This window comes from Yokenella regensburgei (genome assembly GCF_051486985.1).
Taxonomy (GTDB): domain Bacteria; phylum Pseudomonadota; class Gammaproteobacteria; order Enterobacterales; family Enterobacteriaceae; genus CBFFRJ01.
Genome location: NZ_JAHVDV010000001.1, coordinates 55,933 through 113,349 on the forward strand (window position 1 = coordinate 55,933; position 57,417 = coordinate 113,349).

Genomic DNA, 57,417 nt, shown 5'->3' on the forward strand with positions numbered 1-57,417 from the left:
TGAAAGTCGTCCAGGCACCCTTACTGAAGAATATTCTGCAAAGTGGTGAACGTATCGTGCGGGTAAACCAGGAAGGAAAACCTTCCGAAACCCGCTTTAAGGTGGAAGAGCGTTATGAAGTGGCGACGCTTGTGCGTTGCAGCCCGGTAACGGGACGCACCCATCAGATTCGCGTTCACACACAGCATGCCGGTCATCCTATTGCGTTTGACGACCGATACGGGGACCGTGAGTTTGATAAGGAACTGGCAGGAACGGGATTATCACGCCTTTTTCTGCACGCCGCCGCGCTGAAATTCACTCACCCGAACAGCGGCGAAACCATCCGTATTGAAGCGCCGCTCGACGATGAGCTTAAGCGTTGCCTTCAGACGCTGCGCCAGCAGAAGTAAGCAGAGGGTAGCCAGCGGCTACCCTTTTTTACAGACTTACAGACAACCATCACTCAACTCAACAGCGGATTACGATCTTCACGACGTAGCATCTGGCAAAGCGCAATAAGCGGTAAACCTACAAGGGTGTTGGGGTCACGACCTTCAAGCCTATCGAAAAGGGTAATCCCCAGCCCTTCGCTTTTGAAGCTGCCTGCACACTGTAGCGGGCGCTCTTTACGAATGTAATCGTCAATTTCCTTATCACTTAAATGGCGAAAATGAACATCGAAAGGCTCACATTCGGTCTGTAAGTGACCCGTTGCTGAATTAAACAACGCCAGTCCGGTATAGAAGGTGACAATATTTCCGCTGGCTTTACGCAGCTGCGCGCGCGCATTTTCCTCAGTATGTGGTTTGCCGGTTATTTCGCCCTCCAGCACGCACACCTGATCGGAGCCAATAATAAGATGATGCGGGTAAAAGTGAGTGAGGGACTGGGCTTTATTTTGGGCAAGACGCAGTACCAGATGGCGAGGGGATTCCCCAGGCAGCGGCGTTTCATCGGTATCGGGTGCCGCGCATTCAAAGGGCATACCCAGCTTTTCAAGCAGCGCACGTCGCCAGGGTGAAGTGGAAGCAAGAATAATATCTGACATATTTTTTTCACCAAATATGGCTTAACCATGACAGGCATTTTAAACTGTAGGCCGCAATGTGTGCGAATTATTGGCAAAAGGCAACCTGAGGCTGCCTTTTTCTTTGACTCTATGACATTACAAAGTTAATATGCGCGCCCTATGCAAAAGGTAAAATTACCCCTGACTCTCGACCCGGTTCGCACGGCTCAAAAGCGCCTTGATTATGAGGGTGTCTATCTGCCCGATCAGGTCAGCCGTGTTGTCGAGTCTGTAGTCAGTGTGGACAGTGATGTGGAATGCTCCATCTCCTTTGCCATTGATAATCAACGCCTCGCGGTTATTACCGGCGATGCGAAGGTCACGGTGTCTCTGGAATGTCAGCGTTGCGGTAAGCCGTTTACGCATCAGGTTCACACAACATATTGTTTCAGCCCTGTCCGTTCAGACGAGCAGGCCGAAGCACTGCCGGAAGCGTATGAACCGATTGAGGTTGACGAATTCGGTGAAATCGATCTGCGGGCTTTAGTTGAGGACGAAATAATCCTCTCTTTGCCTGTAGTTCCGGTGCATGATTCTGAACACTGTGAAGTGTCCGAGGCGGACATGGTCTTTGGGGAACTGCCTGATGAAGCGCAAAAACCAAACCCATTTGCCGTATTAGCCAGCTTAAAGCGTAAGTAATAGGTTTTCCCCGCAAACACGGGGTTAATCGTAATTGAGGAGTAAGGTCCATGGCCGTACAACAGAATAAACCAACCCGTTCCAAACGTGGCATGCGTCGTTCTCATGACGCGCTGACCGCAGTCACCAGCCTGTCTGTAGACAAAACTTCTGGTGAAAAACACCTGCGTCACCACATCACTGCCGACGGTTTCTACCGTGGCCGCAAGGTAATCACTAAGTAATCACGCGCAAGCGTGATCCATCTTAGTGAGGATTTCCCCGTGAAAACGGGGATTTACCGATACCTTGACACGTCTAACCCTGGCGTTAGATGTCATGGGGGGCGACTTCGGTCCCTCCGTGACAGTGCCTGCAGCTTTGCAGGCACTGGATTCTAATTCGCACCTCAATCTTCTTTTAGTCGGCGATCCCGATACAATCACACCATTGCTCGCAAAAGCTGATTTTGAGCAACGCTCACGCCTGCTTGTCGTACCGGCGCAATCAGTTATTGCCAGCGATGCCCGACCGTCACACGCTATCCGCAACAGTCGGGGTAGTTCAATGCGTGTGGCGCTGGAGCTGGTAAAAGAGGGTCGTGCCGAGGCCTGTATCAGCGCCGGGAATACCGGCGCGCTGATGGGCCTGGCAAAAATGTTACTTAAGCCAATTGAAGGTATTGAACGACCTGCTCTGGTGACCGTATTGCCGCATCAGCAAAAAGGGAAAACGGTGGTGCTGGATTTGGGCGCCAACGTCGATTGCGATGGCAAAATGCTCGCACAATTTGCAGTGATGGGTGCCGTGATGGCTGAAGAGGTCGTCGGGATAGAAAATCCCCGCGTGGCGCTGCTGAATATTGGTGAAGAAGAGAACAAAGGTCATGAAAGCATTCATGACGCTGCAGCCATCTTAAAAGCGGTTCCTACCATTAACTATATTGGTTATCTGGAAGCGAACGAATTACTCACTGGTAAAACGGATGTGCTGGTATGTGACGGTTTTACAGGAAACGTTACATTAAAAACCATGGAAGGTGTTGTCAGAATGTTCCTTTCACTGCTGAAATCTCAGGGTGAAGGCAAAAAACGGTCGTGGTGGCTGATTTTATTAAAGCGTTGGTTACAAAAAAGCCTGACCAGGCGATTCAGTCACCTCAACCCCGACCAGTATAATGGCGCCTGTCTGTTAGGATTGCGCGGCACGGTGATTAAGAGTCATGGTGCGGCCAATCAGCGAGCATTTAGCGTCGCGATTGAGCAGGCAGTGCAGGCGGTGCAGCGGCAAGTTCCCGGGAGAATTGCCGCTCGCCTGGAATCTGTGTTACCGGAAAAAAACTGAGCGTACATGTATACGAAGATTATGGGTACCGGCAGCTATCTGCCTGAACAAGTTCGAACTAACGCCGATCTGGAAAAAATGGTGGATACCTCTGACGAGTGGATTGTCACCCGTACAGGTATTCGTGAACGCCGTATCGCCGCGCCGGACGAAACCGTCTCTACGATGGGTTTCGAAGCGGCTAAGCGGGCGATGGAAATGGCGGGCGTGACGGCTGAGGAGATTGGCCTGATTATTGTTGCGACAACGTCTGCAACACACGCATTCCCGAGCGCAGCATGCCAGGTACAGAGTATGCTCGGCGTCAAAGGGTGCCCGGCATTTGATGTGGCGGCGGCATGTGCAGGTTTCACCTATGCATTAAGCATTGCCGATCAGTACGTTAAATCCGGAGCGGTCAAACATGCCCTGGTTATCGGTTCTGATGTACTTGCCCGCACCTGTGATCCAGACGATCGTGGCACTATCATCATCTTCGGTGACGGCGCCGGGGCCGTGGTTTTAGGCGCATCGGAAGAGGCAGGCATTATTTCAACCCACCTGCATGCGGATGGCAGCTATGGTGAGCTACTGACGCTGCCTAATGCAGACCGTGTGAATGCCGATAGCCCGATTTTCCTGACGATGGCCGGGAATGAAGTCTTCAAAGTCGCTGTGACTGAACTTTCTCGCATTGTCGATGAAACCCTGGATGCCAATAATCTGCAGCGTAGTGAACTGGACTGGCTGGTGCCGCACCAGGCTAACCTGCGGATTATCAGTGCGACCGCCAAAAAGCTGGGGATGTCGATGGACAATGTCGTGGTGACGCTTGATCGTCACGGCAACACGTCTGCGGCCTCTGTCCCTTGCGCCCTGGATGAAGCCGTCCGCGACGGGCGTATTCAACGAGGACAGTTGATCCTTCTTGAAGCATTTGGTGGTGGCTTTACCTGGGGTTCGGCGCTGGTCCGTTTCTAGTATTAAGGATATCAACATGACGCAATTTGCTTTTGTGTTTCCGGGACAAGGTTCCCAGGCAGTGGGGATGCTTGCTGAGATGGCAGCCAGCCATCCGGTTGTGGAAGAGACTTTTCGCGAAGCGTCTGCCGCGCTGGGCTATGACCTGTGGGCGTTGGTTCAGCAAGGTCCGGCAGAAGAATTAAACAAAACCTGGCAGACTCAGCCGGCGCTGTTGACCGCTTCGGTAGCGCTCTGGCGCGTCTGGCAGCAACAGGGTGGCAAAAACCCGGTGCTGATGGCGGGCCATAGCTTAGGTGAATATTCTGCATTAGTGTGTGCAGGCGTCATTCCATTTGAAGATGCCGTACGACTGGTGGAGTTGCGTGGTAAATTCATGCAAGAGGCGGTTCCGGAAGGAACCGGCGCGATGTCTGCCATCATTGGTCTGGATGATGCTGCTATTGCCAAAGCATGTGAAGAAGCCGCAGAAGGGCAGGTTGTGTCGCCGGTGAACTACAACTCACCAGGCCAGGTTGTGATCGCCGGGCACAAAGACGCTGTTGAGCGTGCTGGTGCCGCTTGTAAAGCTGCGGGGGCAAAACGTGCGCTGCCTCTGCCGGTAAGCGTTCCATCGCACTGTGCGCTGATGAAACCTGCTGCTGAGAAACTGGCTGTTGAACTCGAAAAAATCGTCTTCAGCGCGCCTCTGATTCCGGTTGTGAATAACGTCGATGTACAGTGTGAAACCTCTCCGGAGGCTATCCGTGACGCGCTTGTTCGCCAGCTTTTCAGCCCGGTGCAGTGGACCAAAATCGTTGAATTTATCGCTTCGCAGGGCGTTGAACACTTGTATGAAGTGGGGCCGGGTAAGGTACTCACCGGACTGACTAAACGTATTGTTGATACCCTGACGGCGTCAGCGCTCAATGAGCCTGCTGCGATGTCAGAGGCAGTGGCGCAATAAAAGAGGAAAACCATGAGTTTTGAAGGAAAAATCGCCCTGGTAACAGGTGCGAGTCGTGGCATCGGCCGCGCAATCGCGGAAACGCTTGTCGCTCGTGGCGCAAAAGTTATTGGTACAGCGACCAGCGAAAGCGGTGCGCAGGCCATTAGCGATTATTTGGGTGCAAATGGTAAAGGTCTGATGTTGAATGTGACCGATCCTGCATCCATCGATTCTGTTCTGGAAAACATTCGTGCCGAGTTTGGCGAAGTTGATATTCTGGTGAATAACGCCGGTATCACGCGCGACAACCTGCTGATGCGAATGAAAGATGATGAGTGGAACGATATTCTCGAAACCAACTTATCCTCTGTTTTCCGTCTGTCAAAAGCGGTGATGCGAGCTATGATGAAAAAGCGTCATGGGCGTATCATCACTATCGGTTCTGTGGTTGGTACCATGGGAAATGCTGGTCAGGCCAACTACGCTGCGGCGAAAGCAGGTCTGATTGGTTTCAGTAAATCACTGGCACGAGAAATCGCATCACGTGGTATTACTGTAAACGTTGTTGCTCCGGGCTTTATTGAAACGGACATGACGCGTGCGCTGTCTGAAGATCAGCGTGCGGGTATTCTGGCGCAGGTTCCGGCGGGTCGACTTGGCGGTGCAGAAGAGATCGCCAGTGCGGTTGCATTTTTAGCCTCTGACGAGGCAGGTTACATCACTGGTGAGACCCTGCACGTCAATGGCGGAATGTACATGGTTTAATCACGATTAAAATTATTTGCGTTATTAGGGTGAAAGGCCTCAAAATAGCGTAAAATCGTGGTACGAACTGCCGGGATTTAGTTGCAAATTTTTCAACATTTTATACACTACGAAAACCATCGCGAAAGCGAGTTTTGATAGGAAATTTAAGAGTATGAGCACTATCGAAGAACGCGTTAAGAAAATTATCGGCGAACAGCTGGGCGTTAAGCAGGAAGAAGTTACCAACAATGCTTCCTTCGTTGAAGACCTGGGCGCTGATTCTCTTGACACCGTTGAGCTGGTAATGGCTCTGGAAGAAGAGTTTGATACTGAGATTCCGGACGAAGAAGCTGAGAAAATCACCACCGTTCAGGCTGCCATTGATTACATCAACGGTCACCAGGCGTAAGTGAACATCTCCAGGCGGTCATTCGACCGCCTGAGTTTTATCTTTTATCCCACGAATCCCAATTTTCCCTCCCTGGAGGACAAACGTGTCTAAGCGTCGTGTAGTTGTGACCGGACTGGGCATGTTGTCTCCTGTCGGCAATACCGTAGAGTCTACATGGACCTCTCTGCTTGCCGGTCAGAGTGGCATCAGCCTGATCGACCATTTCGATACTAGCGCCTACGCAACGAAATTTGCTGGCTTAGTAAAGGATTTTAACTGTGATGACATCATCTCGCGTAAAGAACAGCGCAAGATGGATGACTTCATTCAATATGGAATTGTCGCTGGCGCCCAGGCCATGATTGATTCTGGTCTGGAAGTGACGGAAGAAAACGCAACCCGCATCGGCGCCGCTATTGGTTCCGGTATTGGCGGTTTGGGTTTAATCGAAGAAAACCACACCTCCCTGGTGAACGGTGGTCCGCGCAAAATTAGCCCGTTCTTCGTACCGTCGACAATTGTTAATATGGTGGCCGGTCACCTGACCATCATGTTTGGCCTGCAGGGGCCGAGTATTTCAATCGCAACGGCGTGCACCTCTGGTGTGCACAACATTGGCCATGCTGCGCGTATTATCGCGTATGGCGATGCAGATGCGATGCTTGCCGGTGGTGCAGAAAAAGCCAGTACACCTCTTGGTGTGGGTGGTTTTGGTGCCGCGCGTGCGCTCTCTACCCGCAATGATAACCCGCAGGCTGCAAGCCGCCCCTGGGACAAAGACCGTGATGGCTTCGTTCTCGGCGATGGCGCGGGCATCATCATGCTGGAAGAGTATGAGCATGCGAAAAAACGTGGTGCCAAAATTTATGCTGAAATTATCGGCTTTGGCATGAGCAGCGATGCTTACCACATGACCTCTCCGCCAGAAAATGGTGCGGGTGCCGCGGCTGCAATGGCGAATGCACTGCGCGATGCGGGTCTTGAGGCGAGCCAGATTGGCTACATTAACGCCCACGGCACCTCTACGCCAGCTGGCGATAAGGCTGAAACGCAGGCCGTTAAGTCAATCTTTGGTGACGCTGCAAGCCGTGTGCTGGTGAGCTCTACCAAATCCATGACCGGTCACCTTCTGGGTGCGGCAGGTGCAGTAGAGTCTATTTTCTCTATCCTGGCACTGCGCGATCAGGCTGTTCCACCTACCATCAACCTGGATAACCCGGATGAAGGTTGTGATCTGGACTTCGTACCACACGAAGCCCGTCAGGTCAGTGGTCTGGAGTACACGCTGTGTAACTCCTTCGGCTTCGGTGGCACTAACGGCTCTCTGATCTTTAAAAAGGTCTGAGTAACGCTTTACCCGGTTAAGCACTAAAGGCCCGCATGTCGGGCCTTTTTTATTCGGTTTACTCCGCTTGTCCTCAGTATGCTCTCCTGCGAAACTACCCGACCGTCCATAAGGAGCCACTATGTTTTTAATTAATGGCCTGGAACAAGATGTTCTCTCTGCCCGGGACAGGGCTGTCCAGTTTGGTGATGGCTGTTTTACCACCGCGCGCGTTGAAAAAGGATGTATTCATTTACTGAATGAACATCTGGCGCGGTTGCAGCAAGCCTGTGATGCATTATTCATCACATTTACGGACTGGGACGTGCTCGAACAGGAGATGCGGCATCTTGCCACGCGGCAAGGCGTCGGTGTCTTGAAGGTCATTCTCAGCCGGGGAAGCGGCGGACGTGGTTACTCGGCCAGAACATGCCTTTCGCCATCACGCATACTCAGTGTTTCACCCGCGCCAGCGCAGTACGCGCGCTGGCGCGAAGAGGGCATTACGCTGTCATTAAGCCCGGTACGGCTGGGGCGAAACCCTCTGCTGGCAGGAGTCAAGCATCTGAACCGGCTCGAACAGGTGTTGATTCGTCGCTATCTTGAGCAAACTGACCGTGACGAGGCGCTGGTTCTTGACAGTGACGGGTGGGTTACGGAATGCTGTGCCGCTAATATTTTTTGGCGCAAAGGCTGCGAGATTTTTACGCCCCGCGTTGACCAGGCCGGTGTGAATGGCATTATGCGCCAGCATTGTTTACAACAACTTGCCTCTTCCGGTTATGGCGTTAATGAAGTGAATATGCGAGCCGATGCGCTTAAATCCGCTGATGAAGTAATGGTGTGTAACGCCTTAATGCCGATCGTCCCGGTTCGCCAGTGGGATGAAAAGGTCTGGACCTCCCGCGAGATGTACAATTTTTTAGCCCCTCTTTGTGAGCATCCGATATCGTCATGAAAAAAATGCTGCGTTTTGTATTACTCCTGCTGGTGGTGATGGGCATTGCCGCTGGTGCTGGATTGTGGAAAGTTCGCCAGCTGGCGGACAGCCGCTTATTAATCAAAGAAGAGACCATTTTTGCTCTGGAAGCAGGCACGGGACGTACGGCTTTAGGCACTCAGCTCTACAACGATAAAATCATCAACCGACCGCGCGTCTTTCAGTGGTTACTCCGGGTCGAGCCCGATCTTTCTCATTTCAAGGCCGGGACCTATCGGCTTACGCCGGATATGACGGTCCGCCAGATGCTTCAGTTACTGGAGAGTGGCAAAGAGGCGCAATTCCCGCTGCGGTTCGTTGAAGGCATGCGCGTCAGCGATTATCTGCAACAGCTGCGCACCGCGCCCTGGATCAAACATACGCTTAAAAATGATGACTATGCGACCGTCGCAGCCACGCTTGATTTTGAACGCGCCGACTGGGTTGAAGGATGGTTCTGGCCCGATACCTGGATGTACACCGCGAATACTACCGACGTGGCGCTGCTGAAGCGTGCTCATCAGAAAATGGTCAGTGCCGTCGACCAGGCCTGGGAGGGGCGTATCGACGGATTGCCTTATAAAGACAAGAACGAAATGGTCACGATGGCCTCCATTATCGAAAAAGAGACTGCTGTCGCCAGCGAGCGCGATCAGGTTGCCTCCGTATTTATCAATCGTCTGCGAATCGGGATGCGCCTGCAAACCGATCCTACCGTGATTTACGGTATGGGTGCGCGTTATAATGGGAAGTTAACACGCGCGGATCTCGAAACCCCGACGGCTTACAACACTTACGTGATTAACGGGTTACCGCCAGGACCCATTGCCACTCCCGGCGAAGCCTCGCTCCGAGCCGCAGCGCATCCTGCGAAAACCCCTTATCTCTACTTTGTGGCGGATGGTAAAGGAGGGCACACCTTTAATACCAATCTCAACAGCCATAACAAATCAGTGCAGGAGTACCTGAAAGTACTTAAGGAAAAAAATGGACAGTAAATATATTGTCATTGAGGGTCTGGAAGGTGCAGGTAAAACCACCGCACGCGATGTGATTGTTGAAACGCTGCGTGAACTTGGTGTCCAGGATATCGTTTTTACCCGTGAGCCGGGGGGAACGACGCTTGCCGAAAAACTTCGCAGCCTGGTACTGGATATCCGTTCCGTAGGAGATGAAATCATCATCGATAAAGCGGAAGTGCTGATGTTCTATGCGGCCCGCGTACAGCTGGTGGAGACGGTCATTAAGCCTGCGCTCGCCCGTGGCTGCTGGGTCATTGGCGATCGTCACGATCTCTCAACCCAGGCCTATCAGGGAGGAGGCCGGGGCATCGATCAGACCCTGCTTACTACGCTTCGCGATGCAGTACTCGGCGATTTCCGCCCGGACCTGACCCTCTATCTGGATGTTACACCGGAGGTGGGGCTTAAGCGCGCCCGGGCTCGGGGCGAGCTTGACCGTATTGAACAGGAATCCCTTGATTTCTTTAACCGTACCCGTACACGTTACCGTGAACTGGCTTCTCAGGATGGACGTATCCGTACTGTCGATGCCACCCGATCACTGGAAGAGGTTATTGCTTCACTTCGCCAGACGGTGACCCAATGGGTTCAGGAGCAGGGCGCATGAAGTGGTATCCGTGGTTGCGTCCGCACTATGACCAACTGGTCGCCAGTTATCAGGCTGGACGTGGGCACCATGCGCTACTGGTTTATGCGTTACCGGGGATGGGTGAGGATGCGCTTATCTATGCGCTTTGCCGCTTCCTGCTCTGCCAGCATCCTGAAAATCAAAAAAGTTGTGGCACGTGCAAAGGCTGTCAGCTAATGCAGGCGGGAACGCATCCCGATTATTACCTGCTGGCGCCTGAGAAGGGGAAAACGTCATTAGGGATTGATGCAGTTCGTGACGTCAGCGAAAAGCTGTATGAACATTCTCGGCTTGGTGGGGCAAAAGTTGTCTGGATCCCGGATGCGGCTTCATTGACGGACGCCGCAGCCAACGCGCTGCTCAAAACCCTGGAAGAGCCGCCCGCGGGCACCTGGTTTTTCCTTGCCTGTCGTGAGCCTGCCCGATTGATGGCCACACTGCGCAGTCGTTGTCGTTTACATCACCTTTCCCCACCTGCGGAACAGTATGCCAGCGCCTGGCTGGAGCGGGAAACGGCCGTTTCTCCAGAGCGTATTCTTACGGCACTCAGGCTTTCGGGAGGGGCGCCCGGCGCAGCAGCGGAGTTGCTACAATCTGACCTTCAGGCTTCCCGTCAGGCGCTTTGCAAGGCAGTAGAGCACTGTCTGAACAGCGGTGAATGGCTGTCGTTACTCAGCGTGTTACATCATGATCAGGTTAACGAGCGCCTACACTGGCTCGGTGCGTTACTGCTGGATGCGCTTAAGGTCCAGCAACAAGCGACGCTTCTGACCAATATGGATGCTGTCGGTCTGGTACAGCAGCTGGCGCAGCAGCTCACCTCCTCGCGTCTTCAGGCTTTCCTCACTGCGCTTGTCGCGTGCCGTGAACAGTTAGTCACGGTTGTGGGGGTTAATCGCGAATTGCTTTTAACCGATCTGCTATTACGCTTTGAACGTTATCTGCACGCGGGAGACCCGATCCCCACATCGCATTTTTAAGAAGAGAAATTATGTTTTTAGTTGATTCACACTGCCATCTTGACGGGCTGGACTATCAGACGCTTCACACTGACGTTACTGACGCCCTGAACAAAGCTGCGGCCCGGGATGTGAAATTTTTCCTTGCCGTTGCAACGACACTCCCTGGCTATCGGACTCTGCGTGAGTTAGTGGGCGAGCGTAACAACGTTGTTTTTTCCTGCGGTGTTCATCCGCTTAATCAGGATGAAACATATGACGTAGAAGATTTACGTAGTCTGGCCGCACAGGCGGGTGTAGTGGCGATGGGGGAGACCGGTCTGGATTACTTCTACACGCCAGAGACCAGGGTCCGTCAGCAGCAATCTTTCCGTGACCACATCCGGATTGGGCGCGAATTAAATAAACCCGTTATCGTGCATACGCGTGACGCACGGGCCGATACACTTGCCATATTGCGGGAAGAACAGGTCACGGAGTGCGGAGGCGTACTACACTGTTTTACTGAGGACAGAGAGACGGCGAAGGCGCTGCTGGATATGGGTTTTTACATCTCCTTTTCCGGTATTGTCACTTTTCGTAACGCAGAACAGCTTCGTGAAGCTGCGCGCTACGTGCCACTGGACCGTATGTTGGTAGAGACGGATTCGCCTTATCTGGCACCGGTTCCGCATCGCGGTAAAGAGAATCAACCAGCATACGTAAGGGATGTAGCTGATTATATGGCGGTTTTAAAAGGCGTTTCGGTAGAACAACTGGCGCAACAAACCACTGAAAACTTCGCTACGTTGTTCCACATTGACCCCCTCCGCCTGCAATCTGCCTGAATTCCCAGCTTATTTTAGTCCTCGTAATTAATAGACATTCGGAGTAAAGTTCACCGCCATTAAACGGGCGGTGACATCACCTTTTGACACATTCCGTCATAGGTTTTGTAAATCTTTGAAAGTTTTAAGATGGACGCTAACTGAAACGTGATAGCCGTCAAACAAACCGAAGCTTATTTATTTTACTCTGTGTAATAAATAAAGGGCACTTAGATGTCCTGTCCACAGCACGGTTCTCCCCCCGTGCCAATGCGCAAAAGCGTAAAAAAAAGCACTAATACTCAGGAGCACTCTCAATTATGTTTAAGAATGCATTTGCTAACCTGCAGAAGGTCGGTAAATCGCTGATGCTGCCAGTATCCGTACTCCCGATCGCAGGTATCCTGCTGGGCGTCGGTTCTGCAAACTTCAGCTGGCTGCCAGAAGTGGTTTCTCATGTGATGGCCGAAGCGGGCGGTTCCGTTTTTGCTAACATGCCACTGATTTTCGCTATCGGTGTTGCACTGGGCTTCACCAATAACGACGGCGTATCCGGTCTTGCTGCCGTTGTAGCCTACGGCATCATGGTGAAAACCATGGCTGTGGTTGCACCGCTGGTGCTGCATTTACCTGCTGAAGAAATCGCGGCGAAACACCTGGCAGATACCGGGGTTCTCGGCGGTATCATCGCGGGTGCGATTGCAGCTTACATGTTCAACCGTTTCTACCGAATTAAGCTGCCTGAGTATCTGGGCTTCTTCGCCGGTAAGCGCTTTGTACCGATTATTTCCGGTCTGACCGCTATCGTCTTCGGCGTTGTGCTGTCCTTTATCTGGCCTCCTATCGGCACTGCTATTCAGACCTTCTCTCAATGGGCTGCTTACCAGAACCCGGTGGTTGCATTCGGTATTTACGGCTTTATCGAGCGTTGCCTGGTACCCTTTGGTCTGCACCATATCTGGAACGTTCCTTTCCAGATGCAGATTGGTGAATTCACCAACGCGGCAGGCCAGGTCTTCCACGGCGATATCCCACGCTATATGGCGGGTGACCCGACTGCAGGTAAACTGTCTGGCGGCTTCCTGTTCAAAATGTACGGTCTGCCGGCTGCAGCGATTGCTATCTGGCACTCTGCTAAACCAGAGAACCGTGCGAAAGTGGGCGGTATCATGATCTCCGCAGCCTTGACCTCGTTCCTGACCGGTATTACCGAGCCGATCGAGTTCTCCTTCATGTTCGTTGCGCCGATTCTGTACGCAATCCATGCGGTGCTTGCAGGTCTTGCTTTCCCGATCTGTATCCTGCTGGGTATGCGTGACGGTACGTCCTTCTCTCATGGTCTCATCGACTTTATCGTACTGAGCGGTAACGGCAGCAAAATCTGGCTGTTCCCGATTGTTGGTCTGTGCTACGCAGCGGTTTACTACATTGTGTTCCGCGTGATGATTAAAGCACTGGATCTGAAAACACCGGGTCGTGAAGAGGCGTCAGAGGATGCCAAAACAGCTGCGACAAGCGAAATGGCACCGGCGCTGGTGGCTGCATTCGGTGGTAAAGAGAACATCACCAACCTTGATGCCTGTATCACTCGTCTGCGCGTAAGCGTTGCCGACGTGGCGAAAGTAGACCAGCCTGGCCTGAAGAAATTGGGTGCGGCAGGTGTGGTTGTTGCAGGCTCAGGTGTTCAGGCCATTTTCGGTACCAAATCCGATAACCTGAAAACCGAAATGGATGACTACATCCGTAGCCACTAATCCATAAAGTCTGGGGAGACTGAGGCAGCCGCAAGGCTGCCTTTTTTATTGCCCTCTTAATACACGCCGTCTCTCTGAGGAGAGGTGTTAGTCGGGATGTGTCGCTGTAAAGCCGTTATGCCACCTGGCAACGCGAACAGAGAAGAGGAGGGGAATAGGTTATTGCAGACAAAAAAAGGGAGCCAGCGGGCTCCCTTGATGATTTGTTGGGCTTTAGAAGGTGTAGTTCGCGCTAACAGAGAAGTTACGTGGCGCACCGTAAACGCCATAGCTACCGAGGTAGTCGTAGTACTCTTTGTCAAACAGGTTGTTGATATTGCCCTGCACCGAGAACGTTTTGGTGACCTGGTAGCGGGTGAAGAGATCAACCACAGTGTAGCCACCCTGACTGATACGCGAAACGCCGGCAGGGCCGTTGTCGAGCGCCTGCCAGGTTTTGTTCTGCCAGCGAACGCCACCGCCCACGGCCAGTTCCGGCAGCATCGGCAACTGATAGCGGGTGAACAGTCTGGCAGTCGTGCGTGGCTGATCGGGATTGAGCGCGGCCCCGTCACCATCCTCGGCAATATAGCGGCTGGCACCGAAGGTTAACTGCCAGTTGTCTGTCAGTGCGCCGTTCAGCTCGAACTCAACCCCTTTACTGACGGTACCGTCGACAGATTTATACGCGGTCTGTCCGCCGGAGTTCGGAATAGCGACGCCAGTGTTGACCGCAACATTATCCTGCTCGGTGCGAAAGACGGCCAGGCTTGCTGTCAGACGGGTATTGAACCAGTCACCTTTTACGCCCGCCTCGTAGCTCTTACCGGTTGTCGGATCGAGGAATACGCTGTTAACGTCGCGCTGCCCGGCAGGCTGGAAGATGGAGGTATAGCTTGCGTAGGCAGACCAGGCGTCATCGATGTCGTAAACCAGCCCCGCATACGGGGTAACCTTATCGAAACTGGCGTTACGGATTTCATCAGGTTTACGCTCAAGATTGTACTTTGCGCTCCACTCGGTCCAGCGCGCGCCCAGGATCAGGTGCAGCGGGTCGGCCAGCGACAGGCGGGTGGCAGTGTAAACAGACTTCTGGCGAATAATATCGCGCTGATACAGCGCCCAGTCGGACCACTGCGGGTCGGCCAGAGTATTGCCGTTGTACTGATGAATATTGCCCACATCCATCAGCCCGAAGTTATCATTTACCGGGTAAGCGTTGTCGTAATTGTTGCGCTGACGGCTATAGCTGCCGCCAAACATAATTTCATGCTGTCGGCCGAACAGATCGTAGCCACCACGCACGAAAGCATCCACCGAATCCTGCTTACGCTCACCACGGTTCCATCCGCCCCAGGCGCCCTTGAATGCCGCAGAATCGTACAGACCGGTGGTTTTATCCGGGTAGCCATCGATATACATCAGTTTGCTATCGAAGTTGGTGTCTGCATGCATGGCGTTGATTTTAGCTTCCCAACCATTATCGAAACGTTGCGTCAGGTTAGCGAAGAGTTTTGTTGAGTCGGTGTTAGACCAGGCCCAGTCCGCCGCGGTGTTGAAGCCGCGACGGAAATGGGTTTTGCTGCCATCGCTATAGAGAGAAGGGAAACCGCCCCATGTCGGGCTGTCTTCTTCACTCTCCTGGTAATCATAGCCCAGGGAGAGGGTGGTCGAATCGGTAAGGTCCGTGTCAATGATGCCAGAGACGAATTTCTTACGGTAATGGTTACGTTCAAGCCAGCTGTCATTATCCTGATAACCCGCAATAACGCGCCCGCGCACGTTACCGGACTCGTTCAGCGGTGCCTGCAGATCGAGAACGTAGCGCTGTTTGTCCCAGCTACCATAAGTGGCGGAAACATTGCCTTTGAACTCTTTGCTGTCAGCATGCTTACGGACCATGTTGACATAAGCAGAAGGGTTACCTGTGCCACTCATCAGGCCCGCTGCGCCACGTACCACTTCGATTTTATCGAAAATCGCGGTATCACCTGCGGTGTCGTTAAAGTTCCAGCGGTTGTCGAGGAAGGTTGGCATATCCTCATAAGCAAAGTTGCTGATGAAGAAACCACGGGCAAAGAAGTTAGTTCGCGCGCTGTCAATACGTGAGGCGGTGACACCCGTGGTATTAGCCAGAACGTCTTCAATGGTATTCAGCTCCTGGTCCTGCATGCGCTGCTGGCTGATGACGCTTACCGACTGCGGAATGTCGCGAGGAACCAGCAGCAGCTTCGTTCCCGTGGTGGTGGTTTTTACGCTGTAATCCTGGTCCTGACTGCTGTCGGCCTGAACCGTACTCCCTTCAACGACCACGGTATCATCAGCGCCTGCGGCAAAACCTGTCGCCGGTACTAATGCAAATGCAATGGATATCGCCAGCAGGGACGGTGCGCCCGCAAATTTTCGTGACTCATCTCCGGCGTGAGTGGTGAAAGACATTATCAACCCTTAATGGTGTTTGAGCGGAAAGGGGCCTGCGGCGATACGTTCGTTGTCGCTACCGGACCTGATCTCTTTTTAATTAATAAATGCGCATGGAAATGCAAATGCGAAATATACGCATTCGAAATCACAATGTAAACAAAGGTCATAGTCCACATTGAAAAGCTGTTTTATTCGCTCAGCGCCTGGCGACAGGGCAGTGCGTAACCTGCGGCTGGGAAATAATGAAGAAAAAGAGTGTTATAGTTGAAAGAGCTGAATAATCTCGCTCATACTTAGCCCGGTGCGGGGTGCATGAAGCATAAAAATGCATAGCCCTTACGACTATAAAGGAAACCGTCATGGCCGAAGAAACCATTTTCAGTAAAATTATCCGTCGCGAAATTCCGTCGGATATTGTCTATCAGGATGAACTCGTCACTGCCTTTCGCGATATCTCCCCTCAGGCACCTGTTCATGTTCTGATTGTGCCCAATATCCTCATTCCTACTGCGAACGATGTCACTGAGGCACATGAACAGGCGCTGGGTCGTATGATGACCGTGGCGGCTAAAATTGCGCGTGCTGAAGGCATCGCGGAAGACGGCTATCGTTTGATAATGAACTGTAACCGTCACGGCGGACAGGAAGTGTGGCATATCCACATGCATCTGGTGGGAGGTCGTCCACTTGGCCCAATGCTGGCACATAAAGGCCCATAATATGGTAAACGGTCGCGTGATGTTGATGCTGGTGGCATTGTCAGCCGTAGGGTGTTCTTCGCGCCCGGCTATTCCGGTGGCGAACGATCAGAGTCTGGTCATGGAGTCAACCGTGCTGGCTGCGGGCATTTCAGCAGAGGAGCCCAACCTCAACACGCAGGATATTCAGCCCTCGGCGTCATCCCGTCTCTACAACGAGCGTGCACAACCGGTCACCGTTAACTATCGATTCTACTGGTATGACGTGCGGGGTCTGGAGATGCATCCGCTGGAAACACCACGCCGCGTTACCATTCCGGCACATTCCTCAGTCACGCTTTACGGCAGCGCTAACTATCTTGGCGCGCATAAGGTCAGACTTTATCTCTATTTGTAAGGGGTGAAAATTGATTAAAACAGCAGGACGTTACGCGCTGCTCACGGCGGTAGCCTTCATTCTTTCAGGTTGTATTATGCGTGGTGAGCAGGAGCCTGCCCCGGTGGATCAGGCGAATCCTCCGCAGCAGCAACCGGTACCGGAGCAGCCTCAACAGCCGATTACGCCAGTACCCACGGTGCCGACTTTCCCTCAGCAACCAGGTCCTATTGAGCATCAGGAAGAGACGACGCCGCCACCGCCTCGTGAACGTCACTACGACTGGAACAGCGCCATTTCGCCTATGGTTAGCAAAATGCTTCAGGCCAACGGCGTAACAGCAGGCAGTGTGCTGTTGGTGGACAGCGTCAACAACCGTACCAACGGGTCAATTAACACCAGTGAGGCGACAGAGTCGCTGCGTGGTGCGCTGGGGAACAATGGCAAATTTACACTGGTTACCCCTCAGCAGCTGAGTATGGCGAAGCAGCAACTTGGGCTTTCTCCGCAGGACAGCCTGGGTACGCGCAGTAAAGCCATCGGCATTGCCCGTAACGTCGGCGCTCAGTACGTGCTTTACTCCAGCGCCAACGGTAGTGCGAACGCGCCCGGGCTTCAAATGCAGTTGATGCTGGTGCAGACCGGCGAAATTATTTGGTCAGGTAAAGGTGCCGTTCAACAGCAATAACCTTCTGCGTGACGCAATGCTGTCACGCTTTTTTCCCGACTATGCTCCCGTCGCGGGCCAGCCTGCTGGCCTTAGCGGTGGGAGTTGTCTTATCCACAACGGGCATCATTTCCTGGTGCTCCGTCAGCGACATCCGGCGACCTCTTCTCCATTCAGGCGGCAGTATCGGGCGTTAAAAAAACTGGCCCCCGGAATTGCGCCGAGGCCCTGTTGCTGGCTGGGAGAGTGGATGGCCATTGAGTATCTACCCGGTGAAGTGGACGAAACGTTACCTGAGCCCCAGGTGCTTGCGGCATTACTTAACGCGTTACACCACCAGCCCCGGTTTGGATGGCGTATTTTGCTCCTTCCCCTGCTGGAAGATTACTGGATGAGGTCGTCACCATCGCGCCGCACGCTGTTCTGGTTAAGGACGCTGCAAAAGATGCGTCGGCAAGGGGAGCCCCGACCGCTACGGGTCGCCCCTTTGCATATGGATGTTCATGCAGGCAATCTTGTCAGACAAGAGCAGGGCCTCAGGCTTATCGACTGGGAGTATGCCGGGGATGGTGATGTGGCGATGGAACTTGCCAGTGTCTGGCTGGAGACGGAAAATCAGCGCACTGCGCTGGTAGAGGCGTATGCCAGGCGGGCGGCAATCGACACTGAAATGCTCCACCGGCAGGTGCGCCGCTGGCGACCCTGGACAGGTATGTTGATGGCCGGCTGGTATGAGTCCCGCTGGCAGCAAACGGGCGATCGTCAGTTTATTACCCTGGCCGATGCCGCCTGGCATCAGTTAAGAACCAATATGAAAGAGAGGTGAGTGTGGGTCCGGTGATGTTAGATGTGCAAGGATATGAGCTGGATGCGGAAGAGCGTGAAATTCTGGCGCACCCGCTGGTCGGTGGATTAATCCTTTTTACCCGTAATTATCACGATCCAGAGCAGTTACGTGAACTGGTGCGTCAGATTCGTGCTGCCTCTCATCATCGGCTGGTGGTGGCGGTCGATCAGGAAGGCGGGCGTGTTCAACGTTTCCGTGAAGGTTTTACCCGTCTGCCTGCCGCTCAATCCTTTGCGGCGGTGCTGGGTATGGAAGCAGGTGAAAGAGCGGCGCGGGATGCAGGCTGGTTAATGGCAAGTGAAATGATCGCCATGGACATCGACATCAGTTTTGCGCCCGTTCTCGATGTAGGCCACATCAGCGCTGCGATTGGCGAGCGTGCGTACCATGACGATCCGACGAAGGCACTGGCTATAGCCACCCAGTTTATAGATGGTATGCATAGCGCTGGTATGAAAACCACGGGTAAACATTTTCCGGGACATGGTGCCGTTTCTGCCGATTCACATAAAGAGACGCCCCGCGATCCCCGCCCGCTGGCAGACATCCGCAGCAAAGATATGGCGGTGTTCCGACTGCTGATTGAGCAGGGCAAACTGGATGCAATCATGCCTGCCCATGTGATTTACAGCGAGGCCGACCCGCGTCCGGCAAGCGGTTCTCCCTGGTGGCTGAAAACCGTGTTGCGCGCTGAGCTGGGCTTTGATGGCGTGATCTTCTCGGACGATCTCTCTATGGAGGGGGCAGCTATAATGGGCAGTTATGCTGAACGTGGTCAGGCTGCCCTGGACGCCGGTTGCGATATGATCCTGGTCTGCAACAATCGCAAAGGTGCTATCAGTGTGCTGGATAACCTGTCGCCGATCAAAGCTGAACGTGTTACGAAATTGTATCATAAAGGTTCATTTTCTCGTCAGGAACTGCTGAGCTCTTCACGCTGGAAGGTTGTCAGTCGCGAAATGGAACAGCTTCATGAGCGCTGGCAGACCATTAAAGCTGCTCAGTAAGCGTTAACGGACGGGGCGTTAGAGTAAGGGTGAGGAATAATGATCATCTATTTACACGGTTTTGACTCAAACAGTCCGGGCAACCACGAAAAGGTGCTGCAACTGCAATTTATCGATTCGGACGTTCGGCTCATCAGTTACAGTACGCGGCATCCTAAGCATGACATGCAGCATTTGCTCAAAGAAGTGGACAAGATGCTACAGCTGAACGTTGACGATCGGCCACTGATTTGCGGTGTCGGGCTGGGAGGGTACTGGGCGGAACGTATCGGCTTTTTATGTGACATTCGTCAGGTGATGTTCAACCCCAATCTGTTTCCTTTTGAAAATATGGAAGGCAGGATCGACAGGCCGGAAGAGTATGTGGACATCGCAACGAAGTGCGTCAGTAATTTTCGTGAAAAGAACCGCGATCGTTGCCTGGCCATTCTCTCACGCCATGATGAAGCGCTGGACAGCCAGCGTTCAGCAGAGGTGCTGCATCCCTTTTATGAAGTGGTCTGGGATGAAGCGCAGTCACATAAATTCAAAAGCATATCGCCGCATCTTCAACGCATAAAAGCGTTTAAGTCACTCGGTTAAGTAACAGCCCGGTCAACCCGGGCTTTTTTATCGCCTTATCTCCCGCAATGGGATTTCTTCCTCCTCATCGCGCGCCAGCAGCTACACTTGTTCATCTTTTATGCATGAAAACTTGATGTATATCAATTTTGGTATGACCAATGCACCGAACATGGTATTCTCATTGCAGTAACGAAGTATTTGTTGTGTAACTTGTTGTTAATTAAGTGTTATTTCCATAACCTTTAGTTAACAATTGGTTAATAATTTGAGGGGGTCACGTTGACTACACCATTGAAAAAAATTGTGATTGTTGGCGGTGGTGCTGGCGGGCTTGAACTGGCAACCCAGCTGGGTAAAAAACTCGGTCGCGGCAAGAAAGCAAAGATTACGCTTGTTGATCGTAATCACAGCCATCTGTGGAAGCCGTTACTGCATGAAGTGGCGACCGGTTCACTGGATGAGGGCGTCGACGCGCTGAGCTACCTTGCTCATGCGCGTAATCATCACTTCCAGTTCCAGCTCGGTTCGGTTGTCGACATTAACCGCGAAACCAAAACCATTACCCTTGCCGAATTGCGTGATGAAAAGGGTGAGTTACTGGTGCCCGAACGCAAACTGGCGTATGACACCCTGGTGATGGCGCTGGGCAGCACCTCTAACGACTTCAACACGCCGGGCGTGAAAGAGCACTGTATTTTCCTGGATAACCCCCACCAGGCACGTCGTTTCCACCAGGAAATGTTGAATCTGTTCCTGAAGTATTCCGCCAATCTTGGTGCCAACGGCAAGGTCAATATTGCTATTGTTGGCGGTGGCGCGACGGGTGTAGAGCTCTCTGCTGAGCTGCATAATGCAGTGAAACAGTTGCACAGCTATGGATACAAGGGCCTGACAAACGAAGCACTGAATGTCACGCTGGTCGAGGCCGGAGAACGCATTCTACCTGCGCTGCCGCCGCGTATTTCTGGCGCAGCACATAGCGAATTGACCAAAATGGGCGTGCGCGTCCTGACGCAAACTATGGTCACCAGCGCAGATGAAGGCGGCCTGCACACCAAAGATGGCGAGTACATCAAAGCCGATCTGATGGTCTGGGCTGCGGGCATCAAAGCGCCGGACTTCATGAAAGAGATCGGTGGGCTGGAAACCAATCGTATCAACCAGTTGGTGGTGGAGCAGACTCTTCAGACCACGCGCGATCCGGATATTTATGCCATCGGCGACTGCGCGTCGTGCACGCGTCCTGAAGGGGGCTTTGTGCCGCCGCGCGCGCAGGCAGCGCACCAGATGGCAAGTCTGGCACTGCACAATATTTTGGCGCAAACCAAAGGCAAGCCGCTGAAGGCTTATGTCTATAAGGATCATGGCTCGCTGGTCTCTCTTTCAAACTTCTCCACGGTGGGAAGCCTGATGGGTAACCTGATGCGTGGCTCAATGATGGTCGAGGGGCGTATTGCACGCTTCGTCTACATCTCCCTGTACCGCATGCATCAGGTAGCGCTGCACGGCTATTTCAAAACCGGCCTGATGATGGTGGTTGGCAGTATCAACCGCGTGATTCGCCCGCGCCTTAAGCTGCATTAATCCTGTACGCTGCTCCTCCGTTTAGTGATAGGGGAGAGCAGCGCTTTTTCACTTTCGCAAGTTACCCGTTGCTCGGATAACTCTGAATCCCCTTTATTTCCTTACCCTTCTCCCTTTTTTCCGCTCTTTCCGATTGGCGTCGTAGTAGCCTGGTTGCAGAATTGTTACCAATTGCAAACCAGGGGAGGAAATCCTGTGAATAAATCAATGTTAGCGGGTATCGGTATTGGCGTGGCCGCTGCGCTGGGTGTCGCTGCGGTAGCAGGCATGAACGTGTTTGACCGTGGTCCTCAGTATGCGCAGGTAATCTCCGCCACGCCAATTAAAGAATCGATTAAAACGCCGCGTCAGGAGTGTCGCAACGTAACCGTAACCCATCGTCGTCCGGTGCAGGATGAAAACCGCATCACTGGCTCAGTGCTGGGGGCGGTGGCAGGGGGTGTCCTGGGTCACCAGTTTGGTGGCGGTCGCGGGAAGGACGTGGCCACAGTGGTAGGGGCGTTAGGCGGCGGGTATGCAGGTAATCAGGTGCAGGGTGAAATGCAGGCGCGTGATACCTACACCACGACTCAACAACGTTGCCGGACGGTCTATGATAAATCCGAGAAAATGCTGGGCTACGACGTGACGTATAAAATTGGCGATCAGCAGGGTAAAATTCGTATGAATAACGATCCTGGAACTCAGATCCCACTGGATGGTAATGGTCAGCTTGTTTTGAATAACAAAGCGTAAAATAGCAGTACTGTACCTGTTGGCTCCTCAATTGCTCAGGCTGAGGGGCCTTTTTTATTATCAAGGCCTTATGATTAAGGCCTTGATATAGTCAGATGAGCTCCTGCTGAAACCTGAGCAGAAACCCGGTGATAAGAACAGCGATAAAAGCAAAGAGTACGGAACCACCACATAAAACCCAGAGGCCAGATAATAATGTAATTACTATTAGCACTTTGATGAATGGTAATAGCAAAATCATCGTCGTTTTCCTTCTGCATGTGTCCAGTCAGTATGTGCGCAACGTTATCGAAGAGCCAAAATGCGCAAATAAGTAAACCCACCAATTCTTTAATAACGTCATCATAACGTTGCTTTTATTTGCGCAGGTAAATCGTTAGCAGCGCAATAATTACTGTTTAATCTTAGCAAAGCGGTAAAAACGACTTTACGTTTTCACCTATTGTTTAAATAGGTGAAAACGATAATGAGAGGCACGCATACAGGTTCAGCGGGTTATCAGGGTTGGCCACAGACGAAGCGTCGTGCGCACTACCTGCAGCAGCTTGTCGCAACTCGCTCCTTCACGCGCACTAATGGACATGCCCTGTAAAATACAGCTCAGGAATTCAGCCACCTCCGTTAACGGTGTGTCCCCGGGAATTTCACCTCGCTGCTGGCGGAGAGCAAGAAATTGCAGCAATAACTGTTCCTGACGTGCGTGGCGCGCCTTAATGGTTTGTGCAATGGTCTGTGAAGAGGCTGCCAGTGTGGCTGACGTATTAATCAGAAAACAACCTGCAGGCGTCTCTTTACTGGTAAAGCAAGTTGCAACGGCGGTGAAGTAATCTTCGAGTGCCTGTGTCACGGGTTTTCCTTCGCCAAGCAGTTGCGCCTCATGCTGCGCTGCAAAGCGGGCAATATACCGGTCAAGGACCGCACGGAATAACCCCTCTTTATTAGTAAACTCTGCATACAACGTTGGCGCTTTTGCGCCGGTAGCTTCTACAAGATCGGATAATGATGTGGCTTCATAACCATGCTGCCAAAAGAGCGTCATGGCTTTGTCGAGCGCCGCTTCCCTGTCGAACACTTTCGGTCGGCCACGGCTTTTTTTAATACTACTGCTGACGTCATCGGTCATGTGCCGTTCCACCTTGTTGGTTTGTTGAACAATCATTATAAAAATAAATGTTCATTGATGCCAGCAGCAAATAGCACAAATTATTAAATTATATCTATCTGATAATTAACGATTTATCAAATTAAATAACATTCATTATAAAAATGGATTGACGAGTGATATAGATCACATTTATCATTTGATTATCGATCGTTAATTAATTAAATTTTAACGACCTCCTCAATCATCTGCCCGGAGTCATGAACATGAAAAACGTTAAAACACTGTTTGCTGCTGCTATCCTGAGTTCCCTCTCGTTTGCAAGTTTTGCTGCTGTACAGGTTCAGGCCACTCCTACTGGTCAACAGGAAGTGGGGACCGTTGCTGTTTCTGCAGGTACTAACCTCTCGTCAGTTGAAAACCAGCTGGCACAAAAAGCCGAAGCGTCTGGCGCAACGTCTTACCGTATCACCTCTGTGACCGGTTCTGACAAACTGCACGGTACAGCGGTTCTCTACAAATAATTGTTGAGTTAAGCGACGTAAGTACCACAAAAAAGGCCCCGCATGTTCGGGGCCTTTTTTTATGCTTAAAGCGATTGGGATGGTGGGGGGGCATGACGAGTGACGTCGACTGGCATGCCGGAACGGATCTCAATGGCGTGGTCGAAAACATCGGCTTCGCTTTCAGGCGCGTTTCTAAAACGCTGCATCGTCTGATTAAGGGTAACTGGCAGCAGCCGTGGATCGTCATCAATGGATTTTGACAGCGGCTGGTGTACCTCCACAAGACGTCGGCCATCCGGTTCCGCTGACACCTTGATTGGAGTATTGATGATATTGACGCGAGTACCTGGTGTAATGGCATTAAACAACGCCTGAATGTCATCGTCTCTCAGGCGAATACACCCTGAACTGACGCGCATGCCAATGCCAAAATCAGCATTGGTGCCGTGAATTAAATACACGCCGCCGTAGGCCGCCAGGCGAATAGCATGATGACCCATCGGGTTATCAGGACCTGCCGGAACGACAGCAGGCAACTCAATGCCCTGCGCTTTATAGCGGGCGCGGATATTGGCGGTTGGCGTCCAGGTAGGGTTCGCACGCTTATCCGATACCGTGGTCACCATCGTAGGCGTAAGCGTGTCGCTGTCCAGTTGCCCGATACCGATAGGGTAGACCGTGACCTCGTTGGTGCCGGGCGGATAGTAATAGAGTCGCAGCTCAGCAAGATTTATCACAATCCCCTGGCGTGGCGCGTCGGGCAGCAGAGTCTGCAAAGGTATCGTCAGTACACTACCCGCTCGCGGCACGTATGGATCAACGCCTGGGTTGGCCTGCAATAGGGCGAGAAAACCGACATTATATTTTTTTGCGATAGCCTCCAGCGATCCCCCATCATTTTCCACAACATGATAGCGATTTTCACCTACCATCCGCCCGCCTGCCGGGGGGAGGGGCCAGGTATTGGCTCTTGCGGGTAGTACAAGCACCACGGCAATCAGCACCGCCCAGAGTGCAATGCGCGCATCTTTTATCATCATCATAATCCATGTGAATAATAAGGTTATTTTTATAAAAACAGCCAATGGAATTATGGTGGGCTGAAGCGTCGGGAAGTCCTGGGGAGTGCAAAGTGTTTGTAAATATGGCAGGAAAACCGGATCGGGAGCGTGCCGATCCGGTCTGGAGGTGCTATCAGGCGACGGCGTTCTGCTCCAGTTGCAGCATAAAGTTACGAACCCATTCCATACGGGTTTTACGCTCGCTCAAATCCTGGAAGAACTTCAGTCGCGTCGGGCCATCGAGCCGGAAGTGCTGCGGCTGTTTTTGCAGCAGACCAATGAGCCAGGCCGGGTTAACGTGATTCTTCTCGCTAAATTCAATACTCCCTCCTTTTTCATTACCCTCAAGCTTACGAATCCCCAGTTTCTGCGCCTGCTGCCGCAGTCGGGCAATATCCAGCAGGGTGCGGGCAGCATCCGGCAGCAGGCCAAAGCGATCGATCAGCTCCACTTTGATCTCATCCAGCTCGTTTTCATTTCTCGCACTGGCGATGCGCTTGTAAAACGAAAGGCGGGTATTCACATCAGGAATATAATCATCCGGCAACAGGGAGGGCATGCGGAGCTCGACTTCGGTCTGCTGACTGGTGAGATCTTCCAGTGACGGTTCACGGCCAGCCTTGAGGGCATCAACTGCGCTCTCCAGCAGATCCATATAGAGAGAGAAGCCGATCGTTTCCATTGAACCACTCTGGTCCTCACCTAGCAGCTCGCCAGCGCCACGAATCTCAAGATCATGCGTAGCCAGTGCAAAACCGGCCCCTAAATCTTCCAGCGAGGCGATAGCTTCAAGACGTTTTTGCGCATCGGTAGACATCGCTTTTGGATGTGGCGTTAACAACCAGGCATAAGCCTGATGGTGCGAACGGCCAACACGACCACGGAGCTGGTGCAGTTGCGCAAGACCAAAGTGGTCGGCGCGTTCGATAATAATGGTATTGGCAGTAGGGATATCAATGCCGGTTTCAATAATGGTGGTACATACCAGAACGTTAAAACGCTGATGATGGAAATCATTCATCACCCGTTCCAGCTCGCGCTCACGCATCTGGCCGTGGCCGATGGCGATACGCGCTTCGGGCACCAGCTCCGCCAGCCGGTCGGCGGCTTTCTGGATATTCTCGACATCATTATAGAGATAGTAGACCTGACCGCCGCGCAGAACTTCACGCAGGATAGCTTCGCGAACCACCAGATTGTCGAACTGTCGGACAAAGGTTTTCACTGCCAGTCGGCGGGCAGGTGGGGTTGCAATAATCGACAGATCCCGCATACCGCTCATCGCCATGTTCAGCGTGCGCGGAATGGGCGTTGCGGTAAGCGTCAGGATATCCACATCGGCGCGCATCGCTTTGATCCGCTCTTTGTGGCGCACGCCAAAGCGGTGCTCCTCATCGACGACCAGCAGGCCTAAATCTTTGAGTTTTACATCACTTTGCAGCAATTTATGCGTACCAATCAGGATGTCGATTTTTCCCTGGGCGGCCTGCTCCAGAATCTGCGCCTGCTCTTTAGCGCTGCGAAAGCGAGAGAGCATCTCAATGCGTACCGGCCAGTTGGCGAAACGATCGCGGAAATTCTCAAAGTGCTGCTGCGCCAGCAGGGTCGTTGGCACCAGCACTGCAACCTGCTTGTTATTCTCAACGGCGAGGAAGGCGGCGCGCATCGCCACCTCCGTCTTGCCAAATCCAACATCACCGCATACCAGACGGTCCATTGCCAGTGGCTGGCACATGTCACTCAGTACAGCATTGATGGCCTGAGCCTGATCCACGGTGGTTTCAAAGGGGAAGCTGTCACAAAAGAGCTGATACTGTTCTTTATCATGCCGGAAGGCAAAACCAGCTTTTGCTGCCCGCTGGGCGTAGATATCAAGAAGTTCAGCTGCCACATCACGCACTTTTTCTGCGGCTTTCTGCCGCGCTCGCGACCAGGCATCGCTGCCAAGTTTATGCAGCGGGGCGTTCTCTTCCGCGCCACCCGCATAGCGGCTGATAAGATGCAATGATGAGACGGGCACATAAAGTTTGGCGTCGCCAGCATAGGTAAGCATCAGGTATTCGCCTTTGATGCCGCCCGCTTCCAGGGTTGTCATGCCCGCATAGCGCCCCACGCCGTGCTCCAGGTGAACCACGGGCTGACCGATGTGCAGCTCCGCGAGATTGCGAATCAGAGTATCGGGGTTAATGGTGCGCCGACTGTCCTGACGACGACGGGCAACCCGTTCGCCTAACAGATCGCTTTCGCAAATCAGCGCCCGGTTACGCAGAGTATCAACGAAGCCATGTTCAGCTGCGCCTATCATCAGATAGCGCCCGCTAGCGCCAGCATCATCAAGTTGCGCAATGGGTTTTGGTGACACCTTAATACGTGCCAGCAGTTCACCCAGAGCTTCGCGTCTCCCTTCACTTTCTACAGAAAAAATCACCGGGCCGGTGAAAGATTCAAGGAACTTACGCAGGTTATCCAGCGGGGATTTATTCTGTGCCTGCACCGACAGATCCACGAGCGTCTGATAGCCGAGGTTTGTATGACCCGCTTTTTCCGTCAGATGTTCCGTTTTTAACTGGATGCGAGGCCAGTGTTTAAGCTGGCTGAACAACTCTTCCACACGTAACCAGAGCTGCTCAGGCGGCAGCAACGGGCGCATCGGGTCAACGCCACGGTTTTCAAAACGTGCCTGTATTTCCTGGCTGAAACGTTCCGCACTTGCTTCAAGGTTACCGGTGTTGATTAGCAGAGTACCGGCCGGGAAATAACTGAAGAGTGCGGGCAGGGGTTCATTGAAGAAAAGTGGCTGCCAGTACTCGATCCCAGCGGGCAGGGTCCCTTTGCTGACCTGCTGATAGATGTGTTCGGCATCGCGTTTGACATCGAACCGATCGCGCCACTGGCTTCTGAAGAGTTCAATAGCGCTTTTATCCGTCGGGAACTCATGAGCCGGAAGCAGGTTGATGGCCTCGACTTCCTCAAGCGTCCGCTGCGTGTCGGCGTCAAACAGGCGCAGGCTGTCAATTTCGTCATCAAAGAAGTCGAGACGATAAGGCTGGGGACTGCCCATTGGGAAAAGATCGAGGAGTGCGCCACGGGTGGCGTACTCGCCATGTTCCATGACCTGATCCACATGGCGATAACCTGCGCTGTCGAGCTGAGCGCGCAGCGCATCGCGGGACAGACGCTGCCCTTTTTTCATGACCAGCGCATGACCGTGCAGGTAGTTATGCGGGCAGACCCGTTGCATCAGCGTATTGACCGACACAATCAAAATACCCTGCTTTAAGGCCGGTAGTTGATACAGTGTCGAAAGGCGCGAAGAGATGATTTCCTGATGCGGTGAAAAGCTGTCATAAGGCAGCGTTTCCCAGTCCGCGAGGTTTATCACTTTAACCTGGGTAAACTGCGCAACTTCATCCTGCAAACGCAGGGCGTTCTGCATATCGGGGGCAATCAGGACCACAGGGCCTGGGTGACGTGCGGCAATTTCAGCGACTTCTGTTGCACACGCAGAGCCAGTCAGTTCGCCAAGCTGACGGTGATCGCCAGCCTTCACGGGCAGAGAATAACGATAGTCTTCAGGCATAGGTAGAATCAGGATCTCATGTATGTATGCCCCTGTTATGGGGGCATATTACTGATACGCAATCCCTTTATTATCCGCGATTGTGATTTATTCGCCAACCCTAACGCATCGCCCTAGCGCAGCGACGGGACGAGGCGCAATTTTGCCGGCGGTGTGAAAAAAAGATCGCCGAAGATCCACGCCGAAAGTTTGCGCACCCCCAGCCCTACCGTGACACAGACCACCAGGCTCAGGAACGGGTAGGTCAGGATAAGCGCCAGTTCAGCAACCGCAGGCCATTTCCCGGCATTCAACGGCGCCAGTAATCCCAGGCTTGTGGCTTCAATAATGATGCGATGGGTGGTGTAAATAGCCAGTGTATTAGTGCCAACGACGTTAAACAGCGAAGTTTCACTGGCTCCGAAGCGAGACTCGATGGCATAGAACAGGCGCAGAATAGCGACAATGGAAAAAAGGCTGAGCAGCAAGGAAACATTCAGGAACCACAGCGCAACGGCGGCAAGCAGACAGGGAAAGATGACCAGAAGAGACCGACGAATGGGAAAGGTTTTAATCGCTTCCATCAGGGCCGCGCCGTACCAGGCACCCAGGCTGTAATAGATCATATTGCGCAGCACGCTGTTCATTCCCCACCACGGCAGAGGGGCAAAATTAATGGCCACGCTTAACAGCGCCATGACAATAAGGGCCGCCCGTGCCTGACGGTGAACCAGCTTACAAATAATGAAATAGACCACCAGCGCATAGAGGTACCAGAGGCTGGTACTGGCGGTAAGCATGCCGTGCAGGAATTCGGTCAGGCTGTCGGCGTAAGCGGCGTTGGCCGCATTACTGAGATCGCGCTCGGGGGCGAGCCACGCATTAATCTGACTCAGAGCCAGCCATTGCAGGAAGCCCCAGAGTGCCAGCACATAAAAGATTTGCCAGATGCGTTTGTCGAGCGTCTCTTTCCAGGGCACATCAGCGATGTATCGGCGTATAAGAAAGCCTGAGATAAAAAAGAATACCGGCATCCGAAAGGGTGCCAGATAAAGATTGAAGTAGATCCAGCATTTCGACAGCGTCTGTGACCAGGGCGTCGCAAACGTAACAAGGTGCGGGTAAAAGGTGATAACTGAATGGTAAATAACCACCAGACAGATGCATAACCCTTTTATCTGATTAATCCATAAAGCCTTTTTTTTCATCATTGCGTGCCATTTTGTTGCCAGAGTTCAGGCCGGTTATCCTGGTTGCCTGGCAACTCGAAGTAATGGGAAACAGTCTGCATTTCACTTTTTTCAGATTAAGATCAGGGTGAGCTGCAGAAAATCCCGGCTGCGGTTACCCTTCAGGGGGAAGTCGAAAACAATAGCAATTTGATTTCTCGGATTTTTTCCCTCTGTTCAGGCCCTTTGCTTTCGGTTTCACTCATTTACGCTCTGTGCTTTCGCTTATATACTCCTGAGTCTGCTACCTGCAACCAGACGGATTTCATGTACCAACCTGTCACTCTCTTTATCGGACTGCGCTATATGCGTGGGCGTGCAGCCGACCGCTTCGGTCGATTCGTATCCTGGCTGTCTACTATCGGCATTACGCTTGGCGTGATGGCGCTGGTGACCGTGTTGTCGGTCATGAATGGCTTTGAGCGTGAGCTGCAAAACAACATTCTGGGGCTGATGCCGCAGGCCGTTATCTCTGCCAAAACGGGCTCCATCAATCCACATGAGCTTCCCGCCACTGCGCTGAAACTACAGGGCGTCAACCGTGTTGCGCCGCTGAGTACCGGTGATGTCGTGCTGCAAAGCGCGCGCAGTGTCGCGGTGGGCGTGATGCTCGGTATCGATCCGGCGCAAAACGATCCGCTCACGCCATACCTGGTCAATGTGCAGCAATCCGTTCTGGCGGCCGGTCAGTACAACGTCATTATCGGTGAGGGATTGGCCGGGCAGCTTGGCGTGAACCGGGGCGATCAGATCCGCGTGATGGTCCCCTCTGCCAGTCAGTTTACCCCGATGGGGCGTCTGCCGAGCCAGCGCTTGTTTACCGTGGCGGGCACCTTTGCCGCCAGCAGCGAAGTTGATGATTATCAGATGCTGGTCAATATCCAGGATGCCTCACGTCTGCTTCGCTACCCGGCGGGAAACATTACCGGCTGGCGTCTGTGGCTTGATGCGCCGCTGCAGGTTGATGTATTAAGCCAGCAAACATTGCCGCAGGGCACCAAATGGCAGGACTGGCGCGACCGTAAGGGCGAACTCTTCCAGGCCGTGCGCATGGAAAAAAATATGATGGGGCTGTTGTTGAGCCTGATTGTTGCCGTTGCGGCGTTTAATATCATTACCTCGCTTGGTCTGATGGTCATGGAGAAGCAGGGCGAAGTTGCGATTTTGCAAACCCAGGGGCTCACCCCGCGCCAGATCATGGCCGTCTTTATGGTGCAAGGCGCCAGTGCCGGTGTTATCGGTGCACTGCTGGGTGCGGTGCTCGGTGCACTATTGGCCAGCCAGTTGAATAATTTGATGCCGATAATCGGCGCGCTGCTTGATGGCGCGGCGTTACCGGTCGCCATCGACCCGCTCCAGGTCGTGGTAATTGCGCTGGTGGCGATGGCCATCGCGTTGCTTTCTACGCTTTATCCTTCCTGGCGCGCTGCCGCCACTCAACCCGCTGAGGCTTTACGTTATGAATAAAATCCTGTTGCAATGCGACAACCTGTGCAAACGCTATCAGGAAGGCAATGTGCAGACTGATGTGCTGCATGATGTCACGTTCAGCGTAGGGCAGGGTGAGATGCTGGCGATTGTCGGCACGTCCGGTTCGGGTAAAAGTACGCTGCTGCATTTGCTGGGCGGCCTCGACACGCCAACGTCCGGTGATGTTATCTTTGATAACCAGTCAATGCGCAAACTCTCCTCTGCGGCAAAAGCCGATCTGCGCAACCGGGAGCTGGGTTTTATCTATCAGTTTCATCACTTGCTGCCGGACTTCTCAGCGCTGGAAAACGTGGCTATGCCGCTGTTGATAGGCAAACAGAAACCGGCGGAGATTGATGCCCGCGCGCGTGAAATGCTGCGTTCCGTGGGGCTTGAACACCGTGCCAGTCATCGTCCGTCAGAACTTTCCGGGGGGGAGCGCCAGCGTGTGGCGATTGCCCGTGCGCTGGTAAACAATCCGCGTCTGGTGCTGGCGGATGAACCGACGGGTAACCTGGACGCCCGTAACGCAGACAGCATTTTCCAGCTGCTCGGAGAGCTGAACCAGTCGCAGGGCACCGCGTTTCTGGTTGTTACCCACGATCTGCAGCTGGCAAAACGCATGAGTCGCCAGCTTGAGATGCGCGATGGGCGCCTGACCACTGACCTGACCCTGATGGGGGCGGAGTAATGTCATCGCTCTCTTTACGGATTGCTCTGCGCTTTAGCCGGGGGCGCCGCCGTAGCGGCATGGTTTCGCTGATTTCTATTATTTCGACGATTGGCATCGCACTGGGTGTGGCGGTGCTGATAATGGGTCTGAGCGCGATGAATGGCTTTGAGCGGGAGCTGAACAACCGCATCCTGGCCGTGGTGCCTCACGGCGAAATTGAGCCCGTTAACCAGCCCTGGGCCAACTGGAATGAGGCTCTCGCGAATGTCGAAAAAGTGCCAGGCATCGTTGCCGCCGCACCCTACATTAATTTCACGGGGCTGGTGGAGAGCGGCAGTAATCTGCGCGCCATTCAGGTGAAAGGGGTAAACCCTGAGCAGGAGTCGCGCCTTAGCGCTCTACCGCGCTTTATTCAGGCTGATGCCTGGCGCGCATTTAAGGCGGGTGAACAACAGATCATTCTCGGCAAAGGCGTTGCAGATGCGCTGAACGTAAAGCAGGGCGACTGGGTGTCCATCATGATCCCGAATTCCGACACCGATCATAAATTACTGCAACCCAGGCGTGTCAGACTGCACGTTACCGGCGTTCTGCAGTTGAGCGGCCAGCTCGATCATGCGTTTGCGATGGTGCCAATGGCCGATGCGCAGCAATATCTGGATATGGGTAGCAGCGTGACCGGTATCGCCATTAAAGTGAGCGATGTCTTTAATGCCAACCAGCTGGTACGTAATGCCGGTGAAGTCACCAACAGCTACGTTTACATTAAGAGCTGGATTGGCAAGTACGGCTACATGTACCGCGATATCCAGATGATCCGCGCCATCATGTATCTGGCGATGGTGCTGGTGATTGGCGTGGCCTGCTTTAACATCGTCTCCACCCTGGTGATGGCGGTGAAGGATAAAAGCAGTGACATAGCGGTGCTGCGCACGCTGGGCGCGAAAGATGGTCTGATTCGTGCTGTGTTTGTTTGGTATGGGCTGCTGGCAGGGCTGCTGGGTAGCGTGATTGGCGTGGTGATTGGCGTGGTTGCGGCACTGCAGCTGACGCCCATTATTACGCTGATTGAAAAGATGACCGGGCATCAGTTCCTGTCAGGGGATATCTACTTTATTGATTTCCTGCCGTCGGAATTGCATGTGCTGGACGTGGTGTATGTGCTGGTAACGGCACTGCTTCTCAGTCTGGTGGCGAGCTGGTACCCGGCGCGCCGTGCGAGCAATATCGATCCGGCGAGGGTGTTGAGCGGACAGTAAACAGGTTAACAAGGAGAGGCGATGTATTACGGATTTGATATCGGCGGCAGCAAAATCGCGCTGGGGGTGTTTGATGATACCCGACGTTTACAATGGGAAACGCGGGTCGCCACCCCTAAGGATAGCTACGAAACCTTTTTACAGACAATTGCGCAGATGGTTGCGCAGGCGGATGCCCGATGTGGTAGTCAGGGCAGCGTCGGCATTGGTATTCCCGGGATGCCTGAAACTGCCGATGGCACACTCTATGCCGCCAATGTCCCCGCTGCCAGCGGAAAACCACTGCGTCACGATCTGAGCGCGCTGCTCAACCGTGACGTGCGCCTCGACAATGACGCTAACTGCTTTGCGCTTTCTGAAGCCTGGGACGACGAGTTCCGGCAGTATCCGTTGGTGATGGGGCTGATTCTGGGCACCGGCGTGGGCGGGGGGCTGGTGGTTAACGGCAAATCGATCACCGGGCGCAGTTACATCACCGGGGAATTTGGTCATATTCGCCTGCCGGTGGATGCCCTGACGTTAATGGGTTTTGATTTCCCCTTGACGCGCTGCGGCTGCGGTAAGCTCGGCTGCATCGAAAATTACCTTTCCGGGCGAGGTTTCGCCTGGCTTTATCATCATCTGTACGGTGAATCGCTGACCGCCCCGGAAATTATTGTCCGTTGGACGCAACATGACGTGCGCGCAAGAAATCACGTCGACCGCTACGCTGATCTGCTGGCCGTCTGTCTGGGCAATATATTGACCATCGTGGATCCGGATTTAGTGGTCATCGGTGGCGGTTTGTCGAATTTCTCCGCATTGACTACCCTGTTAGCACAACGGCTACCGCAACATCTGCTGCCTGTTGCCCGTGTGCCACGCATTGAATGTGCCCGCCACGGTGATGCGGGTGGGATGCGCGGTGCGGCTTTCCTTCATCTTACTGATTAGTCCTGAGAGGATGTTATGCAGTCTCGTCGGTCACATCGTCTCAGCTGTTTTCGCCGTAATAAACGCCGCCTGCGTGAGCGCTTACGCCAGCGGATCTTTTTTCGAGACAGCGTGGTGCCCCAAGTGATGGATAAACCGAGAGTAGTGGTACTGACCGGGGCTGGCATTTCAGCCGAGTCCGGTATTAGAACATTTCGCGCGGCAGACGGCCTGTGGGAAGAACACCATGTGGAAGATGTGGCTACGCCAGAAGGTTTTGCCCGTAATCCTGCGCTGGTTCAGTCGTTTTACAATGCCCGTCGACGCCAGTTGCAACAACCGGAGATAACACCTAATGCCGCGCATCTGGCGCTGGCAGCACTGGAAGCAGCGCTGGGTGACCGCTTTTTGCTGATCACCCAAAACATTGACAATCTGCATGAGCGTGCGGGTAATAAGCAGATAATTCATATGCATGGCGAACTGCTTAAGGTGCGTTGTTCGCAAAGCGGTCAGGTGCTGGAGTGGACTCAGGACGTTACGCCGGAAGATAAGTGCCACTGCTGCCAGTTCCCCGCGCCGTTGCGCCCTCACGTGGTATGGTTTGGCGAAATGCCGCTCGGTATGGACGACATTTACCATGCCCTCTCTATGGCGGATGTCTTTATTGCTATTGGTACGTCAGGACATGTTTACCCTGCGGCAGGGTTTGTTCATGAGGCAAAACTGCAGGGTGCGCATACCGTCGAGTTAAACCTTGAACCAAGCCAGGTGGGCAGTGAGTTTGAAGAGAAGCACTATGGTCTGGCAAGCGCCGTGGTGCCGGCATTTGTCGATAAGCTCTTAAAAGGTCTTTAGCTGAGCGTAACGAAGCGCCATCAGGCGCTTCGTTTATGCGGGCTTAGCGGCCAGCCTTCAGCTTCTGGTAATACTCTTCATAAATTGCACTCGCATTACCCACATCGTTCTGCCATTCGCCTTTGCTGATGGTCTCAGCATCCGGGTAGAGCGATTTGTCGTTAGCCACCTCGGGACTGAGCAGTTTACGCGCAGCGAGGTTAGGCGTCGGATAACCGATAGTTTCCGCTACCTGTTTTGCCACATCCGGGCGCAGCAGAAAATTAATCAGCTTCAGTGCACCCTCTTTGTTTTTGGCGTTAGCCGGAATGGCCAGACTGTCCATCCAGAAAATCCCCCCTTCCTCGGGCCAGATAACCTCCAGCGGCGTGCCATTCTGCCGTGCAACCCAGGCCGAGCCGTTCCAGACCATGCCAAGGTTTACCTCGCCTTCCATATAGGGGTTAGCCGGATTATCGGAGTTAAAGGCTGCCACATTAGGCATCAGCTTTTTCAACTCGTTATAGGCCGCTTCTATCTCTTTTGGATCGGTCGTGTTACCGGACAGGCCAAGTTTACGCAGCGCCATCTGGAACACTTCACGGGCGTCATCGGTCAGCAGCAGGCTGCTCTTGTATTCCGGTTTCCATAAATCAGCCCAACGGGTCACCGACTTCGGATCCACTTCATCACCGTTGATCCCAATCGCCGTTGCTCCCCAGATATAAGGGATAGAGTAGTCGTTATTGGGATCAAACGGCTTGTTGAGCATCGCCGGATCGAGGTTATGGAAGTTGGTAAGCGTCGTTTTATCGATTTTCTGAATCATGCCTTCTTTGCGCATTTTATCGACAAAGTAGGTGGACGGAACAACAAGATCGTAAGCCCCGTCTTTGTAGGTTTTCAGCTTGGCATACATCGTTTCATTCGATTCGTAGGTCGAATAAATAACCTTGATGCCCGTCTCTTTGGTGAACTGTTCCAGCAGCCCAGGCGGCACATACTCTGTCCAGTTGTAGAAGTAGAGTGTTTTGCTATCGTCCGCATGCGCAGTACTCATTCCTAAAGCCAGAGCGCCCGCCGCGAGCAGGTGGCGTGACCATTTCATCATTTTACGTCCCCTGTGTTTACGCCTGGCGAGCCAGGCTTTTCGTTTTATCACGCGCTATCCACTGGCTGGCAACTACCAGCACCAGTGACAGCACCAACAGAATGGTCGCCAGCGCGTTCACCTCAGGTGAGACGCCGACCTTGACCATCGAATAAATTTTTAACGGCAGAATTTCATACCCCGGCCCTGTCACAAACGACGACACGACCACATCATCCATCGACAGGGTAAAGCTGAGCAGCCAGCCTGCGGCAACAGCGGGCATCGCCAGCGGAAGAATAATTTTGCGCAAAATGGTGATTTCACCGGCACCTAAATCTTTCGCCGCTTCCAGCATTCGGACATCAAAGCCTTTGAGCCGTGAATAGACGGTCACTACCACAAAAGGCAGACAGAAGGTGATGTGCGAGAACAAGAGCGACCAGAAGCCCAGTTGAATGCCTGCCAGCATAAAGAGAACCAGCAGGGAAATTGCCATCACAATGTCCGGCGACATCATCACCACAAACAGCATACCGCTGACAAACGGCTTCCCACGAAAACGATAACGGTATAGCGCCACCGCCGTCAGTGAACCAACAAGGGTTGCAAAGGTTGCGGAGAGGACGGCCATGGTCAGTGAATGCCTGGCTGCCTGGATAAGACTGTCATTGTTCAACAGCAGGCTGTACCAGTCGGTGGTGAAGCCTTGCCAGTTGATACCAAACCGCGAGCGATTAAAGGAGTTCACAATCAGAATGATGATTGGAATATAAAGGTAAGCATAAATAGCGGTCATAAAGCCACCGCGCAGCAGTCGGCCTGTCATTCCAGCTCCACCTTTTTATTCAGTAAACGCGATGCTCGCCAGTAAACCAGCAGCATGCCACCCATGATTACCGTCAGCGTAATGCTGGTGGCAGCACCGAAGGGCCAGTCGCGAATATTAAGAAACTGGCTCTTAATCACATTGCCAATCAGCAGGTTTTTCGCACCACCCATCAGATCCGACACGTAAAACAACCCCATAGCGGGCAGCAAAACCAGCAGGCAGCCGGCAATGATACCTGGCATGGTGAGGGGAATAATAATGCGCAGGAAGGTCTGTAATTTACTCGCACCCAGATCTTTTGCTGCTTCCAGTAGCGGCTTATCCAGCTTTTCAATGCTGGAATAGAGCGGCATGACCATAAAAGGCAGCAGGATATAGACCAGACCAATGATCACGGCAACGGGGGTGAACATCACGCGTATCGGTTCATCAATGACCCCCAGCCAGAGTAAAAAGGTATTGAGATACCCTTTGGTGCTGAGGAAAATTTTTAGTCCGTAAATACGTATCAGTGAATTGGTCCAGAAAGGAACAATCAACAGAAAAAGTAGAAGAGGGCGCACGCGAGCAGGCAGTTTTGCTAAAAACCAGGCAAACGGATAACCCAGCGCCAGGCAGGCGAGGGTTGCCAGCACCGCCATATTCAACGAGTGCAGCAGCACGTCAAAGTAGAGCGGATCCAGCAGGCGCGCGTAGTTGTCCAGTGAGAAAACCATCGCCACAAAGTGTGCATCGTCACGGGTTAAAAAGCTGGTGACAATAATCATCAGGTTGGGCAGAAAGACAAACAGCACAAGCCAACCGACGACAGTGGCAATCACCACATTCTGGAATTTACTTGTGCTCTTCATCAGCCAGTACGACCTCCCAACTTTCAACCCAGGTAATGGCCATTTTCTGATCCAGCGAGTGGTCAAAATCCGGATCATCTTCGTTGAAGAATTCGCTGACCAGTACCACCTTGCCGTTCTCCAGCTCGACCACTGACTCAAGGGTCATGCCTTTGTAATTTCGTTCGCGCACATATCCGATCAGCCCATCGACAGGGGCCGCATCATTTATCTCTTCGACGCGTAAATCTTCCGGGCGCAGCAAAACATGAAGGGATTGATCTTTTTCAACGGCAAAATTGACGTAAATAACACATTCCCGACCTTCGACATTCGCCCTGACGCGCCTGTCATCAAGCCGTTCAATCACGGTGGCGGAAAAATTATTAATCTCGCCGATAAAACTGGCGACAAAGAGGTTTTTAGGCTCTTCATAGATTTCGCGGGGCGTGCCGTCTTGCTCAATTTTGCCGTCACGCATGACCACTATACGGTCAGACATGGTCAACGCCTCTTCCTGATCGTGGGTGACGAAAACAAAGGTGATCCCAAGCTTACGCTGTAGCGCTTTAAGCTCATTCTGCATCTGCTTACGTAACTTGTAATCCAGCGCGGAGAGAGATTCATCAAGCAGCAGCAAACGGGGTTTATTCACCACCGCACGGGCGATGGCCACGCGCTGCTGCTGGCCGCCAGAAAGCTGGTGGGGTTTACGCTGCGCAAAGGTTTCAAGTTGCACCATCTTCAGCGCATCGGTAACGCGCGGCGCAATGTCGGCGGCTGGCGTTTTTTGCATCCGCAGACCAAATGCCACGTTTTCAAACACGGTCATATGAGGGAAGAGAGCATAGCTCTGAAAGACGGTATTAACGTGGCGGTGCTCGGCAGGCACATCGGTGATATCCCGGTCATCAAGACGAATATGGCCGACATCGACACTTTCCAGCCCGGCGATCAGGCGTAAAACCGTGGTTTTACCGCAACCGGAGGGACCCAGCAGCGTAATAAATTCGCCGTTATTAATGGTGAGGTTGAAATCAGAAATGACAGTTTTGCCGTCAAAGCCTTTGCCTATCCCGGCCAGTTGAACCAGCGGGGCGTGCGAACGCGAATGTGTAGTCAATTTTTTACGCTGTCCCATATAAACGCACCGGATGACGCTCCGGATGCGGGGTTTGTGATTAACCACCTTAGGGTCTGACACATTGATAGAGGCCTGGCATTCTACGGCAAACCATTGAAATCGCCAATTGTTGATGCATTTTTGCAGCGCAAAAGCTGAGGTATTCGCTACCCTTACAAAGCAGGACAAAATGAAAATATTCTCGTTAACGGGATAAAAGTGACCTGACGCAATATTTGTCTTTTCGGGCTTACTGATAATGTTGTCACATTAAGTGAGGGTGGCTACATGGAAAAATTATTAGAGCGTTTTTTACAGTACGTCGCGCTGGACACGCAATCGAAGCCCGGTGTCCGCCAGGTTCCCAGTACCGACGGTCAATGGAAGCTCCTGAACTTGCTCCGGCAACAGCTTGAAGAGATGGGACTCGTGAGCGTCACCTTGAGTGAGAAAGGCACGGTCATGGCCAGGCTCCCGTCTAATGTGGATAAGCCGGTTCCGGCGATTGGATTTATTTCCCATGTTGATACTTCCCCTGACTGCAGCGGGAAAAACGTCAATCCACAGATTCTGGAAAACTACCGCGGTGGTGATATCGCGCTCGGCGTGGGCGATGAAATACTCTCGCCGGTGATGTTTCCGGTGCTGCATCAGCTGCTTGGTCAGACGCTGATTACTACCGACGGCAAAACGCTGCTGGGGGCGGACGACAAAGCTGGCGTGGCGGAGATCATGACGGCTCTCGCCGTACTGATTAAGAACAACGTCCCTCATGGCGATATCTGCGTGGCGTTTACCCCTGATGAAGAAGTGGGCAAGGGGGCGAAATTCTTCGATGTGGCGGCCTTTGGCGCACAGTGGGCCTATACCGTCGACGGCGGCGGCGTGGGCGAACTGGAGTTAGAAAACTTCAACGCGGCTTCATTAACCATCAAAATAGTCGGTAACAATGTGCACCCTGGCACCGCCAAAGGCGTAATGGTCAACGCCCTGACGCTGGCAAGCCGCATTCATGCCCTGGTACCAGAGGAGGAGAGCCCGGAGCAAACGGAAGGGTACGAAGGGTTCTATCACCTCACCAGTATTAAGGGCACCGTTGAGCGTGCTGAGATGCACTACATTATTCGCGATTTTGACCGTAAAGCCTTTGAAGGTCGCAAACGTAAGATGATGGAGATTGCAAAAAAAGTCGGCAAAGGACTTCATCCGGACTGCTATATCGAGCTCATTATGGAAGACAGCTATTACAATATGCGCGAGAAGATTGTTGAACATCCGCATATTATCGAGATAGCGCACCAGGCGATGCGGGATTGCGATATTGAACCGCAAATGAAGGCTATCCGCGGCGGCACCGATGGCGCGCAGCTCTCCTTTATGGGATTACCCTGCCCCAATATCTTCACCGGCGGCTATAACTACCACGGCAAGCATGAATTTGTCACCCTGGAAGGCATGGAGAAAGCCGTGCAGGTAATTGTGCGAATTGCAGAGTTAACGGCGAAATAATTGCCAGAAACCCCGGAGGTTGACTCCTCCGGGGTGGGTATATTAATCCTCGAAGAACCAGTAGCCGCAGTTCACCAGAGCGGCGAGCATCGCCAGAAACGAAGGGTCTTCCAGGGCATCGCCCAGGCTTTCGTCGCTGAGGACGATATGATTTGCCAGCGCGTCCAGGGCTGGCTGATGGGGAGAGTTAACACGCTCGCCATTAACAAACACTTCACCCCCAACACGCAACACCCGCAGACCACCCAGACGCACCAGTTTATCTCCCTGGCGGAGCGCATCATAAATTTCATCAGGCTGATAGGGCGGTTCGGGCGGCGTGATATCCAGTTCATGGCGCGACTGGGTGAGGAACTCGCCGATCCATTCGTTGAAATGCTCTGGCTGATTAACCAGATCCAGCATCATCTGGCGCAGGCCGTCCAGCTCCTCTGGTAGGACATCCGCCGGATGTTCACGGGAAGGCATTTGCGGGTCTGAGTAACGCTGGCTGCCGAGTTCGCGTTGCAGGATATAATCAGCGAAACCACTGATAAGCTCCCGGCCGCTTGGTGCACGATAACCTACCGAATAGTTCATCGAATTTTCCAGCGAGTAGCCTTCGTGAGGGAATCCGGGCGGAATATAGAGAATGTCGCCAGGTTCCATCTCTTCGTCGATGATGGCATCAAACGGGTCAACCTGCAGAAGATCCGGGTGAGGGCAGTGCTGCTTCATTGGCGTTTTCTCGCCCACCCGCCAGCGACGGCGTCCGGTACCCTGAATAATAAAGACATCGTACTGGTCAAGATGGGGACCTACGCCACCGCCGGGCACCGAAAAGGAGATCATCAGATCGTCCGTACGCCAGTCAGGCAGCGTGCGGAAGGGGCGCATCAACGCCGCGGTGGGTTCGTGCCAGTGGTTAACCGCCTGCACCAGCAGCGACCAGTTGTTTTCACCCAGATGATCGTAACTTTCGAACGGTCCGTGGCTGACCTGCCATTTGCCATAGAGATGGCTGACCAGGCGGCTGTCGACTTCATCTTCCATAGCCAGCCCGGCCAGTTCGTCAGGGGAAATAGGATCGATAAATTGCGTAAAACCGCGTTTTAACAGTACCGGGCGTTTTTGCCAGTAGCGTTCGATAAACTCCGGCCAGTTAAGATTGACGTTATAGTCCATGTTGGTTCCCCAAACGTTTGTTTGAGTCGCAGTATAACGGATGCATTACAGACTGCGTGCGCGATGTAACCTAATTTTAACTGAATGGCTTAATTATCGCCGTTAAACGGCTGCTGACGGCCAAATACGGCTTCCATCTTCGCCCCGCCGAGCAAGCTTTCCCGCGTAATGATTTGCCCGTCATACTGTTCGACAATTTCACGCGCCACGGTTAACCCTACGCCCTGGCCCGGTCGAAGCGTGTCGGCACGCTGACCCCTGTCAAAGACGGCTTCCCGCATCGCGTGCGGAATACCCGGCCCATCATCTTCAATGAGAATATGCAGCCTGTCATCCGTCTGCCGGACTGAAACTTCGACGAACTCAAGGCAATATTTACAGGCGTTGTCCAGCAGGTTTCCCACCACTTCCATAAAGTCATTTTTCTCACCAACAAAACTGATTTCAGGAGAGATATCGAGGCTGATATCGACCCCCTTGCGTTGGTAGACTTTGTTCAGTGCCGAGGCGAGGCTGTCCAAAAGCGGCGCTACGGGATGCAGTTCCCGACTGAGCAGGCCGCTGCTGCCACGCATGCTGGCGCGATGGAGATAGTAGCCCATCTGCTGAGAAATGCGGCTGATCTGTTCTAGCATGACCGGTTCGGCCTCACTCACGCTCAGCTTCTCGCTGCGTAAAGAACGCAGCGTACTTTGCAACACGGCGAGGGGGGTTTTCAGGCTATGGGTCAGGTCGGTCAGTGTGGTGCGGTATTTGTCATAGCGCTCACGTTCGCTGCGTAACAGGCGATTGAGATTGCGCACCAGACTGGTCAGTTCGCGGGTAGTGGCCGGATTAAGGTTCTCGCGGTGATGTTCTTCCAGCTCACGAACCTCTTTTGCCAGCGCTTCGATAGGGCGCAGACTCCAGCGTGCTGCCAGCCACAGCAGGGGGATAACCAGTAACAGATTGGCGGCCAGTACATACACAAACCAGCTCCATACCATCCACGAGCGCTTAAGTTCAATAGGGATGGTGTCGATGACCACAATAGTAAGCTGCGGCATTTGCGCTGTCGCAGGATAGAGGTTAACGGCCACCGAGTGTGTCATCTCGGAGTTGTCGTCATCCTCGCGGATGGCATTGAACTGCTCTTTTACGGATTCATCGTTATGCACCAGTGTGCTTGAATCGTCGACATCTGCTTCTATCTCCTGAAAACCATCAGCTTTCAGCCAGGAGGGATCGACACGCTTGACCAGCCAGGGAACGTCACGCTGAGCCCAGAGCAGGTTGCCCTGTTTGTCATATATCAGCGCGATGGTGGGGCTTTGCAGATTAAGGTTTTCTGGCAGGTCCACGCTTAAGCGGTTGTTCTCCCACTTTGCCAGGGTATAGAACAGATTGCTTTCACCACGCAGCAGCCGGAAGGTGGTTTTGTCAAAACTGACGCTGTAGCCCACCAGTGCCACCATACCGTAGGCCAGTGATAACACCAGCACCACGGCGGCGGTGGCCAGCAGAAAACGAACGCGCAGTGAAAGGGGAAAAAAATGGCGCAGCAGCCGCTTCATTTTTCTCATTTTGGCAATTCGAAGAGATAGCCCTGACCACGCACCGTGGTTATCACGTCGCCTGGGTACTGCGCCTGAATTTTTTTGCGCAGGCGGCCCATCAGAACATCAATGGTGTGGCTTTCACGTAACTCGGCATCCGGGTACAGCTGGAGCATCAGCGAATCTTTACTGACCACTTTGCCGTTATTACGGATAAGCGTCTCCATGATGGTGTATTCAAAGGCCGTCAGTTTGACCGCTTCGTCGTTAATCGTCATTTCACGACGGGAGAGATCAACCTGGAAAGGGGGCATGGAGATAACCTGCGATGCCAGTCCACTGTTTCGACGCATCAGCGCCTGCATCCTGGCTACCACTTCTTCAATATGAAAAGGTTTGGTGACATAGTCGTCAGCACCGGCACTGAGCACTTCCACTTTATCCTGCCAGCCTTCACGGGCGGTCAGGACCAGTACCGGCAGGGACACATCATGCGAACGCCAGCGGCGAATCAGCGAAAGGCCATCTTCATCCGGCAGACCAAGATCCACCAGAGCAATATCGGGCAGATGTTCATTAAGAAAATAATCGGCTTCTTTAGCATCCTCTGCGGCATCCACCTGATGACCTGAATCCTGAAGCTGAACTTTTAAATGGTGACGTAAAAGAGCATTGTCCTCCACAACGAGTACGCGCATCGTATGCCTTCTCCTGACTTTTTTAATACATTGAGTGTAACGCTGATTGTCTTCGGTCAGGGATAAACATTTATTAAACCGCGGGAAGGAAGCCCTCTTTTCGGCACAAAAGAGGGCAGATGCTGAAGGGATTATTTCAGTTCATCAACCATTGTCACCGCGCGGCCCAGATAATTGGCCGGGGTCATTGCTTTCAGACGCACTTTTTCATCTTCCGGCAGGGCCAGGCTATCGATAAAGTCTTTCATACCCTGTGCATCAACACGCTTGCCGCGGGTCAGCTCTTTAAGCTTTTCATAGGGCTTTTCGATGCCATAACGACGCATGACGGTCTGAATAGGTTCAGCCAGCACTTCCCAGTTATGATCCAGCTCGTCCAGCAGGCGTTCGCGGTTCACCTCCAGTTTGCTCACCCCTTTGAGGGTTGACTGGTAGGCAATCAGCGCATAGCCCACGCCGACGCCCAGGTTGCGCAGCACGGTAGAGTCGGTCAAATCACGCTGCCAGCGGGATACCGGCAGTTTGCTCGCCAGGTGTTGCAACACGGCATTGGAGAGTCCCAGGTTACCCTCTGAGTTTTCAAAATCAATGGGGTTAACTTTATGCGGCATGGTGGAGGAGCCGATTTCGCCCGCAATGGTTTTCTGCTTGAAGTGGTTAAGCGCCACGTAGCCCCAGATATCGCGATCGAAATCGATGAGGATGGTGTTAAAGCGCGCCATGCAGTCAAAGAGCTCGGCGATATAATCATGCGGTTCAATCTGCGTGGTATAGGGGTTCCACTGGATGCCCAGCGACGTCACGAACGTTTCGCTGAACGCATGCCAGTCGACTTCCGGGTAGGCAGCGATGTGGGCATTGTAGTTACCAACCGCACCGTTGATTTTGCCGAGAATTTCAACCTGGTTCAGCTGACGGAACTGGCGCTCCATACGGTAAGCGACGTTGGCCATCTCTTTACCCATAGTCGATGGCGTGGCCGGCTGACCATGAGTGCGTGAAAGCAGAGGAATGTCACGATACTGGACAGCAAGATCTTTCACCGCATCAATCAGTTGGCGCCAGTAAGGCAGAATCACTTCATCACGGGCTGTTTTCAGCATCAGCGCATGAGAAAGGTTATTGATGTCTTCCGAAGTACAGGCGAAATGGATAAATTCGGACACCGCGTGCAGCTCAGGCACATCAGCGACTTTTTCTTTCAGAAAATACTCCACCGCTTTTACGTCATGGTTGGTGGTGCGCTCGATCGTTTTAATACGCGCAGCGTCTTCTTCGTTGAAATCGGTAACAATTTTATCAAGGAAACCGTTTGCGTGATCGGCAAAAGCTGGAACTTCCTTTACAGCTGTGTGCGAGGCCAGTTTCTGTAACCAGCGTACTTCGACTTGTACACGAAATTTCAGCAAACCAAATTCGCTGAAAATGCCGCGCAGCGCGCTGACTTTATCGCCGTAGCGTCCATCGACAGGGGAAACGGCGGTCAGTGAGGATAATTCCATAGTTCAGAACTCCGGGAGGTTAACAATGAGCAAGAATTTGTTTAGCCTGAGTCGTCAGGCGATTACGGGAAAACATAAGTTGCAGGCGACCACCGCCTACCTGGTGCCACAACACGGCAGCACGAATGCCGGCGAGCAGTGAGGCACGCACTTTAGCCTGCACCTGCGAGCTTTGCAGTACCGCAGGGGAGCCGGTAACCTGAATACGCGGCCCCAGGGGGCTAATCACATCCACATAGATAGCGGCCATTGCGCTCAGCAGTGTTTCGGACTGCAGGTCAAAGTGTTCAAGCTGGCGTTGCAGACCCGAGATGCGATCTCCCAGCGTATCCATCGCCCCTTTTTGGGCGGCGAGTTTGCGCTCCAGTACCATCAGGCTGAGCGTGTAGCGGGTCAGTTCGGCATTCAGACCCTGGCGGCTACTGGCATTCAGTACGCCAAGCAGCGTCTCCAGCCCAGGGCGCAGGTTAGCTTCACTGCCGCCGAAGACGCTGAGTGTCGAGTCGGGGTTTAAATCAATCACACTGTTCAGTGAGACATGGAGCGCATCGGCATCACAGTGTCCCTGATGCGCCAGTTGCTGAACCAGACGGGCCGACTGGCAGATACCGGCCAGCGCCAGGGTGATATCATAGTAGTTCTTCGCCACACTCGCTCCTTGATTTGCTTTCTGCTTGTCGGTTAAACCGGCAAGGGTAAACGCTGTTCGATGATGCCGCCACCGAGGCAGATTTCACCGCTGTAGAAGACAGCGGACTGTCCTGGGGTAACGGCAGCCACAGGCTCATCAAAACGGACTTCAATACGATCTGCATCCAGAGCGGTCACGGTACAGGGAATGTCCGTCTGACGATAGCGGGTTTTCACCGTGCAACGCAGCGTGCCAACCACTGGCGCGCGGTCAACCCAGTGCAACTGCTGTGCAATCAGCCCGACAGACATCAGTCGCGGGTGCTCATGCCCCTGGGCAACAATCAAAATGTTATTTTCAACGTCTTTATCAACGACGTACCACGGATCTTCAGAACCCTCTTTGGTGCCACCAATACCCAGCCCTTTACGCTGGCCGAGAGTGTGGTACATCAGGCCCTGATGCTGACCAATCTCTTCACCGTCCACGGTAAGGATTTTCCCCGGCTGAGCCGGCAGGTAGCGGCCTAAAAATTCGCGGAATTTACGCTCGCCAATAAAACAGATACCGGTCGAGTCTTTTTTCTTCGCGGTGATGAGATCAAGTTCTTCAGCAATTTTACGCACCTGCGGCTTTTCCAGTTCACCTACCGGGAAAAGGCTCTGGGCGATTTGCTCCGAACTTAACGTGTAAAGGAAGTAGCTCTGGTCTTTGTTGCCATCCAGCCCGCGCAGTAACTGGCTTTTGCCATCGACATCCGCGCGACGCACGTAGTGACCGGTCGCGATGTAGTCAGCGCCCAGATCTTCAGCAGCAAATTCGAGGAAGGCTTTAAATTTGATCTCTTTGTTGCACAGAATGTCCGGGTTGGGCGTGCGTCCGGCTTTGTACTCTTCCAGGAACAGTTCAAACACGTTGTCCCAGTATTCTGCGGCAAAGTTAACGGTGTGCAGGGTGATGCCGAGCTTATCGCAGACGGCCTGCGCGTCAGCAAGATCAGCCGCAGCGGTGCAGTATTCCTCGCCATCGTCTTCTTCCCAGTTCTTCATGAACAGGCCTTCGACCTGATAACCCTGTTGCAGTAACAGCCAGGCAGAAACGGAAGAATCGACACCGCCGGACATGCCAACGATCACTTTTTTTGGGCTAGCAGACATAGAATACTCACGACATTGAACTTCAAGGCGGCGTATTCTATCACGCACTCGCCGCGCAGGCACCCCCCGTGCGATACCCTGTTAAAAAGCGGGAGCCTGCCTTGCAGACTCCCGCCCGTCCACCTTACGCCGCGCTTTCTTCGAGGCTGAATTGCTCCACGCTCTGGGCAAGCTGCTGCGCCTGCTCTTCAAGAGAGCTTGCTGCCGCCGCCATCTCCTGCACCAGCGAGGCGTTCTGCTGGGTCACCCCATCCATCTCGTTTACCGCGATGGTCACCTGACCGATGCCTTTTGCCTGCTCATCGGAGGCACTGACGATTTCATTAATGATAGTCTGTACCGAGTTGACGGCCTGGGTCATCTCCTGCATGGTTTTCCCGGCATCATTCACCAACTGGACACCGCTTTCAACGCGCTGACTGGACTCTTCGATCAGTGCGGCAATCTCTTTAACCGCATTGGCGCTGCGCTGAGCCAGGTTACGCACTTCTGATGCCACCACGGCGAACCCGCGACCCTGTTCCCCTGCGCGCGCCGCTTCTACCGCCGCGTTAAGGGCCAGGATGTTGGTCTGGAAGGCGATGCTGTTGATCATGGTGGTAATGTCGCTGATCTTCTTCGAGCTGTCATCAATCTGCGACATGGTTTTCACCACCTGACTGACCAACGCTTCACCGCGGCTGGCGATTTGCGTGGCGTTAGCGGTAAGCTCGGTAGCATGGTGCGCGTTGCTGGCGTTGTGTTTCACGGTCGCACTGAACTGCTCCATGCTGGCAGCGGTCTGTTCGAGAGCTGCTGCCTGCTGTTCGGTACGCGAAGAGAGGTTAATGTTGCCACTGACAATCTCTCCCGCGCCCTGACGTACCGAGTCGCTGGCGTCTTTAATCTGGCTGACAATGTGTCGCAGTTGCTCCTGCATGGTATGCAGAGCATAGAACAGGCTCTTGCGGTCACCGGCTTTCACGTCAATAACGTTATCGAGTTTTCCGTCTGCAACGGCCAGGGCGATGGTCGCAGCTTCCAGCGGTTCCCCGCCAATAGGTTTGAGCACTTTACGGCTAAAGACGATCCCCAGTAAGGCGCTCACCAACAGAATACTCACCACCATCAGTATGATGGCATTCATCAACTGGCGATTTGCTGCCGCCATGACCTGGCTTACCGGTGCGACAATACCGAGATACCACTTATCCGGGCTGTTACCGATGGTGACCGGTTGCCAGGTGACCAGCGCGTCTTCCCCCAGTACGGCGTCCGGTTGTTCCATTACGCTGGTACTGTAATTGTGGGTTTCGCCCGGGTACGCCTTGCTGGTCAAGTTTTTATCCGGGTAAGAGATAACCTTGCCCGCAGAGGAGATGAGCATCGCGTAGCCAACGCCTTCCCAGGGTTTAATCTGGTTCACCTTCGCCTGCAGGGAGGCGAGAGAAATATCGGAGGTCACAACGGCATGCAATTTTCCATCGCTAATAATAGGGGCCGCGACAGAGGTCAGCAGGGTAGGGACACCATTGTAGGCGTAGGTATAGGGTTCAATCAGCGTATCTTTCTGCGACTTTTGCGGCACCAGATAGTAATCTCCCTGACCTGGCGTAAGGAAGGAGAGCAGCGGATGAAGCTTGAAGTTACCGGACTGATCTTTATCAACAAAGAATGCATAGCGACCCTGCGGTGCCTGGTCAGGTTTGCCGACAAAGTCTGCGTCACGCCCGTCAAAGGCGTTTTCTTCGAAGGTCACAGAGACTGACAGATAATCGGGGTTATCCCGAACAGCATACTCCAGTAGTTTATCGGCCACGCGTCGATCGGTCACTCCCGCATTGGGTAATGCCACAAGACTGTGTCCAAGGTTATGTGCTACGTCACGGGCATAGTTTAGCTCTTGCTGAACCTTAAGTGCTTCCGTCTGGGCGATCTGCTGCAGGTAGTTTTCAGCCAGCGCTTTTTGTTCATTGCTGGACTGCCAGCTCAAAACACCAATGGTCACCACAAACCCGAGCGTGATAGTTAATGCACCCGTTAACAGCATTTGCGCACGGGTACTCATTTTTTTTTGAACGAATTGTCTGGCCATGCCGGCTCCTGTGGATTCAACCTAAAACGTCATTCGTCCCTGTGATTATTCCCTCCTTTCAGTGACGTTATCGGCGTATAGATTTTGAACTTTAATGTGTGTACCAGACGGGCAATGGGTGAAAAACAGGCAATTCTGCGTACCGGTAGAGGATAAGCGGCCTTAACCGGAAGGAGTCCAGATTTCCTGCTCACTTAAGCACGATAAACTGGTTTGTTAAGCTTAAGTTAAATCTTTTTAACTCAAGCTTAATATGTGAGGAATGTCGCTACGAATGATGAAAAGGAGGAATCAGATCACCGCCTGAGGCTGGCGGCGTCACATCTAAAAGGGCCAGTTGAATTCGCCGATGACGGACAGGGGGTAATGTTCCCCGCGTTGCCAACTGCGGATGCTCTCCGCAACCAGCGGTGAACGCAGATTCGACGCCGTCAGGATTGCCTCAGCGCTGACCCACAGGCAGCGGTCGATATCGCTATCGTGCGGTTCGGTAGCGCAGATCTCATCAAGCTCAATGCAGAACAAAAAACGCAGGAAGGGAGTTTTATCAGGGGCTATCCACTGATGCATCCGGATAAAGGTCTGGGGCTGGGCACGAATACCGGTCTCTTCCCACAACTCTCGTTGTGCCGCCTCAACCAGGGTTTCGTTGGCTTCAAGATGACCCGCAGGCTGATTCCAGAGCGCTTTCCCTCCAATGGTCTCTTCCACGACCAAAAACTTACCTTGCGCATGCACAATGCAGGCGACGGTGACATGGGGTTTAAACATGGTTGCTTGTCCTTAAATCAGAGAAGGTCACGCCATTCACCGCTGGCTAACGTTCCCAGGGTGTATTCACCCATAGCGTAGCGGATAAGACGCAGGGTCGGAAAGCCAACGTGGGCAGTCATACGCCTTACCTGGCGATTACGCCCTTCATACAGGGTGATTTTCAACCAGCTGGTGGGTATGGTCTTGCGTTCGCGAACCGGGGGAGTGCGCGCCCAGAGCCACTCTGGTTCAGGCACCCGCTCAACCCCGGCGGGTAGCGTCGGGCCATCATTAAGAACGACACCCTGACGAAGCGCCTGCAGGGCATCCTCACCGGGTTCACCCTCGACCTGCACGTAATAGATTTTACCGGTGCGTTTTCCGGGTTGCGTGAGCATTGCCTGCAATGCTCCGTCGTTGGTAAGCACCAGCAACCCCTCGCTGTCACGATCCAGACGCCCCGCTGCGTATACATTCTGTACAGTTATATAATCTTTCAGGGTGCGCCGACCCGCTTCATCGGTAAACTGGGGCAAGACATCATAGGGTTTATTAAACAAAATCACCCGTTTCGGCCCGCTTTTAGGGCGAGGCTTAGTCGCTTGTCGTGAGCTGAATCGCTTAAGGTGGTGATTTCTATCAGAAGTTTTCTTCATGGTATTTTCAGTAGTTATCATTTGCCGCATTATAACTGAATGATGATGGTCTTTCATGGCACCCAACTATCGGGTAGTATTGACGGGCTAATTACAATTCATTAACAAAAATCAGTAACAACCAGAAGCGCTCGAAGGAGAGGTGAATGGAAAGCAAAGTAGTTGTTCCGGCGGAAGGTAAAAAGATCACCCTGCAAAACGGCAAGCTGAACGTTCCGAATAACCCGATTATCCCGTTCATTGAAGGCGACGGAATCGGTATCGACGTGACCCCTGCGATGCTGAAAGTGGTTGATGCCGCTGTGGAGAAAGCCTATAAAGGCGAGCGTAAAATTTCCTGGATGGAAATTTACACCGGTGAGAAATCTACCCAGGTTTACGGCCAGGATGTCTGGCTGCCAGCTGAAACCCTCGATCTTATCCGTGAATACCGTGTTGCTATTAAAGGCCCACTGACGACGCCCGTTGGCGGCGGTATTCGTTCACTGAACGTGGCGCTGCGCCAGGAGCTGGACCTTTACGTCTGCCTGCGTCCGGTTCGTTATTACCAGGGCACGCCTAGCCCGGTAAAACACCCGGAACTGACCGATATGGTTATTTTCCGCGAAAACTCCGAAGACATTTATGCCGGTATCGAGTGGAAAGCGGACTCTGCTGAAGCAGAAAAAGTCATCAAATTCCTGCGCGAAGAGATGGGCGTGAAGAAGATTCGCTTCCCGGAACATTGCGGTATCGGTATCAAACCGTGCTCCGAAGAAGGGACCAAACGTCTGGTGCGTGCAGCGATTGAGTATGCCATCACCAACGACCGTGACTCCCTTACGCTTGTCCATAAAGGCAACATCATGAAGTTCACCGAAGGCGCGTTCAAAGACTGGGGTTACCAGTTAATTCGCGAAGAATTCGGCGGTGAACTGATCGACGGCGGCCCGTGGCAGAAGATCAAAAACCCGAACACCGGCAAAGAGATCATCATTAAGGATGTGATTGCTGATGCATTCCTCCAGCAGATCCTGCTGCGTCCGGCTGAGTATGACGTTATCGCCTGTATGAACCTGAACGGTGACTACATCTCCGACGCCCTGGCAGCCCAGGTTGGCGGTATTGGTATTGCCCCAGGTGCTAACATCGGTGATGAATGTGCCCTGTTCGAAGCCACCCACGGCACCGCACCGAAATACGCGGGTCAGGATAAAGTGAACCCAGGTTCTGTTATCCTCTCCGCTGAGATGATGCTGCGTCATTTGCAGTGGTTCGAAGCGGCTGACCTGATCGTGAAAGGCGTTGAAGGCGCAATCGCGGCTAAAACCGTGACCTACGATTTCGAACGTCTGATGGAAGGCGCTAAACTGCTGAAATGTTCAGAGTTTGGTGACGCGATCATCGCAAACATGTAATCCAGTTTTCCTGGTTTGCAACAACGGGAGCCTGCGGGTTCCCGTTTTTTTACCTTTCTGATAAACGATACTGAGACGCATCTCCAGGTTCGCAACGACGTGGCGTTTTACCCTGCTGACAGGTTTGCGCATATCTGAGGTAGCGATGAACTGGATTTTTTATCTTGGCCGCTGGTATCAAATCAGCCCTGTCATGCTAAGCGGTGACTACAAGCTCTCCATTCCGGGGGAAAGAGGCTATATAGTCTTAACCCGCCAGAAACTTGAGCGAGCCAGTCGCGCTTACTTTGGCCTGAAACCGCCTGAACATCTGCTTATTAGCCGTTAATACCGGTGCTGAAAAGTAAAATCCCGCTGAATCAGAAGATTGCAGCGGGAGGGAAGTGCTATTCCTGGTTAAAAAAGTAACATTAATAGTCGTTATCAATATCCTGAATCGAAGAACGGGAAACGAGAAACGCAACAGCGTTCACGGCAAAAATGCCAGCTACAGTCAGTGTAATCATAGACTTATCCCCGCTAGTAGGGCGTGTTATCACGCCTGTCTTGATTATCGACCTCGCCGCAATAAACTCCATAGCGCTTTACCGACTTGCCTTAAAAATAGTTAAAAATGCTCGCAACCTCTCAAAATGTAAATTTCCTGGAAGGTTCTTATTTGTATAAGTGCGCGAAACCTTAAGCAAAAAATAATGTCTATCTTTCAGAATGGCATTTACGGAGTAATCCGCAGGCTAAACTTCAGAACCTGGATAATGCTTATGTCACAGACTCTGGCTACATTTACCTGAGAGCTCTCAAATTTTAGCGTTTTCATACTGTAACGTTGATGATGGCAGGATAAATGATGAGTAAAATACCTAAAAAAATTCATCAGATTTACACCAAAGGGGCACAGGCGCTACCTGAAGAAATTCATGCATCCATTGCGGAGTTAAAAAAAAGAAACCCCGACTGGGAATATCATTTCTACGATAATGATTGCATTATTGATTATATTGCAAAGAATTATGATCACGAGATTCTTACTCTTTATTGCCAGATTAATCCTCGATATGGTGCCGCCCGTGCGGATTTTTTTCGTTATCTCGTGATGTATAAAGAAGGCGGCGTTTATCTTGATATCAAAAGCTCCTGCCAGCTTCCGCTAAATGAGATTATCTCACCTGAGTGTGAAATCATGGTGTGTAACTGGGATAACCGGCCCGGCGGGAGTGACAATGAGATGGGCAAACATGAAGCACTCAGCTTTCTGAAAAACGGTGAGTATCAGCAGTGGAACATTATCGCCGCACCGCATTCGCCCTATCTTAAAGCCGTGATTGACGAGGTTGTCTCGCGTTTAAAGAATTACAAGCCCTGGCGTTATGGCGTAGGGATGCAGGGCGTGCTCCACACCACGGGACCGGTGCCGTTTTCGCTGGGTATTGAGAAAGTCGATAAGTGCTGTGGTTTTCACCATCAGGAAAATCATCGTAATGTCGGATTAATATACAGAAATGTGAATTCCAGAGTAATGAAATTGATAAGCCGCGACCATTACAGCAGATTACGCGACTCACTTATGCTCCTGGAAGGCGCAGATAAAATTTATTATAAATTATGGCTCTATTTTGTCTTTCCCTTCTGGCGTTTGCGAAAAAACACGGTTAACGAAACCAGGAAAGTGGTGAAAAGGATGAAAGCCTGGACAGCTTAGGAAAGGGGAAATAAAGACGGGCAGTTTCGACACCAAAACTGCCCTGAATGTGGTACTTAATGTTAAATCGTATATCCATCACTTGATGTACTTTATAACGTTATTGTGAACTTAAGACAAATTGAACTTTAACCCGTAAGGATTGAAAAAATTGATGAGCAGGGTAGTAATCTTATCCGCCATTAATTCATGCGGCTGCCCCATAAATAAACAGCGCTGCCTGTCTCTGCCACAGTAGCGCTGTAATTTGTAATTGTTGAGAATGCGATGAGCTGGTGTGATGGCAGACTATAAACTCTGGTCGACGCTGATGCGTGATAACACGCGATAAGGTTTACACTCCGCCAGCCAGCCGGGAATATCGCCAGGGGGAAGCGGCTTTGAGAAATAGTAGCCCTGGGCTTCATCACAGCCATACTCATTGAGCATGTGTGCCGTCTCCTGGTCTTCCACCCCTTCCGCAAGCACGACATAGTGTAGCTCTTTGAGCATCATAATGACGTTGCGTGCAATGATGCGGCTACCCGTGTCGGTCGTAATCTGACTGATAAGCGAGCGATCCAGTTTGATAACATCAATGGGAATACGACGCAGATAGCTGATATTGCTGTAGCCTGCGCCAAAATCATCCAGCAAAATTTGAAAGCCCAGTAGTTTAAGCCTGTCGAGCTCCTCCAGCGCGAGCTCGCTCTCCAGCACTTTTTCTGTTTCAAGGCATTCGATTCGCACATCGGCCGGAGATAACCCGGCACGTAACACACTATTTTCCAGCTCGTCGGCAAAGCCTTTACGGGAAAAATCACTGACGGTTACGTTGATGGAGATGGGGAGCTTAATCCCTGCGGCGCGCCAGGTTTTCAGCTGCAAAATGACGGCCTTAATAACCCACTGGGTGATTTCAGGCATCAGGCTGGTTTTCTCGGCAAGGGCGACGATGGTGGTCGGCGGGATATTCCCAAGCTGTGGATGACGCCAGCGTAATAATGCCTCCACGCCTTCCGTTTTGCCTGAACGCAGGGACACCTTAGGCTGATACACGAGATAAAGCTGGCTTTTTGATTTGATGGCCTCACTCAGGTCATAGAGCAATTTAAAGTCTTTGTTTCTTTTATGATCAAGAATGGGGTTGAACTGCAGCACCGGAATATTCTGGCGAATTGACTCATGCAGGGCGCTGATGGCCTGACGGACGATTTCATGGGCATCATCGTCCTGTGGTGAGAATTTCACATAGCCGGTGTGAATGGTCAGGGTGATATCGATGTCCTGCGCCATTTGTGCCTGGGTGCCAGGCAGTGTCTCGGCACGCTTTACCAGCGCCAGGGCTTGTTCAATATCCACCAGTACGGCAAAGCGGGCCGGCGCGAAAGAGTAGAGCGGAACACTCTCTTTTAAGCGAAGCCGCAAGCGTAGCAGGGGAATAAAGCTACGCAGCATGTTATCGACGGCGGGAAGCCCAAGATAGCGGGTGAGTTCGTAGGCGCGCGGCATATCAATGCAGTCGAAAATCACCAGACCGTATGTATTGCGATCTTTATTGAGGGTTTTTTGCTCCATTTCACGAATCAGGAACTGGCGATTCGGCAGGCCGGTTAAGGTATCGACGCGGCCAATAGCGTACCGGGCCTCCAGGTAAATCGCAGAGAGTTCAGCAATACGGTTAAAACTCTCAATCTGCTGCGCGCTGGGGCTGAATATGGAGGCGCTGCTGACGCACAGCGTACCCAGCACCATTCCCTCTTTCGTCATCATCGGGGCTGAAGCATAAAACATAATATCGCCATTCTTTACCAGTGGCTGATGCGAGAAACGGTTATCAAGGCGAGTGTCAGGACAGACAATGGTTTGACCACTGTCGCGCGAGTACTGACACATGGTTTTTTCTATCGGGACTTTGAAATGTTCCAGCGGGACATTTTTCACATATTTGATGTATTGGTAATCATCATCAAATACGGTGATAAAACATCCTTCAACACCCATTACCTCACAGGCGAGGCAGGCATATTCGGTGAGGGCAGCGTCGCGGGTCTTATCTTCCTTACGCAATAATTCCAGCGCTGCGAGTCTTTTACTTTCGCTTTTTTTAAGTCCGGTGAACATTGCGAGCTCCTGCTCAAAAAAGAGGCTAATGGGATCTGCTACACCGACAACATCAATGGTCCGGATGAAAATCTGCTAAAAACGTTTTTTTAGCTCATCGATTACCACCAGCCGAGCTGCGTGCCAGCCACAGCAACTATTGCCACGATAAGCATTATGATGGTCGTTTTTTTCATGGAAATACTCCTCGGCAGGGAACCGTTTTAGGCGCCATGCTTACATAAATTAAATAGAAGAAGATGAGATAATTCTCAAGCCAAAAACTACGTTTTGATACGATTAATTGAGCCTGAGAAAGGGTTTTTTCTCTTTGCCATTTTTATCCTGATACATAGCCTGGTCCGCTATGCGCAGGGCGTTGTCTGCATCAACCTCCTCCGGATTTATTTCCACTACACCAATACTTGCGCCGGGATAAAATATCCTGACGTCGCTCAGTTGATATTCCCCGGTCAGACACTTCTGCAAATTTTGCTTAAGGGCAATTAATCGTTTAGTTTGCGTTTTACCCACCGGGGCGCCCGGACAGGCGATTAAAAATTCATCTCCACCGAGTCGTCCCACCACATCATCTTTGTCGCACGCGTCCATAAGCCGGTGCCCAATCTGAATTAGGAACTGATCGCCAGATTCATGTCCGAGTTCATCATTAATTTTCTTGAAATTATCAAGATCAATAAACCCAATGATTATCTGGGATTTCACATGGCGGGCAAAGGAAAAAAGGGTAATAAGATTATCAAAAATAGCGCGACGATTGGGTAAACCGGTCAGCGCATCCGTGTAGGAATGGCTTATCAGTGCGGCATTGGCTGCGCGCAGTTGATTAACCAGATGATCTTTTTCAATGGAGCGGGCTATCAGGCCAGCAAAAAGCGTCAGTACCTGTTCGCCGCGGATGCTCAGCGTATGTCGCTCTGAGCTGGCCGCGCAGAGCGTTCCATACAGTGACCCATCGGCCAAATGTACAGGCGTGCTTAAATAGGTGGTGATGCCCAGCGCTTTTGCCGCTTCACAATCCGCCCAGTGAGTCGCCACGTCATTGCTGAACGGACAGCCTTCGTCCAGCGCGCGTTTGCACAGACTGTCACCCCAGGGGAGTGAAAAACCCTCTGGAATATCAAGCTGTTTGCTGTTTCTGGCATAAAGAATATGTTGATAACGTCCGTCGTCATCGATTTTAGTGAGGTAGGTGGATTCCATTTCGGTGACCATCTCCAGCATTTCAAGGAGTTGTCGTACAAGGCTTTCAAGAGAGTGATCTTGTGAGAGAGTTTCGGAGACCCGGGCCAGGATGAAATCGGACATTACGCTTGTTTACCTCTGTCGACTGCGCGCGATACATGCACTTAATGCTGAAATTTTAGGCTCGACATATTAAAGCATGGCTTAAATGAATTTCATATATCGTCATCTTTTCACCGGCAGTGTTGAGAAGGCAAAAAAAGCCCCGTTGTTGAGACGGGGCAAAAAACTCATTGATTACGGAATGATGTTCTCTGGTCATGGGTGAGAACAGGAGTCAATATAGCGGGCGAAGGTGATGTAAAGATGGAGAAATCGTGGAGTTGTTGCCAGTAACACATTAAGCTAAATTTCTGGCTGATTATCTCAAAATGGACAATTTGATGAACAAGACGCTGTTAATGCTTATTTTTACC

General features: G+C 52.5%; 56 protein-coding genes (2 of these 56 cut by a window edge). 34 read left to right on the forward strand and 22 right to left on the reverse strand.

Features of this window, described 5'->3' with window-relative positions:
- A protein-coding gene (gene rluC, locus KXR87_RS00295) for a 23S rRNA pseudouridine(955/2504/2580) synthase RluC (protein WP_437430282.1) crosses the window boundary here: on the forward strand, positions 1–392 show its 3' end. 562 nt of this gene lie to the left of the window's left edge; 392 of the gene's 954 nt are visible here — the last part of the coding sequence; its start codon lies beyond the left edge, outside the window; the stop codon is at positions 390–392.
- 53 nt (positions 393–445) lie between these two features.
- On the opposite strand, the gene KXR87_RS00300 is transcribed toward rluC, so the two are convergent.
- Positions 446–1,030: a Maf family protein gene (locus KXR87_RS00300; protein WP_437430283.1), complete on the reverse strand. Its 585-nt coding sequence runs from the start codon at positions 1,028–1,030 to the stop codon at positions 446–448.
- A 141-nt stretch (positions 1,031–1,171) separates the two neighbouring features.
- Here KXR87_RS00300 and yceD point away from each other — a divergent pair, with 141 nt between their 5' ends.
- From yceD to ptsG, 14 genes are all read left to right on the forward strand, one after another.
- Positions 1,172–1,693, forward strand: a complete 522-nt coding sequence (gene yceD, locus KXR87_RS00305) for a 23S rRNA accumulation protein YceD (protein ID WP_437430284.1) — start codon at positions 1,172–1,174, stop codon at positions 1,691–1,693.
- A gap of 50 nt (positions 1,694–1,743) precedes the next feature.
- A complete protein-coding gene (rpmF, locus tag KXR87_RS00310) occupies positions 1,744–1,917 on the forward strand; it encodes a 50S ribosomal protein L32 (RefSeq protein ID WP_003857964.1) in 174 nt (57 codons plus the stop codon).
- A 64-nt stretch (positions 1,918–1,981) separates the two neighbouring features.
- Positions 1,982–3,016 carry a phosphate acyltransferase PlsX gene (gene plsX, locus KXR87_RS00315; RefSeq protein ID WP_437430285.1) on the forward strand — a complete coding sequence of 345 codons (1,035 nt, stop codon included), beginning with the start codon at positions 1,982–1,984 and terminating at the stop codon, positions 3,014–3,016.
- A 6-nt stretch (positions 3,017–3,022) separates the two neighbouring features.
- Positions 3,023–3,976, forward strand: a complete 954-nt coding sequence (locus KXR87_RS00320; RefSeq protein ID WP_437430286.1) for a beta-ketoacyl-ACP synthase III — start codon at positions 3,023–3,025, stop codon at positions 3,974–3,976.
- Between the two features lie 16 nt (positions 3,977–3,992).
- The gene (gene fabD / locus KXR87_RS00325; RefSeq protein ID WP_437430287.1) at positions 3,993–4,922 is read left to right on the forward strand and encodes an ACP S-malonyltransferase; all 930 of its coding nucleotides are present in this window, start codon (positions 3,993–3,995) and stop codon (positions 4,920–4,922) included.
- Positions 4,923–4,934: 12 nt separating this feature from the next.
- Positions 4,935–5,669, forward strand: a complete 735-nt coding sequence (fabG, locus tag KXR87_RS00330; RefSeq protein WP_437430288.1) for a 3-oxoacyl-ACP reductase FabG — start codon at positions 4,935–4,937, stop codon at positions 5,667–5,669.
- Positions 5,670–5,823: 154 nt separating this feature from the next.
- Positions 5,824–6,060 carry an acyl carrier protein gene (gene acpP, locus KXR87_RS00335; RefSeq protein WP_000103754.1) on the forward strand — a complete coding sequence of 79 codons (237 nt, stop codon included), beginning with the start codon at positions 5,824–5,826 and terminating at the stop codon, positions 6,058–6,060.
- Between the two features lie 85 nt (positions 6,061–6,145).
- Positions 6,146–7,387, forward strand: a complete 1,242-nt coding sequence (gene fabF / locus KXR87_RS00340; RefSeq protein ID WP_437430289.1) for a beta-ketoacyl-ACP synthase II — start codon at positions 6,146–6,148, stop codon at positions 7,385–7,387.
- Between the two features lie 121 nt (positions 7,388–7,508).
- Positions 7,509–8,324, forward strand: a complete 816-nt coding sequence (gene pabC, locus KXR87_RS00345) for an aminodeoxychorismate lyase (protein ID WP_437430290.1) — start codon at positions 7,509–7,511, stop codon at positions 8,322–8,324.
- Positions 8,321–9,343, forward strand: coding sequence for a cell division protein YceG (gene yceG, locus KXR87_RS00350; protein ID WP_437430291.1), 1,023 nt, complete (start codon positions 8,321–8,323; stop codon positions 9,341–9,343). Before pabC ends, yceG begins: the two co-directional genes overlap by 4 nt.
- Entirely contained in the window at positions 9,333–9,974 is a 642-nt protein-coding gene (gene tmk, locus KXR87_RS00355) for a dTMP kinase (protein WP_437430292.1), read from the forward strand. The genes yceG and tmk overlap by 11 nt, the downstream gene beginning before the upstream one ends.
- Entirely contained in the window at positions 9,971–10,975 is a 1,005-nt protein-coding gene (holB, locus tag KXR87_RS00360) for a DNA polymerase III subunit delta' (RefSeq protein WP_437430293.1), read from the forward strand. Before tmk ends, holB begins: the two co-directional genes overlap by 4 nt.
- 11 nt (positions 10,976–10,986) lie before the next feature.
- Positions 10,987–11,781 (forward strand): metal-dependent hydrolase, encoded by a 795-nt coding sequence (locus KXR87_RS00365; RefSeq protein WP_437430294.1) that lies wholly within the window; start codon positions 10,987–10,989, stop codon positions 11,779–11,781.
- A 299-nt stretch (positions 11,782–12,080) separates the two neighbouring features.
- Positions 12,081–13,514, forward strand: coding sequence for a PTS glucose transporter subunit IIBC (gene ptsG / locus KXR87_RS00370; protein ID WP_437430295.1), 1,434 nt, complete (start codon positions 12,081–12,083; stop codon positions 13,512–13,514).
- A gap of 213 nt (positions 13,515–13,727) precedes the next feature.
- Here ptsG and fhuE read toward each other — a convergent pair whose 3' ends face one another.
- The gene (gene fhuE / locus KXR87_RS00375) at positions 13,728–15,932 is read right to left on the reverse strand and encodes a ferric-rhodotorulic acid/ferric-coprogen receptor FhuE (protein ID WP_437430296.1); all 2,205 of its coding nucleotides are present in this window, start codon (positions 15,930–15,932) and stop codon (positions 13,728–13,730) included.
- Positions 15,933–16,276: 344 nt separating this feature from the next.
- Here fhuE and hinT point away from each other — a divergent pair, with 344 nt between their 5' ends.
- The 8 genes from hinT (at position 16,277) to KXR87_RS00415 (ending at position 22,395) form a co-directional block, all read left to right on the forward strand.
- Positions 16,277–16,636: a purine nucleoside phosphoramidase gene (gene hinT / locus KXR87_RS00380; protein WP_437430297.1), complete on the forward strand. Its 360-nt coding sequence runs from the start codon at positions 16,277–16,279 to the stop codon at positions 16,634–16,636.
- 1 nt (position 16,637) lies between these two features.
- On the forward strand, positions 16,638–17,012 hold the full coding sequence (locus KXR87_RS00385; RefSeq protein WP_437430298.1) for a YcfL family protein: 375 nt from the start codon (positions 16,638–16,640) through the stop codon (positions 17,010–17,012).
- Positions 17,013–17,088: 76 nt separating this feature from the next.
- On the forward strand, positions 17,089–17,679 hold the full coding sequence (gene lpoB, locus KXR87_RS00390) for a penicillin-binding protein activator LpoB (protein WP_437430545.1): 591 nt from the start codon (positions 17,089–17,091) through the stop codon (positions 17,677–17,679).
- Between the two features lie 16 nt (positions 17,680–17,695).
- A complete protein-coding gene (gene thiK, locus KXR87_RS00395) occupies positions 17,696–18,484 on the forward strand; it encodes a thiamine kinase (RefSeq protein ID WP_437430546.1) in 789 nt (262 codons plus the stop codon).
- 2 nt (positions 18,485–18,486) lie between these two features.
- Complete coding sequence (nagZ, locus tag KXR87_RS00400; RefSeq protein ID WP_437430547.1) at positions 18,487–19,512, forward strand: beta-N-acetylhexosaminidase; 1,026 nt, start codon at positions 18,487–18,489, stop codon at positions 19,510–19,512.
- 39 nt (positions 19,513–19,551) lie between these two features.
- The gene (gene ycfP / locus KXR87_RS00405) at positions 19,552–20,094 is read left to right on the forward strand and encodes an alpha/beta hydrolase YcfP (RefSeq protein WP_437430299.1); all 543 of its coding nucleotides are present in this window, start codon (positions 19,552–19,554) and stop codon (positions 20,092–20,094) included.
- Between the two features lie 261 nt (positions 20,095–20,355).
- Positions 20,356–21,660 (forward strand): NAD(P)/FAD-dependent oxidoreductase, encoded by a 1,305-nt coding sequence (locus KXR87_RS00410; RefSeq protein ID WP_437430300.1) that lies wholly within the window; start codon positions 20,356–20,358, stop codon positions 21,658–21,660.
- 195 nt (positions 21,661–21,855) lie between these two features.
- Positions 21,856–22,395: a glycine zipper 2TM domain-containing protein gene (locus KXR87_RS00415; protein ID WP_437430301.1), complete on the forward strand. Its 540-nt coding sequence runs from the start codon at positions 21,856–21,858 to the stop codon at positions 22,393–22,395.
- A gap of 487 nt (positions 22,396–22,882) precedes the next feature.
- Here KXR87_RS00415 and KXR87_RS00420 read toward each other — a convergent pair whose 3' ends face one another.
- Positions 22,883–23,518, reverse strand: a complete 636-nt coding sequence (locus tag KXR87_RS00420; RefSeq protein WP_437430302.1) for a TetR/AcrR family transcriptional regulator — start codon at positions 23,516–23,518, stop codon at positions 22,883–22,885.
- 245 nt (positions 23,519–23,763) lie between these two features.
- On the opposite strand from KXR87_RS00420, the gene bhsA reads away from it, so the two are divergent.
- Positions 23,764–24,021, forward strand: a complete 258-nt coding sequence (gene bhsA / locus KXR87_RS00425) for a multiple stress resistance protein BhsA (RefSeq protein WP_437430303.1) — start codon at positions 23,764–23,766, stop codon at positions 24,019–24,021.
- A gap of 65 nt (positions 24,022–24,086) precedes the next feature.
- Here bhsA and ldtC read toward each other — a convergent pair whose 3' ends face one another.
- The 3 genes from ldtC to KXR87_RS00440 form a co-directional block, all read right to left on the reverse strand.
- The gene (gene ldtC / locus KXR87_RS00430; protein ID WP_437430548.1) at positions 24,087–25,043 is read right to left on the reverse strand and encodes a L,D-transpeptidase LdtC; all 957 of its coding nucleotides are present in this window, start codon (positions 25,041–25,043) and stop codon (positions 24,087–24,089) included.
- A gap of 154 nt (positions 25,044–25,197) precedes the next feature.
- Positions 25,198–28,644: a transcription-repair coupling factor gene (mfd, locus tag KXR87_RS00435; protein ID WP_437430304.1), complete on the reverse strand. Its 3,447-nt coding sequence runs from the start codon at positions 28,642–28,644 to the stop codon at positions 25,198–25,200.
- 113 nt (positions 28,645–28,757) lie between these two features.
- The gene (locus tag KXR87_RS00440; RefSeq protein WP_437430549.1) at positions 28,758–29,831 is read right to left on the reverse strand and encodes an acyltransferase family protein; all 1,074 of its coding nucleotides are present in this window, start codon (positions 29,829–29,831) and stop codon (positions 28,758–28,760) included.
- A 288-nt stretch (positions 29,832–30,119) separates the two neighbouring features.
- On the opposite strand from KXR87_RS00440, the gene lolC reads away from it, so the two are divergent.
- Genes lolC through cobB form a run of 5 tightly spaced genes read left to right on the forward strand, consistent with a single transcriptional unit; the run spans position 30,120 to position 35,024 of the window.
- Positions 30,120–31,319, forward strand: coding sequence for a lipoprotein-releasing ABC transporter permease subunit LolC (gene lolC, locus KXR87_RS00445; protein WP_437430305.1), 1,200 nt, complete (start codon positions 30,120–30,122; stop codon positions 31,317–31,319).
- Entirely contained in the window at positions 31,312–32,013 is a 702-nt protein-coding gene (gene lolD, locus KXR87_RS00450; protein WP_437430306.1) for a lipoprotein-releasing ABC transporter ATP-binding protein LolD, read from the forward strand. Before lolC ends, lolD begins: the two co-directional genes overlap by 8 nt.
- Positions 32,013–33,254: a lipoprotein-releasing ABC transporter permease subunit LolE gene (lolE, locus tag KXR87_RS00455; protein WP_437430307.1), complete on the forward strand. Its 1,242-nt coding sequence runs from the start codon at positions 32,013–32,015 to the stop codon at positions 33,252–33,254. Before lolD ends, lolE begins: the two co-directional genes overlap by 1 nt.
- A gap of 21 nt (positions 33,255–33,275) precedes the next feature.
- On the forward strand, positions 33,276–34,187 hold the full coding sequence (gene nagK / locus KXR87_RS00460) for an N-acetylglucosamine kinase (protein WP_437430308.1): 912 nt from the start codon (positions 33,276–33,278) through the stop codon (positions 34,185–34,187).
- 15 nt (positions 34,188–34,202) lie between these two features.
- Positions 34,203–35,024 carry a Sir2 family NAD+-dependent deacetylase gene (cobB, locus tag KXR87_RS00465; protein ID WP_437430309.1) on the forward strand — a complete coding sequence of 274 codons (822 nt, stop codon included), beginning with the start codon at positions 34,203–34,205 and terminating at the stop codon, positions 35,022–35,024.
- A 43-nt stretch (positions 35,025–35,067) separates the two neighbouring features.
- Here the strand turns inward: cobB and potD are convergent, their stop codons facing one another.
- The 4 genes from potD to potA are packed head-to-tail and all read right to left on the reverse strand — an operon-like array spanning position 35,068 to position 38,896.
- Positions 35,068–36,114, reverse strand: a complete 1,047-nt coding sequence (gene potD / locus KXR87_RS00470) for a spermidine/putrescine ABC transporter substrate-binding protein PotD (RefSeq protein ID WP_437430310.1) — start codon at positions 36,112–36,114, stop codon at positions 35,068–35,070.
- 16 nt (positions 36,115–36,130) lie between these two features.
- Positions 36,131–36,922 (reverse strand): spermidine/putrescine ABC transporter permease PotC, encoded by a 792-nt coding sequence (gene potC, locus KXR87_RS00475; RefSeq protein ID WP_437430311.1) that lies wholly within the window; start codon positions 36,920–36,922, stop codon positions 36,131–36,133.
- Positions 36,919–37,776 (reverse strand): spermidine/putrescine ABC transporter permease PotB, encoded by an 858-nt coding sequence (gene potB, locus KXR87_RS00480; protein WP_437430312.1) that lies wholly within the window; start codon positions 37,774–37,776, stop codon positions 36,919–36,921. Before potB ends, potC begins: the two co-directional genes overlap by 4 nt.
- Positions 37,760–38,896 (reverse strand): spermidine/putrescine ABC transporter ATP-binding protein PotA, encoded by a 1,137-nt coding sequence (gene potA / locus KXR87_RS00485; protein WP_437430313.1) that lies wholly within the window; start codon positions 38,894–38,896, stop codon positions 37,760–37,762. Before potA ends, potB begins: the two co-directional genes overlap by 17 nt.
- Before the next feature lie 270 nt (positions 38,897–39,166).
- Between potA and pepT the strand changes: the two genes are divergently transcribed.
- Positions 39,167–40,387 carry a peptidase T gene (gene pepT / locus KXR87_RS00490; protein WP_437430314.1) on the forward strand — a complete coding sequence of 407 codons (1,221 nt, stop codon included), beginning with the start codon at positions 39,167–39,169 and terminating at the stop codon, positions 40,385–40,387.
- Positions 40,388–40,429: 42 nt separating this feature from the next.
- Here pepT and KXR87_RS00495 read toward each other — a convergent pair whose 3' ends face one another.
- The 9 genes from KXR87_RS00495 to rluE form a co-directional block, all read right to left on the reverse strand.
- Positions 40,430–41,551, reverse strand: coding sequence for a JmjC domain-containing protein (locus KXR87_RS00495; protein ID WP_437430315.1), 1,122 nt, complete (start codon positions 41,549–41,551; stop codon positions 40,430–40,432).
- 89 nt (positions 41,552–41,640) lie between these two features.
- Positions 41,641–43,104 carry a two-component system sensor histidine kinase PhoQ gene (phoQ, locus tag KXR87_RS00500; RefSeq protein WP_437430316.1) on the reverse strand — a complete coding sequence of 488 codons (1,464 nt, stop codon included), beginning with the start codon at positions 43,102–43,104 and terminating at the stop codon, positions 41,641–41,643.
- A gap of 5 nt (positions 43,105–43,109) precedes the next feature.
- Positions 43,110–43,784 (reverse strand): two-component system response regulator PhoP, encoded by a 675-nt coding sequence (phoP, locus tag KXR87_RS00505; protein WP_437430317.1) that lies wholly within the window; start codon positions 43,782–43,784, stop codon positions 43,110–43,112.
- 131 nt (positions 43,785–43,915) lie between these two features.
- Entirely contained in the window at positions 43,916–45,286 is a 1,371-nt protein-coding gene (gene purB / locus KXR87_RS00510) for an adenylosuccinate lyase (protein WP_437430318.1), read from the reverse strand.
- A gap of 19 nt (positions 45,287–45,305) precedes the next feature.
- Positions 45,306–45,935: a high frequency lysogenization protein HflD gene (gene hflD / locus KXR87_RS00515; RefSeq protein WP_437430319.1), complete on the reverse strand. Its 630-nt coding sequence runs from the start codon at positions 45,933–45,935 to the stop codon at positions 45,306–45,308.
- A 32-nt stretch (positions 45,936–45,967) separates the two neighbouring features.
- On the reverse strand, positions 45,968–47,110 hold the full coding sequence (mnmA, locus tag KXR87_RS00520; RefSeq protein WP_437430550.1) for a tRNA 2-thiouridine(34) synthase MnmA: 1,143 nt from the start codon (positions 47,108–47,110) through the stop codon (positions 45,968–45,970).
- An 88-nt stretch (positions 47,111–47,198) separates the two neighbouring features.
- Positions 47,199–49,148: a methyl-accepting chemotaxis protein gene (locus KXR87_RS00525; RefSeq protein ID WP_437430320.1), complete on the reverse strand. Its 1,950-nt coding sequence runs from the start codon at positions 49,146–49,148 to the stop codon at positions 47,199–47,201.
- A 324-nt stretch (positions 49,149–49,472) separates the two neighbouring features.
- Positions 49,473–49,919, reverse strand: coding sequence for an NUDIX hydrolase (locus tag KXR87_RS00530; RefSeq protein WP_437430321.1), 447 nt, complete (start codon positions 49,917–49,919; stop codon positions 49,473–49,475).
- 17 nt (positions 49,920–49,936) lie between these two features.
- Complete coding sequence (gene rluE, locus KXR87_RS00535) at positions 49,937–50,587, reverse strand: 23S rRNA pseudouridine(2457) synthase RluE (protein ID WP_437430322.1); 651 nt, start codon at positions 50,585–50,587, stop codon at positions 49,937–49,939.
- A 116-nt stretch (positions 50,588–50,703) separates the two neighbouring features.
- Between rluE and icd the strand changes: the two genes are divergently transcribed.
- From icd to KXR87_RS00550, 3 genes are all read left to right on the forward strand, one after another.
- Positions 50,704–51,954, forward strand: coding sequence for an NADP-dependent isocitrate dehydrogenase (gene icd / locus KXR87_RS00540; RefSeq protein WP_437430323.1), 1,251 nt, complete (start codon positions 50,704–50,706; stop codon positions 51,952–51,954).
- Between the two features lie 145 nt (positions 51,955–52,099).
- Complete coding sequence (locus KXR87_RS00545; RefSeq protein WP_437430324.1) at positions 52,100–52,282, forward strand: hypothetical protein; 183 nt, start codon at positions 52,100–52,102, stop codon at positions 52,280–52,282.
- Positions 52,283–52,798: 516 nt separating this feature from the next.
- A complete protein-coding gene (locus tag KXR87_RS00550; protein WP_437430325.1) occupies positions 52,799–53,653 on the forward strand; it encodes a glycosyltransferase family 32 protein in 855 nt (284 codons plus the stop codon).
- A gap of 288 nt (positions 53,654–53,941) precedes the next feature.
- Here the strand turns inward: KXR87_RS00550 and KXR87_RS00555 are convergent, their stop codons facing one another.
- From KXR87_RS00555 to KXR87_RS00565, 3 genes are all read right to left on the reverse strand, one after another.
- Positions 53,942–55,756, reverse strand: coding sequence for a sensor domain-containing phosphodiesterase (locus KXR87_RS00555; RefSeq protein ID WP_437430326.1), 1,815 nt, complete (start codon positions 55,754–55,756; stop codon positions 53,942–53,944).
- A 101-nt stretch (positions 55,757–55,857) separates the two neighbouring features.
- Positions 55,858–55,932: a protein YoaJ gene (gene yoaJ, locus KXR87_RS00560; RefSeq protein ID WP_103677854.1), complete on the reverse strand. Its 75-nt coding sequence runs from the start codon at positions 55,930–55,932 to the stop codon at positions 55,858–55,860.
- Between the two features lie 103 nt (positions 55,933–56,035).
- Positions 56,036–57,064: a sensor domain-containing diguanylate cyclase gene (locus KXR87_RS00565; RefSeq protein ID WP_437430327.1), complete on the reverse strand. Its 1,029-nt coding sequence runs from the start codon at positions 57,062–57,064 to the stop codon at positions 56,036–56,038.
- A gap of 320 nt (positions 57,065–57,384) precedes the next feature.
- On the opposite strand from KXR87_RS00565, the gene KXR87_RS00570 reads away from it, so the two are divergent.
- On the forward strand, positions 57,385–57,417 hold the 5' end (the start) of the coding sequence (locus tag KXR87_RS00570; protein ID WP_437430328.1) for a putative hemolysin. 210 nt of this gene lie beyond the right edge of the window; the window shows 33 of its 243 coding nt (coding positions 1–33); it begins with the start codon at positions 57,385–57,387; its stop codon lies off the right edge, out of view.

What these genes read in the sequence shown, in the direction of transcription:
- KXR87_RS00300 (WP_437430283.1), bottom strand. Translation starts at nt 1,030, where the DNA reads ATGTCAGATATTATTCTTGCTTCCACTTCACCCTGGCGACGTGCGCTG.
- yceD (WP_437430284.1), top strand. Translation starts at nt 1,172, where the DNA reads ATGCAAAAGGTAAAATTACCCCTGACTCTCGACCCGGTTCGCACGGCT.
- rpmF (WP_003857964.1), top strand. Translation starts at nt 1,744, where the DNA reads ATGGCCGTACAACAGAATAAACCAACCCGTTCCAAACGTGGCATGCGT.
- KXR87_RS00320 (WP_437430286.1), top strand. Translation starts at nt 3,023, where the DNA reads ATGTATACGAAGATTATGGGTACCGGCAGCTATCTGCCTGAACAAGTT.
- fabD (WP_437430287.1), top strand. Translation starts at nt 3,993, where the DNA reads ATGACGCAATTTGCTTTTGTGTTTCCGGGACAAGGTTCCCAGGCAGTG.
- fabG (WP_437430288.1), top strand. Translation starts at nt 4,935, where the DNA reads ATGAGTTTTGAAGGAAAAATCGCCCTGGTAACAGGTGCGAGTCGTGGC.
- acpP (WP_000103754.1), top strand. Translation starts at nt 5,824, where the DNA reads ATGAGCACTATCGAAGAACGCGTTAAGAAAATTATCGGCGAACAGCTG.
- pabC (WP_437430290.1), top strand. Translation starts at nt 7,509, where the DNA reads ATGTTTTTAATTAATGGCCTGGAACAAGATGTTCTCTCTGCCCGGGAC.
- yceG (WP_437430291.1), top strand. Translation starts at nt 8,321, where the DNA reads ATGAAAAAAATGCTGCGTTTTGTATTACTCCTGCTGGTGGTGATGGGC.
- tmk (WP_437430292.1), top strand. Translation starts at nt 9,333, where the DNA reads ATGGACAGTAAATATATTGTCATTGAGGGTCTGGAAGGTGCAGGTAAA.
- holB (WP_437430293.1), top strand. Translation starts at nt 9,971, where the DNA reads ATGAAGTGGTATCCGTGGTTGCGTCCGCACTATGACCAACTGGTCGCC.
- KXR87_RS00365 (WP_437430294.1), top strand. Translation starts at nt 10,987, where the DNA reads ATGTTTTTAGTTGATTCACACTGCCATCTTGACGGGCTGGACTATCAG.
- ptsG (WP_437430295.1), top strand. Translation starts at nt 12,081, where the DNA reads ATGTTTAAGAATGCATTTGCTAACCTGCAGAAGGTCGGTAAATCGCTG.
- fhuE (WP_437430296.1), bottom strand. Translation starts at nt 15,932, where the DNA reads ATGTCTTTCACCACTCACGCCGGAGATGAGTCACGAAAATTTGCGGGC.
- hinT (WP_437430297.1), top strand. Translation starts at nt 16,277, where the DNA reads ATGGCCGAAGAAACCATTTTCAGTAAAATTATCCGTCGCGAAATTCCG.
- KXR87_RS00385 (WP_437430298.1), top strand. Translation starts at nt 16,638, where the DNA reads ATGGTAAACGGTCGCGTGATGTTGATGCTGGTGGCATTGTCAGCCGTA.
- lpoB (WP_437430545.1), top strand. Translation starts at nt 17,089, where the DNA reads ATGCGTGGTGAGCAGGAGCCTGCCCCGGTGGATCAGGCGAATCCTCCG.
- thiK (WP_437430546.1), top strand. Translation starts at nt 17,696, where the DNA reads ATGCTGTCACGCTTTTTTCCCGACTATGCTCCCGTCGCGGGCCAGCCT.
- ycfP (WP_437430299.1), top strand. Translation starts at nt 19,552, where the DNA reads ATGATCATCTATTTACACGGTTTTGACTCAAACAGTCCGGGCAACCAC.
- KXR87_RS00420 (WP_437430302.1), bottom strand. Translation starts at nt 23,518, where the DNA reads ATGACCGATGACGTCAGCAGTAGTATTAAAAAAAGCCGTGGCCGACCG.
- bhsA (WP_437430303.1), top strand. Translation starts at nt 23,764, where the DNA reads ATGAAAAACGTTAAAACACTGTTTGCTGCTGCTATCCTGAGTTCCCTC.
- ldtC (WP_437430548.1), bottom strand. Translation starts at nt 25,043, where the DNA reads ATGATGATAAAAGATGCGCGCATTGCACTCTGGGCGGTGCTGATTGCC.
- mfd (WP_437430304.1), bottom strand. Translation starts at nt 28,644, where the DNA reads ATGCCTGAAGACTATCGTTATTCTCTGCCCGTGAAGGCTGGCGATCAC.
- KXR87_RS00440 (WP_437430549.1), bottom strand. Translation starts at nt 29,831, where the DNA reads ATGAAAAAAAAGGCTTTATGGATTAATCAGATAAAAGGGTTATGCATC.
- lolC (WP_437430305.1), top strand. Translation starts at nt 30,120, where the DNA reads ATGTACCAACCTGTCACTCTCTTTATCGGACTGCGCTATATGCGTGGG.
- lolD (WP_437430306.1), top strand. Translation starts at nt 31,312, where the DNA reads ATGAATAAAATCCTGTTGCAATGCGACAACCTGTGCAAACGCTATCAG.
- lolE (WP_437430307.1), top strand. Translation starts at nt 32,013, where the DNA reads ATGTCATCGCTCTCTTTACGGATTGCTCTGCGCTTTAGCCGGGGGCGC.
- nagK (WP_437430308.1), top strand. Translation starts at nt 33,276, where the DNA reads ATGTATTACGGATTTGATATCGGCGGCAGCAAAATCGCGCTGGGGGTG.
- cobB (WP_437430309.1), top strand. Translation starts at nt 34,203, where the DNA reads ATGCAGTCTCGTCGGTCACATCGTCTCAGCTGTTTTCGCCGTAATAAA.
- potD (WP_437430310.1), bottom strand. Translation starts at nt 36,114, where the DNA reads ATGATGAAATGGTCACGCCACCTGCTCGCGGCGGGCGCTCTGGCTTTA.
- potC (WP_437430311.1), bottom strand. Translation starts at nt 36,922, where the DNA reads ATGACAGGCCGACTGCTGCGCGGTGGCTTTATGACCGCTATTTATGCT.
- potB (WP_437430312.1), bottom strand. Translation starts at nt 37,776, where the DNA reads ATGAAGAGCACAAGTAAATTCCAGAATGTGGTGATTGCCACTGTCGTC.
- potA (WP_437430313.1), bottom strand. Translation starts at nt 38,896, where the DNA reads ATGGGACAGCGTAAAAAATTGACTACACATTCGCGTTCGCACGCCCCG.
- pepT (WP_437430314.1), top strand. Translation starts at nt 39,167, where the DNA reads ATGGAAAAATTATTAGAGCGTTTTTTACAGTACGTCGCGCTGGACACG.
- KXR87_RS00495 (WP_437430315.1), bottom strand. Translation starts at nt 41,551, where the DNA reads ATGGACTATAACGTCAATCTTAACTGGCCGGAGTTTATCGAACGCTAC.
- phoQ (WP_437430316.1), bottom strand. Translation starts at nt 43,104, where the DNA reads ATGAAGCGGCTGCTGCGCCATTTTTTTCCCCTTTCACTGCGCGTTCGT.
- phoP (WP_437430317.1), bottom strand. Translation starts at nt 43,784, where the DNA reads ATGCGCGTACTCGTTGTGGAGGACAATGCTCTTTTACGTCACCATTTA.
- purB (WP_437430318.1), bottom strand. Translation starts at nt 45,286, where the DNA reads ATGGAATTATCCTCACTGACCGCCGTTTCCCCTGTCGATGGACGCTAC.
- KXR87_RS00525 (WP_437430320.1), bottom strand. Translation starts at nt 49,148, where the DNA reads ATGGCCAGACAATTCGTTCAAAAAAAAATGAGTACCCGTGCGCAAATG.
- KXR87_RS00530 (WP_437430321.1), bottom strand. Translation starts at nt 49,919, where the DNA reads ATGTTTAAACCCCATGTCACCGTCGCCTGCATTGTGCATGCGCAAGGT.
- rluE (WP_437430322.1), bottom strand. Translation starts at nt 50,587, where the DNA reads ATGCGGCAAATGATAACTACTGAAAATACCATGAAGAAAACTTCTGAT.
- icd (WP_437430323.1), top strand. Translation starts at nt 50,704, where the DNA reads ATGGAAAGCAAAGTAGTTGTTCCGGCGGAAGGTAAAAAGATCACCCTG.
- KXR87_RS00545 (WP_437430324.1), top strand. Translation starts at nt 52,100, where the DNA reads ATGAACTGGATTTTTTATCTTGGCCGCTGGTATCAAATCAGCCCTGTC.
- KXR87_RS00550 (WP_437430325.1), top strand. Translation starts at nt 52,799, where the DNA reads ATGATGAGTAAAATACCTAAAAAAATTCATCAGATTTACACCAAAGGG.
- KXR87_RS00555 (WP_437430326.1), bottom strand. Translation starts at nt 55,756, where the DNA reads ATGTTCACCGGACTTAAAAAAAGCGAAAGTAAAAGACTCGCAGCGCTG.
- KXR87_RS00565 (WP_437430327.1), bottom strand. Translation starts at nt 57,064, where the DNA reads ATGTCCGATTTCATCCTGGCCCGGGTCTCCGAAACTCTCTCACAAGAT.